54 protein-coding genes (2 of these 54 only partly in view) are annotated in these 56,862 nt (G+C 56.1%); 34 read left to right on the top strand and 20 right to left on the bottom strand.

Annotation, left to right across the window (positions count from 1 at the left end):
- Positions 1-48, bottom strand: the 5' portion of a protein-coding gene (locus CR155_RS07925; protein WP_102069438.1) for a hypothetical protein. 1,056 nt of this gene lie to the left of the window's left edge; 48 of the gene's 1,104 nt are visible here — the first part of the coding sequence; the start codon lies at positions 46-48; the stop codon falls past the left edge of the window.
- 119 nt (positions 49-167) lie between these two features.
- Here CR155_RS07925 and CR155_RS07920 point away from each other — a divergent pair, with 119 nt between their 5' ends.
- Positions 168-1,142 carry a LysR family transcriptional regulator gene (locus CR155_RS07920; RefSeq protein ID WP_233214026.1) on the top strand — a complete coding sequence of 325 codons (975 nt, stop codon included), beginning with the start codon at positions 168-170 and terminating at the stop codon, positions 1,140-1,142.
- A 297-nt stretch (positions 1,143-1,439) separates the two neighbouring features.
- Positions 1,440-2,186, top strand: coding sequence for a GntR family transcriptional regulator (locus tag CR155_RS07915; protein ID WP_102069437.1), 747 nt, complete (start codon positions 1,440-1,442; stop codon positions 2,184-2,186).
- 118 nt (positions 2,187-2,304) lie between these two features.
- Here the strand turns inward: CR155_RS07915 and CR155_RS07910 are convergent, their stop codons facing one another.
- Together CR155_RS07910 and CR155_RS07905 are read right to left on the bottom strand one after the other, a co-directional pair.
- A complete protein-coding gene (locus tag CR155_RS07910; RefSeq protein ID WP_102069436.1) occupies positions 2,305-3,153 on the bottom strand; it encodes a fumarylacetoacetate hydrolase family protein in 849 nt (282 codons plus the stop codon).
- Between the two features lie 65 nt (positions 3,154-3,218).
- A complete protein-coding gene (locus CR155_RS07905) occupies positions 3,219-4,181 on the bottom strand; it encodes a Bug family tripartite tricarboxylate transporter substrate binding protein (RefSeq protein WP_102069435.1) in 963 nt (320 codons plus the stop codon).
- 95 nt (positions 4,182-4,276) lie between these two features.
- Here CR155_RS07905 and CR155_RS07900 point away from each other — a divergent pair, with 95 nt between their 5' ends.
- The 6 genes from CR155_RS07900 to CR155_RS07875 all read left to right on the top strand — a co-directional run bounded on the left by CR155_RS07900 (position 4,277) and on the right by CR155_RS07875 (position 11,455).
- Positions 4,277-5,485 (top strand): CaiB/BaiF CoA transferase family protein, encoded by a 1,209-nt coding sequence (locus tag CR155_RS07900; RefSeq protein ID WP_102069434.1) that lies wholly within the window; start codon positions 4,277-4,279, stop codon positions 5,483-5,485.
- Entirely contained in the window at positions 5,472-6,275 is an 804-nt protein-coding gene (locus CR155_RS07895; protein ID WP_102069433.1) for an enoyl-CoA hydratase/isomerase family protein, read from the top strand. Before CR155_RS07900 ends, CR155_RS07895 begins: the two co-directional genes overlap by 14 nt.
- 28 nt (positions 6,276-6,303) lie before the next feature.
- Positions 6,304-7,245, top strand: a complete 942-nt coding sequence (locus CR155_RS07890) for a hydroxymethylglutaryl-CoA lyase (protein WP_102069432.1) — start codon at positions 6,304-6,306, stop codon at positions 7,243-7,245.
- 77 nt (positions 7,246-7,322) lie between these two features.
- Entirely contained in the window at positions 7,323-8,501 is a 1,179-nt protein-coding gene (locus CR155_RS07885; protein WP_199171702.1) for an acyl-CoA dehydrogenase family protein, read from the top strand.
- A 25-nt stretch (positions 8,502-8,526) separates the two neighbouring features.
- Complete coding sequence (locus CR155_RS07880) at positions 8,527-9,912, top strand: MmgE/PrpD family protein (protein WP_102069431.1); 1,386 nt, start codon at positions 8,527-8,529, stop codon at positions 9,910-9,912.
- Positions 9,913-9,961: 49 nt separating this feature from the next.
- Positions 9,962-11,455, top strand: coding sequence for a class I adenylate-forming enzyme family protein (locus CR155_RS07875; protein WP_158238243.1), 1,494 nt, complete (start codon positions 9,962-9,964; stop codon positions 11,453-11,455).
- Positions 11,456-11,783: 328 nt separating this feature from the next.
- Here the strand turns inward: CR155_RS07875 and CR155_RS07870 are convergent, their stop codons facing one another.
- Entirely contained in the window at positions 11,784-12,263 is a 480-nt protein-coding gene (locus CR155_RS07870; RefSeq protein ID WP_102069429.1) for an Lrp/AsnC family transcriptional regulator, read from the bottom strand.
- 138 nt (positions 12,264-12,401) lie between these two features.
- Here CR155_RS07870 and mdeB point away from each other — a divergent pair, with 138 nt between their 5' ends.
- Together mdeB and CR155_RS07860 are read left to right on the top strand one after the other, a co-directional pair.
- The gene (mdeB, locus tag CR155_RS07865; protein WP_102069428.1) at positions 12,402-15,086 is read left to right on the top strand and encodes an alpha-ketoglutarate dehydrogenase; all 2,685 of its coding nucleotides are present in this window, start codon (positions 12,402-12,404) and stop codon (positions 15,084-15,086) included.
- Positions 15,087-15,280: 194 nt separating this feature from the next.
- The gene (locus CR155_RS07860; RefSeq protein WP_102069427.1) at positions 15,281-16,273 is read left to right on the top strand and encodes a Bug family tripartite tricarboxylate transporter substrate binding protein; all 993 of its coding nucleotides are present in this window, start codon (positions 15,281-15,283) and stop codon (positions 16,271-16,273) included.
- 49 nt (positions 16,274-16,322) lie between these two features.
- Here CR155_RS07860 and CR155_RS07855 read toward each other — a convergent pair whose 3' ends face one another.
- Entirely contained in the window at positions 16,323-17,741 is a 1,419-nt protein-coding gene (locus CR155_RS07855) for an amidase (RefSeq protein ID WP_102069426.1), read from the bottom strand.
- Positions 17,742-18,078: 337 nt separating this feature from the next.
- On the opposite strand from CR155_RS07855, the gene CR155_RS07850 reads away from it, so the two are divergent.
- The 3 genes from CR155_RS07850 (at position 18,079) to CR155_RS07840 (ending at position 22,884) form a co-directional block, all read left to right on the top strand.
- Positions 18,079-19,743, top strand: a complete 1,665-nt coding sequence (locus CR155_RS07850) for a ShlB/FhaC/HecB family hemolysin secretion/activation protein (RefSeq protein ID WP_102069494.1) — start codon at positions 18,079-18,081, stop codon at positions 19,741-19,743.
- Positions 19,744-19,817: 74 nt separating this feature from the next.
- Positions 19,818-22,118 carry a two-partner secretion domain-containing protein gene (locus tag CR155_RS07845; protein ID WP_102069425.1) on the top strand — a complete coding sequence of 767 codons (2,301 nt, stop codon included), beginning with the start codon at positions 19,818-19,820 and terminating at the stop codon, positions 22,116-22,118.
- The gene (locus tag CR155_RS07840; protein WP_233214024.1) at positions 22,105-22,884 is read left to right on the top strand and encodes a hypothetical protein; all 780 of its coding nucleotides are present in this window, start codon (positions 22,105-22,107) and stop codon (positions 22,882-22,884) included. Before CR155_RS07845 ends, CR155_RS07840 begins: the two co-directional genes overlap by 14 nt.
- Before the next feature lie 39 nt (positions 22,885-22,923).
- Here CR155_RS07840 and CR155_RS07835 read toward each other — a convergent pair whose 3' ends face one another.
- Positions 22,924-23,835 carry a LysR substrate-binding domain-containing protein gene (locus CR155_RS07835; protein WP_102069424.1) on the bottom strand — a complete coding sequence of 304 codons (912 nt, stop codon included), beginning with the start codon at positions 23,833-23,835 and terminating at the stop codon, positions 22,924-22,926.
- A 100-nt stretch (positions 23,836-23,935) separates the two neighbouring features.
- On the opposite strand from CR155_RS07835, the gene CR155_RS07830 reads away from it, so the two are divergent.
- The 4 genes from CR155_RS07830 to CR155_RS07815 all read left to right on the top strand — a co-directional run bounded on the left by CR155_RS07830 (position 23,936) and on the right by CR155_RS07815 (position 28,218).
- Positions 23,936-25,081, top strand: coding sequence for a DSD1 family PLP-dependent enzyme (locus CR155_RS07830; protein ID WP_102069423.1), 1,146 nt, complete (start codon positions 23,936-23,938; stop codon positions 25,079-25,081).
- On the top strand, positions 25,071-25,490 hold the full coding sequence (locus tag CR155_RS07825) for a RidA family protein (RefSeq protein ID WP_102069422.1): 420 nt from the start codon (positions 25,071-25,073) through the stop codon (positions 25,488-25,490). The genes CR155_RS07830 and CR155_RS07825 overlap by 11 nt, the downstream gene beginning before the upstream one ends.
- A gap of 72 nt (positions 25,491-25,562) precedes the next feature.
- A complete protein-coding gene (locus CR155_RS07820; protein WP_233214022.1) occupies positions 25,563-26,672 on the top strand; it encodes a Bug family tripartite tricarboxylate transporter substrate binding protein in 1,110 nt (369 codons plus the stop codon).
- A gap of 4 nt (positions 26,673-26,676) precedes the next feature.
- Positions 26,677-28,218, top strand: a complete 1,542-nt coding sequence (locus tag CR155_RS07815; protein WP_102069421.1) for a M81 family metallopeptidase — start codon at positions 26,677-26,679, stop codon at positions 28,216-28,218.
- Between the two features lie 105 nt (positions 28,219-28,323).
- Here CR155_RS07815 and CR155_RS07810 read toward each other — a convergent pair whose 3' ends face one another.
- Complete coding sequence (locus CR155_RS07810; RefSeq protein WP_102069420.1) at positions 28,324-28,752, bottom strand: DUF4148 domain-containing protein; 429 nt, start codon at positions 28,750-28,752, stop codon at positions 28,324-28,326.
- 188 nt (positions 28,753-28,940) lie between these two features.
- On the opposite strand from CR155_RS07810, the gene CR155_RS07805 reads away from it, so the two are divergent.
- The 3 genes from CR155_RS07805 to CR155_RS07795 are packed head-to-tail and all read left to right on the top strand — an operon-like array spanning position 28,941 to position 31,620.
- Positions 28,941-29,873, top strand: coding sequence for a LysR family transcriptional regulator (locus CR155_RS07805; protein ID WP_102069419.1), 933 nt, complete (start codon positions 28,941-28,943; stop codon positions 29,871-29,873).
- Between the two features lie 49 nt (positions 29,874-29,922).
- A complete protein-coding gene (locus CR155_RS07800; protein WP_233214021.1) occupies positions 29,923-30,417 on the top strand; it encodes a MarR family winged helix-turn-helix transcriptional regulator in 495 nt (164 codons plus the stop codon).
- Positions 30,418-30,468: 51 nt separating this feature from the next.
- Positions 30,469-31,620, top strand: a complete 1,152-nt coding sequence (locus CR155_RS07795; protein ID WP_102069418.1) for an MFS transporter — start codon at positions 30,469-30,471, stop codon at positions 31,618-31,620.
- A 114-nt stretch (positions 31,621-31,734) separates the two neighbouring features.
- On the opposite strand, the gene CR155_RS07790 is transcribed toward CR155_RS07795, so the two are convergent.
- From CR155_RS07790 to CR155_RS07770, 5 genes are read right to left on the bottom strand one after another with little or no spacing between them, the layout of a single operon-like run.
- Positions 31,735-32,469: an amino acid ABC transporter ATP-binding protein gene (locus CR155_RS07790; protein WP_102069417.1), complete on the bottom strand. Its 735-nt coding sequence runs from the start codon at positions 32,467-32,469 to the stop codon at positions 31,735-31,737.
- A 26-nt stretch (positions 32,470-32,495) separates the two neighbouring features.
- Positions 32,496-33,179: an amino acid ABC transporter permease gene (locus CR155_RS07785; protein WP_102069416.1), complete on the bottom strand. Its 684-nt coding sequence runs from the start codon at positions 33,177-33,179 to the stop codon at positions 32,496-32,498.
- 3 nt (positions 33,180-33,182) lie between these two features.
- Complete coding sequence (locus tag CR155_RS07780) at positions 33,183-33,917, bottom strand: amino acid ABC transporter permease (protein WP_102069415.1); 735 nt, start codon at positions 33,915-33,917, stop codon at positions 33,183-33,185.
- A gap of 4 nt (positions 33,918-33,921) precedes the next feature.
- A complete protein-coding gene (locus tag CR155_RS07775; protein ID WP_102069414.1) occupies positions 33,922-34,821 on the bottom strand; it encodes a transporter substrate-binding domain-containing protein in 900 nt (299 codons plus the stop codon).
- A gap of 57 nt (positions 34,822-34,878) precedes the next feature.
- A complete protein-coding gene (locus CR155_RS07770) occupies positions 34,879-36,078 on the bottom strand; it encodes a trans-sulfuration enzyme family protein (RefSeq protein WP_102069413.1) in 1,200 nt (399 codons plus the stop codon).
- Between the two features lie 71 nt (positions 36,079-36,149).
- On the opposite strand from CR155_RS07770, the gene CR155_RS07765 reads away from it, so the two are divergent.
- The 5 genes from CR155_RS07765 to CR155_RS07745 all read left to right on the top strand — a co-directional run bounded on the left by CR155_RS07765 (position 36,150) and on the right by CR155_RS07745 (position 40,282).
- A complete protein-coding gene (locus tag CR155_RS07765; protein WP_102069412.1) occupies positions 36,150-37,061 on the top strand; it encodes a LysR substrate-binding domain-containing protein in 912 nt (303 codons plus the stop codon).
- A 154-nt stretch (positions 37,062-37,215) separates the two neighbouring features.
- Complete coding sequence (locus CR155_RS07760; RefSeq protein ID WP_102069490.1) at positions 37,216-37,545, top strand: DHCW motif cupin fold protein; 330 nt, start codon at positions 37,216-37,218, stop codon at positions 37,543-37,545.
- A 188-nt stretch (positions 37,546-37,733) separates the two neighbouring features.
- Entirely contained in the window at positions 37,734-38,681 is a 948-nt protein-coding gene (locus CR155_RS07755; RefSeq protein ID WP_102069411.1) for a D-2-hydroxyacid dehydrogenase family protein, read from the top strand.
- A gap of 58 nt (positions 38,682-38,739) precedes the next feature.
- Positions 38,740-39,696: a Bug family tripartite tricarboxylate transporter substrate binding protein gene (locus CR155_RS07750; protein WP_102069410.1), complete on the top strand. Its 957-nt coding sequence runs from the start codon at positions 38,740-38,742 to the stop codon at positions 39,694-39,696.
- Between the two features lie 73 nt (positions 39,697-39,769).
- Positions 39,770-40,282 carry a carboxymuconolactone decarboxylase family protein gene (locus CR155_RS07745; protein WP_158238242.1) on the top strand — a complete coding sequence of 171 codons (513 nt, stop codon included), beginning with the start codon at positions 39,770-39,772 and terminating at the stop codon, positions 40,280-40,282.
- Positions 40,283-40,366: 84 nt separating this feature from the next.
- Here CR155_RS07745 and CR155_RS07740 read toward each other — a convergent pair whose 3' ends face one another.
- The gene (locus CR155_RS07740) at positions 40,367-41,143 is read right to left on the bottom strand and encodes an enoyl-CoA hydratase/isomerase family protein (protein WP_102069408.1); all 777 of its coding nucleotides are present in this window, start codon (positions 41,141-41,143) and stop codon (positions 40,367-40,369) included.
- Positions 41,144-41,200: 57 nt separating this feature from the next.
- Positions 41,201-42,421 (bottom strand): CaiB/BaiF CoA transferase family protein, encoded by a 1,221-nt coding sequence (locus CR155_RS07735; RefSeq protein WP_102069407.1) that lies wholly within the window; start codon positions 42,419-42,421, stop codon positions 41,201-41,203.
- Positions 42,422-42,659: 238 nt separating this feature from the next.
- Here CR155_RS07735 and CR155_RS07730 point away from each other — a divergent pair, with 238 nt between their 5' ends.
- Together CR155_RS07730 and CR155_RS07725 are read left to right on the top strand one after the other, a co-directional pair.
- Positions 42,660-44,981, top strand: a complete 2,322-nt coding sequence (locus CR155_RS07730) for an acyl-CoA dehydrogenase family protein (protein ID WP_102069406.1) — start codon at positions 42,660-42,662, stop codon at positions 44,979-44,981.
- A 43-nt stretch (positions 44,982-45,024) separates the two neighbouring features.
- Complete coding sequence (locus tag CR155_RS07725) at positions 45,025-46,002, top strand: Bug family tripartite tricarboxylate transporter substrate binding protein (RefSeq protein WP_233214018.1); 978 nt, start codon at positions 45,025-45,027, stop codon at positions 46,000-46,002.
- A 49-nt stretch (positions 46,003-46,051) separates the two neighbouring features.
- Here CR155_RS07725 and CR155_RS07720 read toward each other — a convergent pair whose 3' ends face one another.
- Entirely contained in the window at positions 46,052-46,990 is a 939-nt protein-coding gene (locus CR155_RS07720) for a LysR family transcriptional regulator (RefSeq protein ID WP_102069405.1), read from the bottom strand.
- A gap of 192 nt (positions 46,991-47,182) precedes the next feature.
- On the opposite strand from CR155_RS07720, the gene CR155_RS07715 reads away from it, so the two are divergent.
- The 4 genes from CR155_RS07715 (at position 47,183) to CR155_RS07705 (ending at position 50,381) form a co-directional block, all read left to right on the top strand.
- Entirely contained in the window at positions 47,183-48,142 is a 960-nt protein-coding gene (locus tag CR155_RS07715; protein ID WP_102069404.1) for a Bug family tripartite tricarboxylate transporter substrate binding protein, read from the top strand.
- Positions 48,143-48,241: 99 nt separating this feature from the next.
- Positions 48,242-48,622, top strand: coding sequence for an alcohol dehydrogenase catalytic domain-containing protein (locus CR155_RS21005; RefSeq protein ID WP_233214016.1), 381 nt, complete (start codon positions 48,242-48,244; stop codon positions 48,620-48,622).
- Positions 48,507-49,085 (top strand): zinc-binding dehydrogenase, encoded by a 579-nt coding sequence (locus CR155_RS07710; protein ID WP_233214014.1) that lies wholly within the window; start codon positions 48,507-48,509, stop codon positions 49,083-49,085. Before CR155_RS21005 ends, CR155_RS07710 begins: the two co-directional genes overlap by 116 nt.
- A gap of 255 nt (positions 49,086-49,340) precedes the next feature.
- A complete protein-coding gene (locus CR155_RS07705; protein WP_233214012.1) occupies positions 49,341-50,381 on the top strand; it encodes a Bug family tripartite tricarboxylate transporter substrate binding protein in 1,041 nt (346 codons plus the stop codon).
- 56 nt (positions 50,382-50,437) lie between these two features.
- On the opposite strand, the gene CR155_RS07700 is transcribed toward CR155_RS07705, so the two are convergent.
- The 3 genes from CR155_RS07700 to CR155_RS07690 are packed head-to-tail and all read right to left on the bottom strand — an operon-like array spanning position 50,438 to position 53,504.
- Positions 50,438-51,685, bottom strand: a complete 1,248-nt coding sequence (locus CR155_RS07700; protein WP_102069403.1) for a CaiB/BaiF CoA transferase family protein — start codon at positions 51,683-51,685, stop codon at positions 50,438-50,440.
- A 13-nt stretch (positions 51,686-51,698) separates the two neighbouring features.
- Entirely contained in the window at positions 51,699-52,496 is a 798-nt protein-coding gene (locus CR155_RS07695; RefSeq protein WP_102069402.1) for an enoyl-CoA hydratase/isomerase family protein, read from the bottom strand.
- Between the two features lie 21 nt (positions 52,497-52,517).
- On the bottom strand, positions 52,518-53,504 hold the full coding sequence (locus tag CR155_RS07690) for a Bug family tripartite tricarboxylate transporter substrate binding protein (protein WP_102069401.1): 987 nt from the start codon (positions 53,502-53,504) through the stop codon (positions 52,518-52,520).
- A 171-nt stretch (positions 53,505-53,675) separates the two neighbouring features.
- Between CR155_RS07690 and CR155_RS07685 the strand changes: the two genes are divergently transcribed.
- Entirely contained in the window at positions 53,676-54,404 is a 729-nt protein-coding gene (locus tag CR155_RS07685) for a GntR family transcriptional regulator (protein ID WP_102069487.1), read from the top strand.
- A gap of 159 nt (positions 54,405-54,563) precedes the next feature.
- Here CR155_RS07685 and CR155_RS07680 read toward each other — a convergent pair whose 3' ends face one another.
- Both CR155_RS07680 and CR155_RS07675 read right to left on the bottom strand, forming a co-directional pair.
- A complete protein-coding gene (locus CR155_RS07680) occupies positions 54,564-54,824 on the bottom strand; it encodes a hypothetical protein (RefSeq protein WP_102069400.1) in 261 nt (86 codons plus the stop codon).
- Between the two features lie 33 nt (positions 54,825-54,857).
- Positions 54,858-55,844, bottom strand: a complete 987-nt coding sequence (locus CR155_RS07675) for a diaminopimelate dehydrogenase (RefSeq protein ID WP_102069399.1) — start codon at positions 55,842-55,844, stop codon at positions 54,858-54,860.
- A gap of 207 nt (positions 55,845-56,051) precedes the next feature.
- Between CR155_RS07675 and CR155_RS07670 the strand changes: the two genes are divergently transcribed.
- Together CR155_RS07670 and alkB are read left to right on the top strand one after the other, a co-directional pair.
- Complete coding sequence (locus CR155_RS07670) at positions 56,052-56,831, top strand: 2OG-Fe(II) oxygenase (RefSeq protein WP_102069398.1); 780 nt, start codon at positions 56,052-56,054, stop codon at positions 56,829-56,831.
- A 22-nt stretch (positions 56,832-56,853) separates the two neighbouring features.
- Positions 56,854-56,862, top strand: partial view of a DNA oxidative demethylase AlkB gene (alkB, locus tag CR155_RS07665; RefSeq protein WP_102069486.1) — the 5' portion only. It continues 636 nt past the right edge of the window; 9 of the gene's 645 nt are visible here — the first part of the coding sequence; the start codon lies at positions 56,854-56,856; its stop codon lies beyond the right edge, outside the window.

The following is a 56,862-nucleotide window of genomic DNA, read 5'->3' as shown; positions in this document are numbered from 1 at the left end:
GTCGACGTCAGCCTCGACCAAACTGCCCTGTGTTGCCGTGCCCATCATTTTGTACTCCTGCACTAAAAAGATGAGTCCATCATAAGCACACCGGTTATTATTGCCAATCCGAATCTATTGATTCTCATAATTGTCAAAAAAACATAAATAATTTGGTGCGTGGCATAGTGTCCTTTTCTTCGTCATTTCCCTATCCCGCCATGATCCATACCGACCGACTCAATTTCAGCGCCAAGGAGCTGCTCGCGATTAAGGCAGTAGCCGATTACGGAAGTTTCAACGCAGCCGCAATCACGTTGCATATGTCGCAGCCGGTACTCACGCGAACCGTGCAACGTGTCGAGGGCTTGCTGGGATTGACGCTATTCAATCGCACTACACGCAAGGTGGAGATCACCGATGCCGGCAAGGAGTTCGTCGCTTTAGCCGAGCGTGTGCTCAATGACGTACAGATATACCTGACAGCGGTCCAGGAACGAACCAACGAGCAACGGGGCCAGGTTGTCATTTCGTCAGTGATGTCAGTCGCTTGTACCGTACTTCCCACAATCGTGGCGCGCTATAAGCAGGAGCGTCCTGGCGTCGACCTCCATATCTATGAAGGCGTGCACGGAAATGTGATTGAGAACGTAAGATCGGGTGTCGCAGACATCGGCCTAACGTATCTGGATGATATTGCACCAATCTTTGCCCAGAAGCCGCTTAGCAAACAGTATTTTCACGTTGTCTTGCCCAAGGGGCATCGACTCGAAAGACGCAGGCAGATTTCCTGGAGTGCCTTGCAGGGCCAGCAGTTGGTTTCGCTGCCTTCCGACTCCCGCACCCGACGGTTGATCGATGCAACAGCCATAACTGCGGGGTTAAATCTTTCCCACGACATTACGGTGACACAATTCACAACCATGTTGCAGTTCGTCGCCAGCGGCGTTGGCATTGCCATTGTCCCAGAGGGTGCATTGGCTGAGGCGCTCAGTATTGGCCTCTCGATTCGCCCGCTGGTTCAACCACGTATCAGTCGTGTTCTAGGGCTGATCACCCTCAAGGAACGTAGTCAATCGCCATTTGGCGAAGCGCTAATTGAACAGCTGGAATGCGAATGGAAACGGCTGAACGTCGCCTCAAAATATCAGTCAGTGCGCTAAGCCCTATGGAGTATGGACAGCATTCAGGCTTGGCAACGTCATAAACGGCTCCAAGAAAATGACTGCACATCCAATTTCGCAGAAAGTTTTCTAGACCGTAGTGCGCTGGTAAATGGCCCGGCCACGGATACTTCATAACCCGGTTAAGGTCACAGCTGAACCTGACTGTTGCTTCCATCTGAAGCGCTAAAATGCGTTTACTATAATATGTCTGAACAAATATTCGCTAGGCACGAAAACTTTCGACAATAACGTACTTAATCCCATCAACAGCGCCACAGAGTCCGTGTCCAATAGATGAAACCGACTAAAGCAGAACCTCGTTATTTACAGTTACGTAACCTGCTTGAGGAAGATATTCGCTCCGGCAAGTATGCAGTCGGGCAACTGATGCCGCGAGAAGAAGAGTTTGCTGAACAGTATCAAGTTAGTCGTCATACCGTTCGCGAGGCGTTGCGCGGCTTAGTGGATGCCGGCATGGTGGAGAGGTTCCCCCGTCGTGGAACTTTCGTCAAATCGACGAAACGCGAGTCAGCAAAGTCGAAGTTCATGGCTGGCGTAGCCAATGTTCAAGATGTTCTCCAGTACACGGCGCAGACGCGGCTCAACATCCTGATGCGTTCGCGAGTGAAGGTTCCGCAGTCGCTTGCCAAACAGCTGGACGCTAAGGTCGAGGGTGAATGGATACGCTTTGTATGCTGCCGCTGGCGGGCCGATAGCGATACACCGATCGGATTTTCCAATCTATATGTATTGCCCGAGCATGAAAGCGTCGGCGAGGCCGTCGAACGTGAAGGAGGCAGCGTTTTTGAGCTGCTGGAAAGCAGGTTTAGCTTGCCGGTGCGGCGCGTATGGCAAAAAATTGAGGCGGCGCTGATGCCGGAAGAAGCGCCCTGGTCGCTACGGAACGAGCAGGGCGCGCCAGCATTGCGTCTGCTGCGCGCATATTATGACGAATCGGGCAGGATGCTGACGTTTTCGGACAACTATTTTCTGAGTGACCGTTTCCAGCTCATTGCCCAATGGGAGCATGTCAGCCAATAGACGAGACAGAAGAAAAGCCGCCAGTATGGAAATGAAGTGGCTAGTCTTCCTTCAGTCTCAGTCGAACCGCTTCAAGCTACGGCTTTTCCTCTATGGCTACCGTTATGCTGTCGAGCGTTCAACGTTCGAAAGCAACGACTTGCTGTCGCTGCTCTCCAAGCCCTGAAATGCTCACCGTCATGACGTCGCCTGGTTGTAAGAAACGGGGTGGCGTCATACCTAACCCGACGCCTGGCGGTGTGCCCGTCGTAATGACGTCGCCCGGCTCAAGTGTCATGAATTCGCTCACATAGCTGACGATTTTTTTGACGTCAAAGATCATCGTGCGTGTGTTGCCGGATTGCATGGCCTCGCCATTAACAAGTAGCGAGACATCGAGCGATTGCGGATCGTCAATCTCATCGGCCGTTACCAGCCACGGCCCTATCGGTCCGAACGTATCGCATCCCTTGCCCTTATCCCAGGTGCCGCCGCGCTCCATTTGGTAACTGCGCTCGCTGACGTCATTCACAATGCAGTACCCGGCGACATAATTGAGCGCTTCGTCTAGCGGGACATAGCGGGCACGGGTGCCGATCACGATACCTAGCTCCGCTTCCCAATCGACCTTACTCGCTCCGCGCGGAATGACGACCGGGTCATTCGGCCCTTGAATACAGCTGCTTGCCTTCATAAAGATGACCGGCTCTTCGGGGATGGGCGCACCAACCTCTTTGGCATGATCATAGAAATTCAGGCCAATGGCAATGAACTTTCGAATGCCACCAACCGGTTCGGCGATCCTGACAGGCGCTTTCACAACTGGCATGGATGCCAGATCGATGCCTTTCAGGCGCTCTAACAACGCCGCGTTCAGTTCCGGAGCTTGAATATCAGAGACGAACGAAGAAATATCCCGTATCGAACCATCCGTGTGTATGGCGCCTGCTTTCTCACGACCTTTCTCTCCAAACCTCAACAACTTCATTTCTGCTCCTGGTTATACAAAGAAAAGAGGCCGCCGCCCACGCGTCGGACCCTTTTATCCTTCAATCATTCGGGTTTTATATTTCCTTTATCGATGGTTTCTTTCCAGAGGGCGAGCTCACGCGTCAGAAATTCTCGGGTCTCTTCCACTGTGGCAATACGCGCTGTTGCCGTGACCGCCGTGAACTTCTCTTGCACGGACGGCAGCTGGAGCACTTCATTCGTGACGCGATTGAGCGTCTGAATGATTTCTGGCGATGTCCCTTTTGGAACCATGACCGCCATCCATGTTGCGGCATCGAAGCCATCGACGCCGGCCTCATGAACGCTCTTTACGTCCGGAAAGCGCGGAGAGCCCTTTTTGCTGCCGACAGCGAAGATTTTGAGTCGCCCCGCTTCCACATGCGACATGATGGCAGGGCCGGACTCGAACATCATCTGGGTATCACCGCCAATTAGGCCTGTCAGCGCGGCGGTCGCTCCTCGGTAGGGGATGTGCCGGATTTCCATGCCGGTCTGGTTCTTGAGCATCTCCATGGTGAGGTGATTGGTGAGTCCGACGCCGCCCGACGCGTAGTTATACTTTTCGGGATTCTTTTTTACCAACTCAATGAGTTCGTTGAGATTCTTGGCCGGGAAGTCGCTTCGGGCAACCAGAAACTGAGGCACCTCCAGAATCATCGCAACCGGCTCGAAGTCTTCCATTGTCTGATATGGAATGTCTTTGTACAGGTTCGGATTGATGGCTAAAGGGCCGCTGGATGCGATCAACACGGTATATCCGTCGTTAGGAGCGCGCTTGGCCGCCTCGATTCCAATAATGCCGCCAGCACCGCCTTTGTTTTCGATGTAGATGGGCTGGCCGACAACTTTGGCCATTTCGTCCGCCATCGCGCGTGCCAGGATATCTGTCGTTTGTCCGGCCGGAAACGGGACGACCACTTTGATGGGGTGGTCTGGGTAGGCCGCTGCAGCTTGGCTCCCCCACCAAGTCATGGCGGCAAGGGCTGCGATTTGCATGAACTTCATTTGTTGTCTCCTATGTGTTTTGAATGGCAGATTGTAATGTACGTATAAATCAAGTTCGTGTAAAGTATATACGTACAAATCAAAATGAGAAAGACATGGAACCATGCGAGCAACCTCCCCATTCGGCCGCCGACACCTTGGAGCTGCCTTATCGCGATCTCACCGTACTCGAACTCGGGCATAGTGTTGCCGCACCGTTCGCAGGCCAGATTCTGGCGGATTTAGGCGCACGGGTAGTGAAAGTAGAAAAGCCCAGCGGCGATGATGCGCGCGGATGGGGGCCACCGTTCATAGATGAAACCTCTGCGATATTCCAGGCGCTCAACCGGAACAAACAGTCGATCATATGCTCACTGCGTGACGCCGACCAAGTCGATGCACTTATCCACTTTATTGACGCCGAGGTCGATGTCGTTATTCAAAATTTACGCCCGGGCCAGGTAGACGATCTAGGGTTGGACGCGAAATCGTTGCGTGCCCGCAAAGCGTCTCTTGTGTACTGCAACATGGGCGCGTTCGGCAGCAAGGGGCCACTGAAGGACCGCCCCGGCTATGACCCGCTCATGCAGGCGTTCGGCGGGATCATGAGCACCACCGGGGAGGAAGGGCGGCCGTCGGTGCGGGTTGCCTCGTCTATCGTCGATATGGGCACCGGAATGTGGGCCGTAATAGCGATTCTCAGCGCTCTACAGTCTCGCGTCGCGACTGGGCAGGGTTCGCTTGTCGATGTCTCGCTTTTCGAGACATCAGCCACATGGATGTCGATCATCGCCGCTCAGGCCTCGGTTACCGGCATTTCGCCCGGCCGGTACGGCTCCGGCGCGGCCAGCATCGTTCCCTATAAGGCCTATACCACCACTGATGGCGAAGTGGTGGTCGCCGCAGGCAGTGATAGCCTGTTTCGCAAACTGGCTGTCGCCCTAAGTCGCGCAGAATGGGCTGATGATAAGCGGTTTTGTGACAACCCGGCGCGAGTTTTGCATCAAGCCGAATTGTATGGATTGCTCGATCCCATTTTTGCGACTAAATCTACGTCCGAATGGATGGCTTCCATGGAGGCGGCGGGTATTCCTGCAGCGCCGGTCAATACTGTGATGCAGATGCTCGAGCATCCACAAACGGCCGCGCTTGGTCTAATCCAGACTCTTCCCGGTTGTTCGATGCCCGTCCTCGGATTGCCTATCAGCTATGACGGGCATCGCCCCGTTCCCAGAAGTGCATCGCCAGTTCTAGGTGCGGACACTTCCTCCATCCTTGACCCTTATTTATCGATACTACAGGTACGCAACAATGTCCCTAGTTGACCAACACTACGACACCATCGAGCTGGCAAGACCTCGCGCCCATGTCTTGCAGGTCACTCTTAATCGGCCCGCATCTGGCAATGCGATCAGTACCCAGATGGGCCACGATCTGCTGAATCTATGGAATCGACTGACCGCGGATAGTGAAGACTATCGCTGCGTTGTCCTTACAGGTAGCGGCAATCGTATCTTTTGCGCGGGTGGCGACCTGAAAGAGCGTAATGGTATGAGCAAGAGTACGTGGCAACGGCAGCACGAATTGTTCGAGCGTATGTATTGGACTCTCATCGATATGCCGTTGCCGGTCATTGCAGCGGTTAATGGGCATGCCTATGCCGGCGGATTAGAGCTGGCTCTATCTTGCGATTTCATTTACGCCGACCTGGACGTCCGGTTCGCACTAACAGAAGTCACGCTGGGCATCATGCCGGGCGCGGGAGGCACCCAATTGCTGCCGCGAGCAGTGGGGCAGCGGCGTGCAAAGGAAATTTTAATGACAGGAGCCCCGTTCACGGCACAACAGGCCTTGGAATGGGGGGTGGTAAGCCAAATTTGTGATGGGTCTACGGCTGTCGAGCGGGCGCTCGACACGGCGGCTCGCATTGCAGAGAATGCGCCACTTTCGGTACGGCAAATCAAGAAGTCTGTCCGCTACGGCGGGGAGATGGAACTGCGTACTGCGCTGCGGTTCGAAGTCGAGGCCTACAACCATTTGGTGGATACAGAAGATCGCGTTGAAGGCGTACTCGCCTTCAACGAAAAGCGAAAGCCGATCTTTCAGGGCAAGTAAACATATAGTGTAAAAACAGGAGAAAGACGTGGAACGAGATGTAGTGATGCGCGAGGTGGGCCTGAGAGATGGAATCCAGGGAATAACCGACTTTGTGGAAACTGAGGACAAGCTACGGTGGATACGCGCTGAAGCAGATGCCGGAATGCCGGAGATCGAGGTGACATCCTATGTGCCTCCTAAACTATTGCCCCAATTCGCTGACGCGGAAGCGGTTACACGTGAATCACTGAGCGTGGTGGGGCTGAAAGTCGCCGCCCTTATTCCGAACATCAAAGGGGCCCAGCGCGGTTTCGAACTTGGTGTACATAAGCTGAACTTTGTAATGTCGGTCAGCGAGACCCACAACCAGAAAAATGTTCGTCGCAGCCGTGAAACGTCCCTCGAAGAGTTCCGCAGTATCGTTGCAAGCGCTCGAGAAATCCCGTCCCATAAAAGACCGGTGATATGCGGTGGTCTTGCAACCGCGCTGGGTTGCTCATATGAGGGCAAGATTGAGATTTCGGAAGTCGTGCGGTGGACGGTCGCCTTACTCGAAGCGGGCGCGGACGAGCTCATTATCCCGGATACGGTGGGCTATGCCGCCCCTGCATTGGTCAAACAGGTATTCCGCGCAGTGCTGGCTGAAGCCGGCGACATACCCGTGGCCGCGCACTTTCATGACACCCGAGGTACCGGACTTGCCAACTTGGCGGCGGCGCTGGAAACAGGCGTCAGGCACTTCGATGCGTCCCTTGGGGGGATGGGCGGTTGTCCATTCGCGCCGGGCGCCAGTGGCAATATCGTGATGGAAGACGCAGTGTATATGCTCGAGTCCATGGGTTTGCGCACCGGCATTGACATTGAAAAGCTGATTGGTGTGCGCGACGTGGTGACCAAGAGTCTGCCTAATCTGCGCCTGGATGGTGCCATATCACGAGCGGGTCTGCCTCGCGGTTTCTCCCCAGCGACAGCCAGCGCCGCTGCTTAGTTTCAAGCTCCGCTCGAATACAAAAACATCACTGCACTCGGCGGTTAGCCGTTGTGCCGGATAGAGGAATATATAGAATGACCACAGAACTGACCATGATGGAAGTGGGCGATGATTACACTGACATCCGCGAGAGCGTAAAAAGGATTTGCGCCGACTTCCCCGGTACCTACTGGAACGAGTTAGACGAACGGCGCGAGTATCCGGAGGCATTTGTGCGGGCCCTGACGGATTCAGGATTTCTGGGGGCACTCATACCGGAGGAGTACGGTGGGAGCGGAATGCAGCTAAGGGCCGCCGCTGTCATCCTTGAGGAAATCCATGCCTCGGGTTGCAATGCCGGAGCATGCCATGCCCAGATGTATACGATGGGAACACTCCTGCGCCATGGCTCCGACGAACAAAAGCAAATGTACCTCCCCAAGATCGCCAATGGGGAACTTCGCCTTCAGGCTTTCGGTGTAACGGAACCCACCAGTGGCACAGACACGACCAAGCTCAAAACCCGTGCAGAACGCCAGGGCGATCACTACATTATCAACGGACAGAAGGTGTGGACGTCGCGCGCACTGCAATCCGATCTCATGCTATTGCTTGCCCGGACCACTCCTTACGACCAGGTTCAGAAGAAGAGCGATGGGCTGTCAGTGTTCCTCGTGGATATGCGTGGGCTGATAGGCAAGGGGCTTGAAATACGACCGCTGAAGGCGATGGTGAATCACAACGCCACGGAAGTGTTTTTCGACAATCTCAAAATACCTGCGGACAGCTTGATCGGTGAGGAGGGAAAAGGCTTCCGTTACATCCTGGATGGCATGAACGCGGAGCGCATCCTGGTCGCATCAGAAGCGATAGGCGACGCGCGTTGGTTTATTGACACCGCTGTGAAATATGCCAACGAACGCCAAGTGTTCGATCGTCCCATCAGCATGAACCAGGGCATCCAGTTTCCAATCGCCCGGGCTTACACGGAGATGCGCGCGGCCGATCTGGTGCTGCGCAAAGCCGCAACGCTATTCGAGCAGGGTAAGCCATGTGGAGAGGACGCCAATATCGGCAAGCTGCTGGCGTCGGAAGCCTCGTGGCATGCAGGTGAAGCTTGCCTGCAAACGCATGGCGGATTCGGATTCGCGAGTGAATACCATGTGGAGCGCAAGTGGCGGGAAGCACGTCTGCTGCAAATCGCACCTATATCGACAAACCTGATTCTCTCTTATGTTGGGCAGCATGTACTGGGTATGCACCGGTCGTTTTAGGCATTAATACTGATAAGGAAGCAGAATGGGATTGACCCTAGAACTTGCAAGATTGGTGGCTGATGCTCGGTCGCAGGACATTGACGATGCCGCGCTCACAGCCGCAGGGCTCGGCTTTATGGATACCATTGCCACCGCGTTTGCCGGGGCGCATGAGGACGCGTCTCAAAAAGCGTTGGCATTCGCCCGAAAGCGTTCGATAGCAGACAGTGGACTTTGCGCCTTACCCTGGTTGCCAGATGCCTTGCCTGCATCCCTGGCCGCTCTCGTTTTCGGCACGGCCGCTCATGCGCTTGATTTTGATGACGTGGCTTTATCCGGCCACCCGAGCGCAGTCTTGGTTCCGAGCATTCTCTGCGAGGGGCTTGCCACAAGACGATCAGGTCGGACATGCCTCGAGGCGTATGTCATTGGTTATCAAGTTTGGGCAGAGCTCTTTCGCCGTGAGCCTGACCCCCTGCATACCAAGGGATGGCACCCCACGGCCGCCTATGGCGTACTCGCTGCGTCAGCCGCTATTGCATATATGCGCCAAACCAACGCACACGATATCGCTACTACGCTTGCAGTCGCGGCTAGCCTTTCAAGCGGACTGGTATCTAATTTTGGAACGATGACGAAACCCTTGCATGCCGGCCGCGCAGCCTCGCTGGCATTTGAGGCGAATGAATACACGAGTCTTGGACTCACGGCTTCGCACGACGCACTGGAGCACGATTCCGGCTTTGTGAATGCCATCTCGCCTGAAGGTCGAGCTGATCGGCTATCCCCAATACTGAGGGGCGGCGCGTGGCAGATTTCCCGCCACGGCCTCTGCATTAAGCAGTATCCCGTTTGCTATGGCGCTCACCGAGCAATCGATGGCGCTATCGATCTTGCTACAGCTTACGATATCCAGTTTGAAGACGTCGTACGCGTGGGTGTGGGCCTGGGGCGCTCACAGTTGGCCATGCTGCGTAATAATAGTCCCAAGACTGGCCTCGAAGCGAAGTTCTCAATCCAATTTGCGATCGCGGCTGCTATGGACCAGCGCTCTGTTTCGTTGTCCCAGCTGACTGATGAGTACGTTACGCGCCCTCACATCCAGAATTTCTACGAAAAGGTCGATACTTGGTGTATTGAAGAGCCTGATCCGGGCGATCCTACCTTCTCCCGGTACGATGAGGTACGAATCGATTTGAAGGATAGGCAGACCTTACACTCCGGCGACGTCTTATACCCCCGCGGACATGCCGAGAACCCCGTCACTGCCGAATCTTTGCAAAAGAAGTTCGATGATTGCCTGCAGCGTTTCGCCGCCGAGGAGAAACTCGCTACTGGTCGGGTGTCGCGACTCGACCCGGATGCGCTTTTCGTCAAGCTTGGCGCGATGGCTGCTTGCGAGGATGTCTCGTTCCTCTTCATACAATGAGGTTGACATGATAAGGTGCGAAGCACTAATTCCTTGGTCATCGGATCTCGTGACTTTGGGGCGACGCTATGCCGACCGGATTGCTGTGCAGGACGGCGCTAACGATCTAACGTACTCGGGGCTTTGCGCTAAAGCGCACGCGTTAGCGGCGGTGCTTTGCACACCTGAGCACCGCCCTGGACGACGCATAGGGGTATTGCTAGGCAACGGCATACCCGCTGTGGTGGCCGATTACGCGCTGTCCATCATTGGCGGGTGCATCGTGCATCTGAATCCCGCCTATTCGGAATCGGATCTTCAGTGGTGCCTGCAAATCGCACCGTTTGACCTCCTGATTACCGAGTTTGCTTTACTTGAGCGCGTGGCCGACCTGGGCATCGAGACGCTGGTCTTCGATGATGCTTCGCTTCAAAGCGCCCCAATGCCGGACCTTCCGTTGCCGGCGGTACGAGGTGGTACAGAAGCCCGCATCATCTTTACGTCCGGCTCCACTGGCAAGCCCAAAGCCGTGGTATATACGCAGCAAAAACGGTGGATGGCCGCCACCGTATTACGCAGTGTATTGTCCTATCGGCCGGACGCCAGCGGAGGCATTGCCTTGATGACGCCCTATGTGCATGGAGCCTCAAGCTTGGCAAGAGCCTACCTTGATTGCGGTGGTTGTGTCATTCTTATGGCTGGTGTTGACAGCGCACGCTTGCGCAGCGGCCTCCAGGTCCGCGAGATCGATGCGCTATTTGCGCCGCCCTCGGTTCTCGCCAAAGTGGCAGAGGCATTGGATGGAGACACCTTCCTGCATGTGCGGTGCGTTTATTCGGGTACGCAGCCATTGCCAGTCAGTACGTATCAGAAGGCCGTTGCGATTTTCGGCAAATCCGTCCGCATCACTTACGGAAAGAGCGAGAATCTGAATCCCATCAGTGTGCTCGATCCGCAGGAAGCTGATGAGGTGTATGCCGCAAACGATCCTTCCGCAGGAACGTGTACGGGCTATCTTGGTCCCGGTGTCGAAGTGAAATTGTCAGATTCCGGTGAAATTCTCCTTCGCTCACAACATGGTTATGATGGGTATCTAACGGAGTCAGGATTTATTCCCCAAACGGCAAACGATTGGCACGAAACGGGTGACCGAGGGTATTTTGACGAAGCTGGGCGCCTGTGGCTTACCGGGCGTACTTCAGATGTGATCAATACGGGCGGGTATATGGTGAGCCCCGATGAAATCGAAGCGGCGCTTTCCATAGAAGATGCGGCCAGGGAGATTTGTGTCTTAGGCTTGCCTTCCAGCTACTGGACGCAGATCATTGTTTGCGCCTACGTGCCGCGCGATAAGACTTCCAATTCGGCTACGGGTCTTATGAATGCGCTGACGCACCTCACCAAGTACAAGCGACCACGCTTATATGTCGCGATGAATAGTATGATCAGAACACCCGCGGGTAAAGTCGACAGACGAGCGACCAGAGACTGGATTATGGCCAACTATACTCTGATAGATGGGCCGTACCCCGTTCTGGAATTCAGGGGAACTGAGACAAGATAACAATTTGTTCTTTTCGACGCGGAGGCTCATGACCATGTGGAGTGCCGAGCGTGTCGCTAATCACATTGATTGACCAACTCCTAGACCGCGGACGTAAGGACATACGCAAGGACCTTGATTTCGGATCTGTATCGGCCGGTAGATGGTTGCTCGATCCTTTCATCTGAAGCCTGGCGAGCGCGCACTGCGAGTTGTGCGCATACGCAGTCACGAGCCTAGCAAGTTGGCATGTACCGAGACTTTCCTAGCTCGGCGTCCGGCAGCGGATGTTTCGATTAACCTTCCCGAACTACCTCTACGTTGATTTCAACGATTCATCCTTCCAGACCTACCCATCCCGCCGCAAGTTCGTCAGCGGAAGCGCCGTTTTATACGAAACTTGCTTGAGCGCGAAGCTGGAGCGAATTTTCTCGATTCCGGGAATGGGTGTGAGTTGCTCCAGGATAAAGCGCTCGAGCGCGGCAATGTCGGAAACAGCGACCCGGATCAGATAGTCTGAATCGCCTGTCATTAAATAACACTCCATAACTTCGTCGTGTACGACGATACGCTGCTCGAAATTGGCCAGGGCTTGCTTTGCTTGCGACTTCAGGCTGATGGATATGAAGACGTTTAATCCCAAACCCAGCGCGGCGGCGTTGGCCAGGGCAACATAGCGTCCAATAATTCCAGCGCTTTCCAGCGCTTTGACGCGTGCCAAACAGGGCGACGGGGACAAATGCACGCGCTTTGCCAGTTCGACATTGCTTAGTGAACCGTCTTGTTGCAGTTCGTCAAGAATTCGGAGATCTATCGTATCGAGCTTCATTATTTTGCATTCATGCTGTTTTGCAGCATTTTATGCTGAATTTAGGTCAAAATCATGTCGATTTTGATAGCACATTTTGGGCGAGCTTGTACACACTATATAGTCCGTCCCGACGCTCAAACTGTGCTGGAGCTTCCCATGAACGCATCACTTTCTCTTTCACATTACACACACGATCGCAGCGATACCACTATCGACATCGATCCCGAGGAAACGGCAGAGTGGCGCGAGGCGTTCCAGTCATTATTGGCGGCACATGGGCCTGCACGCGCCGGCTTCATGCTGGGCGAGCTGGAAAAGCTGGCTTCCAGTGCCGGAATCGCATGGAACGCCCCCCTGGGAACACCTTATGTCAATACCATTGCGGTAGATCGGCAAGCCCCGTTCCCCGGCGATTTGGCATTGGAAGAAAAACTGGGCGCGATCATGCGCTGGAATGCGCTGGTCATGGTGGTGCGCGCGAACGCAGCTTATGGCGAGTTGGGTGGCCACATTGCCAGCTATGCCAGCGCGGCTGATCTGTTCGAGGTGGGCTTTAATCATTTTTTCCACGCCCGCGAACACACCGCAGGCGGGCATGGCGGCGACCTGGTGTTTTTTCAGCCACACAGCGCACCAGGCGTCTACGCCCGCGCCTTTTTGGAAGGACGGCTTACGCAGGCCGACCTGCAACATTACCGGCAGGAACTCGAAGGCCCGTGCCACGGCGCGAGGGGGCTGTCCAGCTATCCTCACCCCTATCTCATGCCGGATTTCTGGCAGTTTCCCACTGGCTCCATGGGCATAGGTCCCATCAGTTCCATCTACCAAGCCCGCTTCATGCGTTATCTGACCCATCGAGGTCTGATCAGTTGCGAGGGCCGCAAGGTCTGGGGTGTCTTTGGCGATGGTGAAATGGACGAACCCGAATCCATGAGCGCCCTGACGCTGGCTGCCCGGGAAGGCCTGGACAACCTGGTTTGGGTCGTCAACTGCAATCTGCAGCGGCTCGATGGTCCGGTGCGCGGTAACGGCAGAGTCATTGACGAGTTGGAAAAACTGTTTCTCGGTGCCGGCTGGAATGTCATTAAAACGCTGTGGGGGAGTGATTGGGATGGTCTGTTTGCCCGCGACCATAATGGCGCACTGACTTCGGCATTATCCCGGACGGTAGACGGCCAGATGCAGACGTTTGCCGCCAAGGATGGCCGTTATAACCGCGATCATTTCTTTGGTCAGAATGACGAGTTGAAGCGATTGGTTGAAGGCTTGAGCGACGAGCAAATCGACAGGCTTCGGCGCGGTGGTCACGATGTCGTGAAGATCTATGCCGCCTATGCCGCGGCAGCTGAACATAAAGGTCAGCCCACCGTTATTTTCGCCCATACCAAAAAAGGCTACGGTATGGGCAGCGCCGGCCAAGGTCGCATGACCACGCATTCTCATAAAAAGCTGGATGCCGGTGATTTGATTGCGTTTCGCGACCGGTTCAAGCTGCCTTTGACCGATGAGCAAGTCGTGGGACTCGAATTCTACAAACCGGCGGCTGGCAGCCCGGAAATGCAATATCTTCATGCCAAACGTAATTCGTTGGGCGGCTACCTGCCTGCACGAAATACTGAGGTCGCCATCGTACCTGTTCCTGATTTGGAGCGTTACGGTCGATTCGCGCTTGCGGAAAGCGGCCGCGAAATGTCGACCACCATGGCTTTCGTACGCCTGTTAGGGGCACTTCTTAAAGACGATGGTTTGGGCGCGCGCATTGTTCCTATCGTGGCTGACGAGGCGCGCACCTTTGGCATGGCCAATCTGTTCAAGCAGGTTGGAATCTACTCCAGTGTAGGGCAGCGATATGAGCCTGAAGACATCGGTTCGATATTGCACTACCACGAAGCCATCGATGGGCAAATTCTTGAGGAAGGTATTAGCGAAGCCGGCGCGATATCCAGCTGGGTAGCCGCCGCCACCAGCTATAGCGTCCATGGTACGGCGATGCTTCCGTTCTATATCTACTACTCGATGTTTGGCTTCCAGCGCGTCGGCGATTTGATCTGGGCGGCCGCCGACCAGCGTCCACGGGGGTTTTTGATAGGTGCGACCTCGGGACGTACTACCCTGGCGGGCGAAGGACTCCAGCACCAGGACGGGACCAGCCACCTCGTCGCCAGCACCATTCCAAACTGCAAGGCCTACGACCCCGCATTTGCCTGTGAGTTGGCCGTTATCGTCGACCAGGGCATGCGCGATATGCTGGTCGATCAGAAAGACGTGTTCTATTACATCACCACGATGAATGAGAATTACGTCCAGCCCGCCTTGGTTGAAGACTCGGGCGATGGCATCTTGCGCGGCGCCTACCGGTTCGCGCGCTTTGAAGCCGCGGGCGCCGCCACGGCCGCGAACGGGAAGGCCGCCGGCTTGCCCACTCGCGTCACATTACTCGGCTCTGGTGCAATATTGATTGAAGTCATCAAGGCCGCAGAGACACTGGCGCAAATGGGTATTACCAGCGATGTGCTGAGCATCACAAGCTGGAGCGAACTGGCGCGCGATGGGCAGCGCTATCAATCCGCCCGCTTGGAGAACACGCCCTTGGAAGGCCAGGCCTTTATTGCAGAGCAGTTGGCAGACAGCGGCGGGCCCATAATTGCCGCCACCGACTACGTACGTTTGGTTCCCGAATCGATACGCGCCTACCTGCCGGCCGGACGGGAATATATTACCTTGGGCACCGACGGCTTCGGACGCAGCGACACGCGCGCGAAGTTGCGGCGCTTCTTTGATGTGGATGCGCAGGCGGTGGTGAATGCAGCGTTGATCAGTTTGGGGCAGAAGGCTCAGTGAGTGCAATCTACCCCATCCGTTCCGTCTGACGGTGTGAGAGAAAATGTTTTGCGGTAGAGCCGGAATGGACTTTGTGCACGACGCAATGCTGCCATGATGGTGGCCGGGAAGGAGCCGGACGTGGTGTTGAGCGTCTGTTATATTTACTGCGCAGCCGCCCCTTCGGTCACTCAGTCATTATAAAGAGGTATTCCATGCGATTGATCTCCAGGCTCTTTATGGGTGTGCTTCCCGCGATGGCCTGCGTAGCAATGACATTTCCCGCCTACGCGCAGAAAGCCGGTGCCCTTCCTCAGTCAATGACGCTCGTAGTCGGCTATGCGCCGGGCGGCGCAGCCGATACGGTCGCGCGCGCCTATGCCGAGCAATTGCGCAAGGATGGCGCCGGGATTGTTATTGTTGAAAACCGGCCTGGCGCGTCCGGACGGATTGGCCTTAATTATGTGAAAGATTCAAAGGCGGACGGCAGCACCATGTATCTGGTTCCGTCTCCGCTACTGACGATCTTTCCATTGACGTACAAAGCGCCGGGCTACAACGCCGAGACTGACCTGCGCGCCGTCGCGACACTGGTAGATATCCCGACCGCCATAGTCACAGGTGCATCGCAGCCATTTGACGGTATGAAAGATTATGTCGAATGGGCCAAGAAGAACCCTGCTGCGGTGACCAGCCTTGGTGTCGCGACCCTGGGCAGCTCGGGTCACTTGGGCATACTTGCCGTCAATGAAAATCATAATATGAAGATCGAACCGGTCGCCTATCGGGGTGCATCACCGATGCTCATCGACGTATCCAGCGGCGTCGTATCCATTGGATGGGACGCGGTAGCCAGCATGATGCCGCTTTACCAGGCCAAGAAAATCAAATTCCTTGGTGTTAGCGGTACCAGCCGGCTCGACGCGCTACCAGAGGTCAGGACACTTGCCGAACAGGGCTTTCCCGAATTCAAGGCCGCCACAAGTTTTTATGGCATTGTCGTCCCGGCCAAGACACCCGAGAACACGATCAAGGTACTTGAAGACGCATTCCTGAAAGCGTCCGAAGCACCGGCGTTGCGGGAGCAGCTTGCCGCGAAAGGCCTCGTGATGGCACCCGCCAAAGGCCAGGATATGGCAAAACGTGCACGCGATGAGCTTGCTTCGTGGCGCCCTGTTGTGGAACGCACGGGCATCGTAATGGACTGATTCAGTCGCGAAAGCCGCAATGGCGATCACGGTCGCGTGGCGGTTCTTTTCAAAATACGGGCTGGCCAATGGTTTCAGTGGCGCTTTCGAACACAGATGCGTTTCGCAACAACTCATCATCGCTGCCATAACGAGTCACAAATTGAATGCCTGTGGGCAATCCATCTCGGGCCTGTCCACAAGGAAGTGTGATGGCGGGATGTCCCGTCATGTTGAAAAGCATGGTCCACGGATACCAGTGGGTGCGAATTCCTTCATACAACTTTCCATCCATTTCAAAAGGATCAAACAAGTCCGTATCCAAAGGCAGCGCCGTCCTGGTAATCGTCGGCGTCACGAGCAAGTCAGCCCCGTCGAAAAGGCCCTGCATCCTTTTGAATAGCATGCTTCGGGTGAACATTGCCTCTTGGTAGGCGACCGCGCTGAACTCGCCTGCCGACAGGATCTGCCGACGAAAGGTTGCGCTGAACGTGTCCCCATGCTGCTCGATCAACGATAGGAAACGAGAGCGCCAAACCGTGTGATTGATGATTCGCCATATCGGCTCGACAATAAAGTCCTCGGCATCGAAAGGCTCCAGCATCGCGCCAAGACCCGCCAGCGTCTGAAGTGCCGCATCGAAAGTTTCGCGCACATCGGCCGACACCTCCCGCCCTTGCGGCGCATGACAATAGCGGACACGTTTACCACTCAGGTCACCTTGGTAGCGCGCGGCAGCGGCGTAGTCTGCACGTTTCAGTCCAATCGACCAGGGGTCCAGTGCATAGTCGCCGCACATTACCTGCAACATTAATCCGGTATCTGCTACCGTTCGCGTCATTGGTGTGACGTAGGTCTGATTCCCGAACAAATCCAGTGCCTGGCTGTGCGGGACAACGCCGTTGCTCTGTTTGATGCCCACCACGCCATTGCAGGCGGCCGGGATACGGGTCGAGCCACCGCCATCTGTCGCAATAGCCAATGGCGTAATGCCAGCTGCCGTAGCGACCGCCGCCCCGCCACTGGAGCCGCCGCTAGTTCGACGAGTGTCCCAGGCGTTGCATGTTTGACCAAATAGCGGTGAGCGCGTGAACGGCTGCGAACCGAACTCCGGCGTGGTTGTTTTACCGAGCAGTATTGCGCCCTCGGCCTTCAGCCGTGCGACTGCAGGGGCGTCTTCCGCAGGAACGTTATCTTTATAGAGCGTCGTTCCGAAAGTAGTCCGCACGCCGGCCGTATGGACGAGGTCTTTTACGGTATAGGGAATGCCATGCAATAGGCCCAGAGGGGCGCCGTCCATCATGGCTTGCTCGGCTTGGCGCGCCTGTGCCATCGCCTGTTCACCGCATAGGGTGATGAAACAGTTCAAGATGGGTTGAAGTTCGGCGGCACGATCCAGGCAGGCTTGCATAAGCTCCACTGGAGAAAGTTTCTTTGAACGGATCAATGTGATCAAGTCCGTGGCAGGAAGCAGATGCAGGGCGGTCATTTGCGGCTTCTGAATAAATGTGAAAGCACGATTGTAAAGATGATGGAAGCGCTATGGGTTCACCTAGTTTTAGGCGCATCTACTCAAGCAGCGCGTTGGATTCATTTGATCTGATCTCACTTGACGGACCGAAACGCGACATACTGTTTTATGCACAATTAGAATGTAGGAAATAAACAGCATAACGATCAGATATATGGTAACAAAAAACATTTTGTTATTGAGAGTGCGCTTTTGTTGCCTATACTCGCGTCGTGACAGCCTTGAAGTGAAAGGCTTGTTCGCGAAGGCGCAAGGAAGAGTTCATTTCGAATTTCCGATGCGCACTAAAGGCCTCATGCTCCGTCATAAACTGTTGTTGTCTCTGGGGCTGTTGGCCTCCGCGCAAAACGCCATTGCTCAAGATATCCCGAACGCAGGCAATCAAATCCGGCAAATCCCACCAGCCCCATCGGTAGAAAAAGCGCCGCCGCAGATACGAATTCAACAGAAAAACGAAGCGGTGACCGGCCTGCCGGATGGCACAAAGATTCGCGTCGATGTGCTCCAGCTTACGGGTGCACATGTTTATTCGGTTGCCGAATTGATCGGGCTCAGCGGCTTTGAACCGGGCACTGAGTTGTCGCTGTCCGAACTGCGCGGGATAGCCACCAAGATTACCGACCATTACCATAAAGAGGGCTACTTCCTGGCTCAGGCTTATCTGCCCGCGCAGGACATCAGGAATGGCGCTGTGACTATTGCCATCCTGGAAGGTCAGTTTGGAAACATAGAGCTGCGCAATAAGTCCAACTTGTCAGATAGCGTGGTCCATAGCCGGCTCGGTGGCCTCAATAGCGGGGACACCGTTAACATTGAGCCGCTGGAAAATCGTCTCTTGTTGCTGTCGGACATTCCAGGCGTCAATGTGAGTTCGACCCTGACTCCTGGCGCGACGCTCGGCGCGTCGGACCTCATTGTCGATGTGGACCCCGGCAGGCGCGTAACGGGCAGTGTCGACGCCGACAACGCAGGCAACCGCTATACCGGCGAGTATCGCGGCGGCGCAACGGTGAATTTCAATAACTTGCTGGGCCGCGGAGATGTGGCCACACTGCGAGGGGTAACGTCGGGTCGCGGTCTGAACTATGGCCGGGCGTCTTACCAGATGCCGGTAGGCAAAGCGACGGTTGGAATAGCCTATAGTCGCCTGGGGTACAAGCTGGGTGAAGAGTTCGAAAGCCTCGATGCGCACGGCACGGCAGAAGTTGCAAGCGTCTATGGCAGCTACCCGTTGATCCGTTCGCGGAGCTCCAACTTGTCGGTTCAGCTCGGATATGACCACAAGCGTCTCCGGGATAGGGCAGAGCAATTTGTCAGTAACAGAAAAGCCGATGCGTTCAACTTAAGCTTGGTGGGTGATCACCGTGACAATTTCGGCGCAGGCGGGCTAAGCGCGTTTTCGTTGACTGCGACCACTGGCAAGATCAATATACAAACCCCCGAGCCGCGTGCCTATGACGCCATCACCGCACGCAGCAACGGCCACTACAACAAGTTCAGTTTCAGCGCCATGCGCCTGCAGAATTTGACCCAGTCAGTGTCTCTGTATGCAGGCATTAATGGGCAGTTTGCTTCAAAGAACCTGGATAGCTCGGAAAAGATGAGTCTTGGTGGAATAAACGGCGTGCGGGCTTATCCACAAGGCGAGGCCTGGGGTGATGAGGGCTACGTAATCAATGTCGAGGCCCGCTGGCTATTGCCACAATTTTCTCCGAATCAGTTGGGTCAGGTACAACTGGTCGCTTTCGCCGATACCGGCACCGTGAGCGCGCATAAAAACCCTTGGTCTTCAGAGTCGAATCGAAGGACATTAAGTGGTGCAGGCGTGGGTGTCAATTGGATGGACTACAACAATTTCGCGGTCAAGCTCGCGTACGCACGCAAGCTGGGGAATGAGGAAACCTTGTCGGCTCCGGATAAGGATGGACGCTTCTGGGTCCAGCTCGTCAAGTATTTCTAATTTCGACACCGGGCGCAAGTTCGCCTGGCGTTTCAAATCACTATCCAGCAGCACCTCACCTCGGCGCAAGCATAATGGCACACCCGCACGTTCTATTCTTTAAAACTATTACCCTTTTTGTAGCACTGGCCTTTGGTCCTGCGGCCTGGGCCCTGCCCACAGGTGGCGTAGTCGTCGAAGGCAGCGCTGGCATTGCCAACGACACAGCCAGTTCAATGACTGTTACGCAGTCAACCGCCAAGGCAATCATCAATTGGCAGGGGTTCAGCATAGGGTCCGGCGAAGCGGTGCGTTTTCAGCAGCCCGATGCCAATTCGGTGACGCTTAACCGCGTCATGGGCTCTGATCCCTCCGCCATCATGGGCAATCTTAGCGCCAACGGCAAGGTATTTCTGGTCAACCCGAATGGCATACTTTTCGGACAGCATGCAGCCGTTAATGTCGGTGGCCTGACCGCGTCCACGCTTGGGATTGCGAATGCCGACTTCATGTCCGGCAATTACCAGTTTTCGGGTGCAAACGGCGGCTCGGTCGTTAATCATGGAGCGATCAACGCCGGCGACGGTGGTTATGTTGCCCTGCTAGGCGCGAAGGTGAGCAACCACGGAACCATAGTGGCCAGGCTGGGAACGGTCGCGTTGGCTGCTGGCAACACTGTCACGCTTGACGTCGCCGGGGACAAGTTGTTGAATGTCGCTGTCACTCAAGGTGCGGTTGATGCGTTGGCGGAGAACGGTGGGCTTATCCGGGCGGATGGCGGTCACGTGCTGATGACGACTCAGGCAGCCGGCAGCCTGCTATCCAACGCGGTCAACAACACCGGCGTGATTCAAGCGCAAACCATAGGGAATGTTGGCGGCGTCATCAAACTGCTGGGAGGCATGCAAAATGGCGTAGTGAGAGCGGACGGCACGTTGGACGCGAGCGCGCCTAACGGCGGTAACGGCGGTTTCATTGAAACGTCCGCTGCACATGTCAGGATCGCAGACAGCGTACGTGTCACGACGATCGCGCCCAGCGGTCAGACGGGTACCTGGCTGATCGATCCTCAGGATTTTATTATCGGCAGCGGTGGCAATATATCTGGTTCGACACTAGGTGGACAGCTGGTCACCAGCAGTATCACCATCGATACGGCGACAGGTCCTGGTGCTGCATTGCCTGGCAATGGTGATATCTACGTAAATGACGCGATCACATGGACGGCGAGCGGAACGCCCACCACGCTGACCCTGAATGCCGTTGGTGATGTGCATATCAATGCGGCGATTTCGGCCACTAATGGAAATCTAGTCGTATGTTGCGGACGCGATGTCAACGTAAATCAAGCCATTACGACGACGAATGGTAGTCTCTTACTGAGCGCCGGTCGGGATCTCAACATGAACGCTGCCGTGACAACGACAGATGGAAACATCATGATGTGCGCGGCGAACGATGTAAACGTGGATGGCGCCATTACACTCACGCGCGGCACACTCGACCCGACACGCAGCTTGGGCTTGCCTGAAGGACTAACGCTAAGTGCTGGTTATGGTGGCGCCGGACCAGGGCTCGCTGGGGGAACTGTGAACTTTGGAGCGGCCGCGCCCCCTGCCGTCGTCACGGTCGCTCCCGTCACGATCAATTACAACCCCGTCTCTTACACCTCGCCCACAGATTATTCGACCCGGTTCACGTTGACGCAAGGTGCGGCCCTGACGCAGCGTATGCTGGTGTTTGGCGATGGTGGCGACAAGGCCTTCGACGGCACTACCGGCACGACACTTTCATCGTTGAAGGGAAGTCCTGCTGGCGTACAGCTTGTCGCTGGCGCCGGGAGCTTCGCAAATTTCAATACTGCTGACGTAGGGACCAGCAAGACGATTACGTATGGCGGATACAGCCTGATTGGCGCGAACGCCAACGATTATGTCTTGGCCAGTAATTGCTGTGGACCGGTGTTTGCGAGGACAACCGGGACCATTAGCCCGACGGTAGCACCGCCTCCTGTCGTGCCCGTGCCTACACCAGTTGTGCCTGATCCTACTCCAGTGGCACCCGTGCCTACCCCTCTCGTCCCGGTTGCTGTTCCAGTTGTTGTTGCGCCTGTTGTGCCAGGTCCGGCATTGCCGGACGGTCGGGTAGTTCCTGGAGCATTGACGCCCGATGGTTTACCGGTAGCTTCCTTCCCCTCATGGCCAAATATCCAACCGGTTCCGCCTGCCATCGTTCCTCCAGGTCCTGTGCCTTCCTGGATGGGGCCTCAATCGGTGGCGTTGCTTGTTACGCCTCCCGCCAGCCCTCCCTCTATGATGCTGGTGCAAGAGCAACCGCCTGCGCCACTGGCTCCGTATATTGCGCCCGTTTTTATTCCCAAGCATGAGCGCAACTAAGCGTCTGCCTGGAGGAATGGTAGCCCGGGCGCTGGGCTTCGCCCTGGCGCTCGTCGGTCTGCTTTTGACCCCCATGGCAGGCGCTCAGGATAAACGGCAAGCTCCAACCAAATACCAGGCGGCCGACGCTCTCGACAATGGGCGTAAAGTGAATGCGGGCGGGGCTTCGTCTTTATCGCAAGGCAAGGCGAGGCGGGCAAATTTCCTGAATGAGCGGCCGTCGCCGGACAGTCGCTACATAGCAGACTGGGTGGTCGACTCCGGTGATAATCAAGGAATGCCGTTCATCATCATCGACAAAGTGGGCGCCATGGCCTTTTTGTTCGGCGCTGAAGGGCAATTGCGGGGTGCTGCACCCGTGCTACTCGGGTCAGCGCGTGGCGACGATGCCGCAGCCGATATCGGAACCCGTAAGTTGGCGGACGTCCGTCCGCACGAGCGTACGACGCCAGCGGGTCGATTCGTGGCCTCATTGGCCAAGAACCTGCGTGGTAACGAGATACTGTGGGTCGATTACGAAACAGGCATTGCCTTGCACCGGGTGGCGACATCGAATGCCAAGGACCGCCGCGCACAGCGTTTGGCAACTGACACTCCTTCGGACAACCGCATTTCGTATGGCTGTATAAACGTTCCCGTCACGTTCTACGAGAACTTGGTGAGTCCCGCGTTTACGGGTACGAACGGTGTCGTTTATGTTTTGCCTGAAGATCAATCTGCCCGCAAGGCATTCGGATCCTATGACGTCGCGGCGCGCGAGGGCTAAGATTCTTGTAGCGATTTAACCGCGGGTGGTGTCGATATGCTATCCGCTCCCCAGTACGTCCTCAAAGAACCGTAAAAGCGCCTGCACGCGTGCCGAGCGCCCCTTGCGTGTAGGCACGAGCAGCATCACGGGGGCATTATCAAATCGCCACTGCTCCAGCACCCTTACCAAGGTCCCTTGTGCAAGCGAATCAGCCACATCCCATTCCGACCGCAATACCAGGCCCATATCTTGTTCGGCCCAATAGCGCGCCGTGCTCCCATCGTTGGTCAAATAAGCCGGCTCGATGCGCAGCGATTCCCGAGTGGCAGCACGCTCGTTCGAGTCGGCCGACACGCGGCGGAAAGACCAAAGCGTCATATCTTCATCGTTTTCACGAATACAGATGCAGTTATGGGCAAGCAAGTCGCGCGGGGTGCCAGGTGTGCCGCGCAGGCGGAGATAAGCCGGGCTGGCGCACAGCCAGCGTTCGTTGCGCGCCAGGGGACGGGCAACCCAGGACGAGTCCCGGACTGTCCCAATATGCACCACGACGTCGGCATCTTGTCGGTCTGACCAGGGAGCTTCGCGCAGATCCAGCTGCAAGCACAGGCCAGGATGCAGCTTTCCGAAGCGAGCCATAATGGGTGCAATGCGGTGCCGCCCGTAGCCGAAGGGCGCAACGACGCGAAGCGTACCAGTCAGGCGACTATCTTCTCGTTGAAACGATTCCGGCAGCGCCTCAAGTTGTCTGAGAAGGATGGCCCCCTCGCTGGCGAAACGCTCTCCTTCCGGCGTCAGGCTAAGCCGTCTTGCGGTACGCGTTGCAAGCGCCAGGCCAAGCGTTGCTTCCAGTTTACGCAGACGCATCGACAGTGCGGACGGCGTGACGTTTAGCGAACGCGCCGCTGCACTGAGCGATGCGGATTTCGCCAGGGCAACCGCCAGTTGCAGGTCCTCGATGCGGATCATTCAGTTCAGCTTAATGATTGATGTGTTTTTATTGAACCACAACTGCAACTAAAGCGCCTACAGTGAGGGCTGGGTACTGTTCTTTACCCGCCCAACCCGTATGGAGACCATCTTGTCAGCCTTGGCCACCCTGGACACACCCGCAGCGCTTATCGACCTGCCCCGCATGCACCACAATATACAGCGCATGCAAGATCGCATGGACGCGCTCGGCGTACGCTTTCGGCCGCACGTCAAGACCAGCAAATGCATCCCTGTCGCCCAGGCGCAGGTCGCTGCAGGTGCGCAAGGAATAACGGTCTCCACGCTTAAAGAAGCTACGCTGTTTTATGCCGACGGCTTCGCCGATATCCTTTATGCCGTTGGAATGACGCCCGGCAAGTTGCCCCAGGTACTGGCTCTGCGGCGCCGCGGCTGCGACTTGAAAATCATCACCGATAGTGTGGCTTCTGCAACGGCCATTGCCGACTTCGGACGAGCGCATGATGAAGTATTCGAAGTATGGATCGAAATTGATAGTGACGGACATCGATCAGGCATCAAGCCCGACGAACCCGCACTTCTGGAAGTGGCACGCGCGCTGCATGATGGCGGCATGCAACTGGGTGGAGTCATGACGCATGCCGGTTCAAGCTACGACTTTGATACGCCTGAAGCGTTGAGTGCTGTGGCTGAACAGGAGCGGCTCGCCTGCGTGCATGCCGCGCAGCGGCTTCGTGCCGCTGGGCTGCCATGCCCGGTGGTAAGCGTGGGCTCTACGCCGACAGCACTCTCCGCTGTGACCCTTGATGGAGTCACTGAAGTCCGTGCTGGCGTCTATGTGTTCTTCGATTTGGTGATGCATAACGTGGGGGTATGCAGCGCAAGCGACATTGCGCTAAGCGTGCTGACTACCGTGATCGGCCACCAGGTAGAAAAGGGTTGGGCTATTGTCGATGCCGGCTGGATGGCCATGAGCCGCGACCGCGGTACACAAAACCAAAAACGGAATTTTGCGTACGGCCAGGCGTGCAGCATCGAAGGCGAAGTCTTGCAGGGTTATCTGCTGACAGGCGCCAACCAGGAGCACGGCATCCTGTCCCGAGAAGGTTCCCCCGATCCGGACATTGCAACGCATTTCCCCGTGGGGACACAACTTCGTATTCTGCCCAATCACGCGTGCGCAACGGGTGCACAGTTTCCGGAATATCAGGCCATTGCTGCAGATGGCGAGATTGCAACCTGGGAGCGTTTCCATGGCTGGTGAGATCAACGACGATGTGAAAACGGTAGCTCCGCCAGACATGGCGCCGCCTGGCGGCCACTATAGCCACGCCACCATCGCCAACGGATTCGTCTTTGTATCAGGTCTGCTGCCCATCGCACCGGACGGCACTCGACTCGTTGATGCCGCGTTCGAAGTGCAGGCAAGCCAGGTTCTGGCGAATCTGAAAGCGGTGCTGGTCGCGGCTGGCAGCGGGATCGATCGGCTGGCTCAAGTACGCGTCTATATCGACTCTGTTGAAAACTGGCCGGCATTCAACATCCTGTATGCGCAATGGGCTGGCGATAGGCGCCCCGCGCGCGCGATAGTTCCGACGGGTCCGTTGCACTTTGGTTTCAAAGTGGAAGTCGAAGCCGTTGCGCTGGCAGGCGAACAGAACTCAACAAAATAATGGAAGTTGGCTGGAATCGGCCAAACATAACAGTCCGGCATTTAACAATACCCGGAAACATCGGAGCAAAACATGAAATTCATACCATTGCGTACTATCCAATATTCGTCGGATTCAGATCCGGTCGCCAGCAATAGCACCCGTTTTGGATGGCACGAGCGCCTTATCCCGCGTAGCATGCCGAAGAAACCGTCACTCCGGTCCTCCGTCAAAAGTGCCGCGGTATTGGTTCTTGCCGCAGCGTGGTGTTCTTCCTCGCTGGCACAGACGGCGCCGAACGCCTGGCCACAAAAACCGATCAACGTCATTATCGCTTCAGCAGCCGGCGGTTCGGCCGACGTATTAAGCCGAATCGTGCTGGATCATCTTTCCAAAGCCACCAATGCCACGTTCGTTGTCAGCAACCGCCCTGGCGCTTCCGGCAATATTGGCATGACGCAGCTAAGCCGGGCTGCGCCGGACGGGTATACGCTGGGCTATGGCAATATCAATACCTTGGCTGTCAACCCGGGCTTGTTCACGAAGCTTCCTTATGATCCGAACGGCGACTTCATTCCGGTTGGTCAGATGTTCTCAACCTATAACGTGCTTGTCGTTGCTGCGGATTCCCCAATCAAGAACGTGGACGAGCTTATCGCAACGGCCAAGAAGAACCCTGGCCAGCTTTCATATGCTGCCGCAGGCATTGGCAGCAGCGGTCACATGGGGGGCGAGCTCTTCAAGAAGATGGCGGGTATCGATGCGCTGTTCATTCCCTATAACGGCGATCCTGCTTCACTGACCGACCTGGCGGGCGGGCGGCTCGACTATACATTCAGCAATATATCGGTGGCATGGCCGTTGGTCCAAAGCGGCAAATTGCGTGCATTGGCAATCACCAGTCGGGAGCGCATCCCGCAATATCCCAATTTGCCGACCTTGAATGAATCGGGATTGGAAGGCTATGAAAATGTGTCGTGGGGCGGCTTGCTGTTTCCTAAAGGCACGCCGCAGCCTATCGTTGAACAGCTTAGCGCAGCCTTGGAAAAAGTCATGAAGACCGATAGCATCCGTGCCAGCCTGGCCAACGCCAATGCATCACCGGGCACCGGTACTCGCGACGACTTTGTGCGCTTTATATCCAGCGAACAGAAAAAATGGGCTCAGGTCATTGAATCCGCGAACATTCCCAAGCAGAACTGAAATTATGTCCGATCCCAGAGTTGCAATTTTAGGTTTTGCCATCGAGTCGAATCGCTTTGCACCGGTGGCGACTCGGGCCGACTTCGTCGATCGCGCTTATCTGGGCGGCGATCAACTGCTGGCGGATGCCCGAAGTCCGGCTCCTGTTATCACGCCTGAGATACCCGCCTTCATCCGTCGCCTGGATCAATCAGGTGCGTGGACACCAGTGCCCATTCTATTTGCCAATGCAGAATCTGGCGGGCCCGTCGATCACAGTTTCTTCAAGGAAACGCTGGCTCTCATGGAGCGTGGATTGCGGGCTGCATTGCCTCTGGATGCTGTCTATATTTGCGAACATGGTGCGGCCATCACCACATCCGAGGACGATCCCGACGGGCAGGTCTTCGAGATGGTAAGGTCGGTCGTAGGTGCGGCAGTGCCAATTGTTGCCACCATCGATCTGCATGCAAATGTGTCGGATCGCATGGTTGACGCTGTAGACACGCTCATCTCGTACCGCCGCAATCCTCATACCGATATGGCGGATCGCGGCGCAGATGCTGCCGATATACTCATGGAAATCTTGCAAGGAGCACACATAACAGTGGCCCATGTCCGCATGCCTGTTTGTCCGCCGCCGACCCAGTTGTTGACTGCGCCCGGGACGGGCCCTTATGCGGACATGATCCAGGCAGCGGAAGCGCTGGGCGATCCACGGATCGTCAATATTTCGATCGTGGGTGGGTTCGCTTATGGCGACACGCCTAAAAACGGTTTGACGGTCATTGTTTCGACCCGGGAAGACGTCCAGTTTGCACGGCAGGTGGCGCTGGACCTGGTTGCTACCGCGTGGCGTGAACGCGCCGCCTTCACGCCTGAGTTGACGTCGCTGGAGCAAGCGGTGGCGTTGGCCAAGGCAGCAGGCGATAATCCGGCACTTCCCGCTGTCCTGTTGGCCGATGTTGCCGACAACCCAGGGGGAGGTGGGCGGGGCAATACTCCCTTCATCCTGCAGGCATTCCTGAAAGCGAATGTCCGCAATGCGACGCTAGGTGTGGTGACAGACCCGGAACTAAGCGCCCAGGCTCATGCCCTCGGCGTTGGCGCTTCGTTTACCGCCCGGTTCAATCGTACGGAGACAACCGTTTATTCGGAGGCATTCGCTGCAACCGCCACGGTTCTGCAGCTGCACTCAGGCAGCGGGATAGGGCGCCGGGGACAATTGGCTGGGTGCAGCTTCAACCTTGGACCGTCTGCACTGCTGCAAATACAAGGGGTGCAAGTCGTCGTAATTACCAACCGGCATCAATGCCATGAGCCTGCGTTCTTCGAAATGTTTGGTATCGACATCGCCACAGTGCGCACCATCGTAGTCAAATCGCGCGGCCATTTCCGTGCGGCATTCGACGAATTCTTTAGTCCGGAGCAGATTGTGAATGTTGACGCCCCCGGACTGACCTCGCCAATATTGTCGCGGTTCGACTTCAAACGCCTGCCTCGGCCCGTTGTTCCTATTGATGATTTAGCAGAGTGGGTTCCGCAAATCCGCCTGTTGTCCAAGTAGGCTCAATAGGTAGCAGGGTTTTCCCGACGGTGCAGCCGATGCCGGTCGGGCAATGGACGGGTGGGCCGTGCTCGTCCGATCGGCGAGAGGCTAATTTGCTGCCGCTCAAGCTTCGATATGCCTGTAGAGCTCGCCAGAACGGACAGATTCAGCCAATTCTGTCTTCACCTGCTCACGGCTCTTGATTGCTACATCCGACTGCGTGGAGTAGTTGTTGGGAAGTACCTCGTTGAGTCTTGCGCCGCTTTCGCCAATTACCATATTACCCGCCTGGATCGCTTCGGCAAGCTCGGCCTTGACCTGGTCGCGAGTCACATCGGAGGTGGCCTGCTGCTGGGCATACATCTGCGGGAATTGTTCATTCAGTCGCGCACTGCTTTCGCCCGTCACGATATTGCCGCTGCGTACGGCCTGGGCCAATTCGGCCTTGACGTGTTCCCGGGTAAGGAGCGTGTCGCTGTTGCTGGCCATGGCTTGACCGGCAAACAGAGTGGCCAGAACTAAGGTCATAGCAGAGATATTGGTTCGTGTCATGATGATTATCCTTTCATTTAATAATTGCGTTGAACCGCCTGGAAACCATTCCGGTGGTTTCGGCGAGTTGTATGTCGTTTAATCTCGTCGATGTAGTAACTTTAAAACTTCCCGACAAATGAATAAATGGATAAGATAGACATACACTGTTCATTTATCGGGAATAATCTGGATTCAATGGGGCAGGCATGGATCATTTGGTATCAATGCGAATTTTCGAGCGGGTGGCAGACGAAGGGGGCTTCGCGGCAGCGGGCCGGGCCATGGACATGTCCCCCCCTGTGGTCACCCGATTGATCGCGGAGCTGGAGGCGTATCTGGGTGCACGTCTGTTTCAACGAACGACGCGGCGTGTGTCGCTGACCGAAGCGGGTCAGGCCTATTTGACCCGCGTCCGGCAGATCCTGCAGGACGTCGACGAAGCGGATGCACTGGCCAGTGCGCATACCAGCACGCTTTCCGGCCGGCTGCGTGTACATACGCAACCGGTTCTTGCAAGTTACGTAATTGCCCCTCTACTGTCGGGGTTTCGCCAGCTTCATCCTGGTATCGTGGTCGACATAGAGGTTGAGAGTCACAGAGATCCGTTGATCGAAGACTTTGACATTACGTTGCTGGGTACCGACGCAAGTTTCAATGCCGACATCGTCGCCCGCAAGATTGTTGACTCGGAAGTCATACTGGTTGCTTCACCGGATTACCTGAAACGTAGCGGATCGCTGAACAAGCCAGAAGATTTGGCCCAGCATGAATGCCTGCGGCTTAAAAATTCGGATGGATCATTACGGCCATGGCGTATGTGGACGAAGCAAAGTCCCGCTGATGTGATCGAGATGAACGTCGATCCTGTGCTTATTGCAAATCACACCGACACCTTGCTTCGCGCGGCACTGGACGCGGCGGGTATTACATCAATAGCGGTAGATATCGTAGCGCCCTATCTTACCCGTGGCGATCTAGTTCGAGTGCTGAATCCATGGATCACGGGTCGACTCGCCATGTACGCGGCGCTGCCCAGTCGTAAGTTCATTCCTCGGCGATCCCAAGTGTTCCTCGATTATCTGGTCGACCATACCCGTGAGCAGACCAGCAAAGCCTTGGCAGCGTGTGAATTCTGCTAGCAGCGCTGCAGCTTGCTTTCGGTAGTCAGTCGAAGGTACAATGCTTTGCATGCAAACTAAAACCCTGTCGAGCACGATGTCTGCGCCTGACCTCCTTCAGGCGCGTTCGCGATTTGGGCTGCTGCTGGGCGGTGTGTACAGGCAGTGGCGCCGGCAGGTGGATTCAAGTTTCAAAGACCTGGGTTTTTCTGATGCCACGCGTATGCCCTTGTTGGTGCTGTACGTGCAAGGGGACGCCCTGCGTCAAAAAGACCTGGCCGATGCTTTGCACCTGGACACTTCCTCGTTGGTGCGCGTATTGGCGCAATTACGCGAGGCACAATTGGTCGATTGGACCTTCGACCCCAGCGACCGGCGCACCAAGCGCATTGCCCTGACAGGCGCGGGGCGCGAAGTCGCCGCATCGATTCTGGCCAGGAGCATGGAAATTGAAAAAAGTATCCTGGCAGACCTCTCGCCACAAGAGCTGGAAACTACGCGCGCCGTCCTGGAAAAAATCTCCGAGCGCTTCAACTCGTTGAGTTTTGAACAAAAACATCAATAGCTACGCTGCACTCTGTCGAGCTGTCCACTACCAAAAAACATGCGGTTCAAAATGAAATTGAAAGGGTCGCCCTTTGCCTGGGTGAGTTTTGCCATGATTGTCGGCGTGATGGGCACGGCGCTCATCTATGTCATTTATATGGGCGGCGCGCTTTGTAGCTTGCTATTTTTTGGTCGCTTGCCGGATCGTGTGGGATTTCGCCCAATGATGCAGTGGGGCTTGGGGCTGGCTTTAATTGGCACGGCCATCAGCCTGATAGCATGGGATATGGCCAGTTTGTGTGTTGGGCGCTTTATTGTCGGTGTGGCTTCAAGCATGGTGACGACGAGTGCCAGCGTCGGCTTGGCCAAGCTGTCCGGATCCAGCAACTTGCAGCGCGTCGCCATGGTGACTGGCTTTCTGATGGCCTTTGGCTTTGGCTTGGGGCCTTTGCTGGGCGGCATCATCGGCCAGTGGGGTCCGTCGCCATTGGTAACCACCTATGTGCCAACCCTGCTTTTGGGCCTATTGGGACTGGCGGCGTTAAGCTGCCTGGAATTGCCGGAGAATGCAAAACCCAAGCCTGGGGGGCGGCGCTTGGGCTTGCGCGATGTCTTGCCAAAGCTGACGTGGCCGGAGTCGAACACGTCCAAAGCCTTTGTGCTGACCTGTTGTTTACCATTCCTGGCATTTGGCGTCTTCGGCCTCTATGCGTCCATGGCGCCGTTGTTCCTGGATAAGCTGGTGCCTTGGCATGGTCCTGTGGTCAGCGGCACAGCCATTGCATTGATCCTGTTTTGCTCGGCCGTCGTCCAGGTAATTGCCGGACGTATGCCGACGCACTGGTGTGGTGCCGTGGGGTTGTTGGGCTTGGCAGCCAGCAACGCTTTGTTGATGATCAACTTGTGGGCGGGTTCGGCCATCTTGTTTGCCTTGGGCGTGTTGCTCACCGCGTTGGGCCATGGCATGTCCATGCTTGCCGGTATGAGCATGGTGAACCGCCTTGCCACGTCCAACAATCGCTCGGGACTGCTGGCCACTTACCTGGTGATCGGTTACCTGGGCAGCATGGCGCCCATGATGGGGATAGGCTGGATCGCCGACCACTGGGGCATGGAGGTGGCGGTATGCATTTTTTGCACTATGGTTATAGGAATGGGGATGATTGTGGCAGTGCTTTTCCAGCGTCATCCTCGCATGCGGTCTTCATTGACGCAGGCGTAACCATTCCCCCGCCTCCCGATGCGCCTGCTCCGGCGTGCATCGTGCTGCGCTCTTTCGCGGGTCATGTGCCGGACCATCCATTGGTCCTGGTCGCCAGCCCGCCCCGGTGTTCCATTAATGCGTAAGGATCTTGGAGAGGAAATCCTGGGCGCGGGGTGAGAGCGTGTGGGTGTGCCCGAAGAAATGCTCAGTCGTGCAGTCTTCGATGATGCGTCCGCCATCCATGAAAATGACCCGGTCACTGACTTCCCTGGCGAAACCCATTTCGTGACTGACACAGACCATTGTCATCCCGTCCTGCGCCAATCCCCTCATGACATCAAGCACTTCCCCGACCATTTCGGGATCGAGGGCTGATGTAGGTTCGTCAAACAACATGACGATGGGATCCATTGCCAGGGCTCGTGCAATGGCGACTCGTTGTTGTTGCCCACCTGACAATTGGCCCGGATGCTTGTCCGCATGCAGGCGCAGGCCAACCCGATCAAGAAGCGTTACGCCTCGTGCAGCGGCATCGTCTTTTGTGCGGCCCAATACTTTCACTTGTGTCAGCGTCAAGTTTTCCATGACGGTCAAATGCGGGAAGAGCTCAAAGTGCTGGAACACCATTCCGACCCTTGCCCGTAACGCCGGCAGGTTAGTGGTCTTGTCGTGCACCGCTACATCGTCAACGTATATTTCACCTTCCTGGTGTGGTTCGAGCGCATTGATGGTCTTGATCAGCGTTGACTTTCCCGAACCAGATGGTCCGCACACCACCACGACTTCACCTTTGGCCACGCTGGTGCTGCATCCATTCAGAACCTTGAATTCGCCATACCATTTCGAAACCTTATCCAGCTTGATCATTCTTATTAGCCTCTTTAACGCCGCAGCTAGTATGCGACCTGGTTTTTCTTCAATTTGGTGACCAGCCATACGCCCAGGGAGCAGACTGCCAAATACACTGCCGCCACGAACAAGTACATCTCGACCAAAGTGCCATCGCGATGAGCGACTTTGGTCGCCGCTCCCAGGAAATCGTTGAGGCTGATCACATAGACAAGAGAAGTGTCCTTTAGCAAAGCAATAGTTTGGTTGATGAGCGAAGGCGTCATATTCCGGATTGCCTGGGGCAGGATCACATACCGCAGGGCCTGCCAACGGTTTAACCCTAATGCCGTCGCCGCATGCATCTGCCCGTTTCGTACGCTGAGAATCCCGGCGCGAATAATCTCGCAATAATAGGCGGCCTCTGCCAGGACGAAGGCAGCAAGAGCGGCATAGATGGGACCGACACCTGCATACGGATTCCCTGTTATTGCGCGCAAGACAAACGGCACAAGAAAGAAAAACCAGAATATGGTCAGAATCAGCGGAATGGAGCGGAATAGATTGACGTAGAAGGCAGCGGCCACGGCTAGCCATCGCGGTCCGTACAAACGGGCCAGCGCTAGCAGGACGCCGGCGGAGATTCCCAGCGTCATACCGACGCTGACGAGCAGGGCAGTCATCGCCATGCCGTCGAGTATCAGTGGCCATCCACGTACCAGCGAGCCCCAATCAAAACTGTAATCCATTGATCACGCTCCCAAAAAACCGGGAATACGCGACGCTCTTTCGATACGTTGCATAAACCAGATAACCGTTAACGTCACGAATGTGTAAATGACGGTTGCCGCGATATATGCTTCAAACGGTTGTGCGCTGAAGTCGCCAATCTGCCTGGTCTGTCCGGTAAGTTCCATGAAGCCTATGGTCAACGCCACCGACGAATTCTTGAATACGTTCAGAAAATCCGAGGTGAGCGGCGGCATAATGATCCGGAAGGCCTGCGGCAATATGACATGGCGGTACGAGCCCATGCCGTTCAATCCCAAAGCCGATGCAGCATGTGTCTGACCACGGCTTACAGCCTGGATGCCGGAACGTATCACTTCGGCGGCCTTCGCAGCGGTATATAAGGTCAGTGCCAAAAGGGCGGTCAAAAACTGATTCAGGGTAGGATCCATCTGCTTGATGGCCATGCCCCAGCGTGTCGGGAGCAGCTCCGGGACGACGTAGAACCAGAGGAACACTTGTACGAGCAGCGGAGTATTACGAAAGCAATGTACGAATAGGCCGGCTGGCAAGCTGAGCCAACGGGCCGGCAGTGTGCGCGCAATACCTAGCAACACCCCGAGACCCAGGGCCAGGAACCAAGAAAGCAGGGAGAGCAGAACCGTGCGTCCGAGGCCCTGGAGAATCAATTCCCAGTACTGTCCTTCCCCAGTAAGGGAAGGCTTGAAAAAGATGAGAAAGTCCCAGGAATACTGCATGGCCTTACAACACGCGATCGTTCGGGTTTGCAATCAGGTCGCGAATAACGGGCGACATCGCTGCGTTGATGTTGAAACCGCCGCGAACCTTGATAGGGCTCAGAAAATATTTGTTGTAGAGATTGGTGATTTCACCGCTTTTCATCATGCCGGTAATGACGCCGTCGACCAGGGACTTGAACTCGGTGTCGCCCTTGCGCAGCATGCAGGCATACGCTTCGGGCTGCAATACATCGCCAACAACATTCCATTCTTTGGGATCGCGGGAACGCGCAACAAGACTATGGAGCACCATGTCGTCCATCAACGCGGCGGCGGCGCGCCCAGTCTGTACGGTCATAAAGGTGTTATCAATGTCTTTGCCCAGCACGATATTGACGTTCCATTTTTTGTTCTCATTAAGGCGGCGCAATAAGCGCTCGGCCGTCGTGCCGGCGCTGACCACAACGTTTTTGCCGGCAATATCATCCCAATTCCTGATGCGCGAACTGGCGGGCACCAGCATGCGTGTTCCCACGACGAAAAACGACGTTGAGAAGTTCACCTGATTCTCACGTTCCAGACTGTGGGTGGTTGAGCTGCATTCCAGATCGATAGTCTGGTTCGCAACCAGTGGAATCCGTGTCTGCGGAGTGACTTCCATCGTGCGAATTTGCACGTCTTTACGCGATACCGTGGCTTTCACCTTGTCGGCAACGCGTTGCGCGATTTCCCAGGCGAAACCTGCCTGTTTGTTGTCATCATCCAGGTAATTGAATGGGATCGAAGCGGCGCGGGTGGCGATTGTGAACGTGCCGGTTTCTTCCACCTTTTTCAATGTGGTGGCGACATCTTGTGCATAGGCCGGTGCTGCCATGCCGACCAGCGCCGCAAGAATGGGTGCTAGCGTCCATACGTATTTCATTTTTGTCTCCCGGAGGTTGGAATAGGGTCGCGTCAGCATCGCCGCGGCCGCGTGGGTTTATACAGATTCTTTGGCCGACGACGCGTTCAGGACTTCGTCGAACGCTTCCAGCGATCGGCCGAGTTCATCGATTAACGTTGTGTCATCTTCAATGCCGACGGCCAGGCGGATGACCGGGGCTTGTACCGTCGGGAAACGCCGATTGGCTTGGTTTTGCACGGGGTAGAACGCCGCAAGACTATGCAGTCCTCCATAACTTGCGCCAATGGCAATGTGCTTGAAGGCATTGAAAAGAGCCCGGAAAGCGTCGAGTGGGGCGTCTTGCAACACTAAGGAGAACAGGCTGCCACTTCCAGTGAACTGGGCGCGCCACAAGCTGTGAGTGCCAAACGACGCCAGCGCAGGATGAAGTACCTGGCGCACCATTGGATGACCTTGCAGAAATTCCGCGATGCGCAACGCCTTTGCCGACTGGGCTTCCAGCCTTAAGGCCATGGTATCGAGTCCGCGCTGGACCAGGAAACAATCATCGGCACTGACGGCCAAACCCATGCTGGACTGCAAGGCGCGTAGCGCCGAATGCAGCGCCACGTCATTGGTGCTGATTGAGCCCATCAGTAGATCGGAATGGCCGCCCATGTGCTTGGAGCAGGCGTGTATGCACAGGTCCACACCCAACGAAAGTGGCGAATAGTACAAGGGGCTGGCCCAGCTGTTGTCGATCGCCGTCAGGACGCCGCGCGCTTTCGCTTGGGCAACGATAGCAGGAACGTCCTGCACCTCCATCGTGATGGTGCCCGGCGACTCCAGCCATATCAGCCGGGTATTGGGCCGGATCATGGCGGCGATTGCGTCGCCTATGCAGGGATCATAGCGTTCGACCTCTACTCCCAACTGCGTGAGGCGGAAGGCGAAATCATGTGCGGGGCCGTAAGAAGCATCCGATATCAGGAAGTGATCGCCGGCTTTCAAGAGAGCCAGCATGGTCAGGCTGATGGCAGCCTGGCCCGATGGTACAACCAGGCAGTGCCTGGCCTTGTCCAGGCTGGCGATGCGGGTTTCCAAGCCCCGGTGCGTCGGTGTGCCGGTGACACCGTAGGTATAGCCGTCGGCCGGTCGCGATTTGCGCGCAACAAAGTCGTCCAGCGTGGCGAAGGTGATCGTCGATGCGCGGAATACGGCGGGCGACAGGCTGGAAAAGCCGCCGGCTTGTGCGTCTGAACAACGACCGGGTTCGATGATTTCTAATTTGTTCATGCTTGAAAGTATAGTGTCGAAGCAATAAGAAATAATCGCCACTTTTTTATCACTCTAGAAGCCATTGTTATATGTTGCTGAAAGAAATCGAAGTCTTCCGTACGGTCATGACATGCGGCACCACCAGCAAGGCAGCCAAACTGCTAGGCGTATCGCAGCCCGCCATAAGCCAGTCATTGCGTCGTCTGGAGGCACAAGCCGGAATCGCGCTGTTTCTTCGCCTGCGAGGCAGACTGCACGCGACGCCAGAAGCACAGGCCTTGCTTGTCGAGGTTGATCGGTGCTTTGTGGGACTCGATGCGATTGAACACCGTTTGCGTAGTTTGCGTCAGTTCAGCGGCGGCCGCCTGAGTGTGGCGAGCCTGCCGGCCCTGGGCATCGGGTTTTTGCCAAGAGTCTTGGGCTCTATGGATCTTCTCGCGAAGCAGCGCACGATATCGCTGCAGATCATGAGCTCACGGGAGGTGCGCGAGCGCCTATTATCGGGGCAGTGCGACATGGGCCTGATGGCTGACGAAGTATCGACAATAGGACTGGAGCATTCCTTCTTTAGCAGGCTGAACGGAATCATTGCCCTGCCTGCCACCCATCCCCTGGCAGGCAAGTCGATCATCAAGCCGACCGATCTGCACGGCCAGCCATTCATCGCTCTGAATCCCGAGGACACTTCACGGCGCCAGCTTCAGGTCATCCTGGACAAGCACTCCGTCACGCCTTCTGTCCTGGTTGAAACTCCTTATTCGGTCAGCGTTTGCGAAATGGTCCAGCAGGGGCTGGGTATAGGCTTGGTGAGTCCGGTAATGGCCCTGGACTATGCGCAGCGCGGTATTGTCTTGCGGCGTTTTACGGAAACGATCACGTTCACCTGTATTTTGGGATTTCCGGTAGGGAAACAACTGACCAGCTTTACACAAGCGTTTCTGTCGGCAATGCGCACTCAGCTGGAGAAGGATATGAAAACGCTTGACGCGCTTATGTCCTGACCTTGTCCACTGAGCACGGCGGATATTCTTGTGGCGCATGCTCGCCCGCGTTGCAGGCGATGTCCCGATGGTGTTTATGATACTGGTTACGTCCGACATCATTCCTGGCAAGGAACAGCGTGTCGTCCCTTTGATTTTTGCGTGTGGAGAATTTATGGAAATGTTTGGCATCCCTTTCGGAGTTACCAAATGGGAAGAGGTCGTGACAACAGTACATCCCGGCGAGACTGGCCAAGCCGTCTGGCGCACGCAATATTTTGGAGATATCCGTACACGGACCGTCGAGTATTCGGCCGGCTATCTGGCCGATCATTGGTGCACCAAGGGCCACATTCTGTATTGTCTGGAGGGCGAATTGCGCACTGAACTTGAGGATGGTCGGACATTTCTCCTCAAGCCGGGAATGAGTTATCAAGTCGCCGACCACGCCGAGCCGCATCGTTCGTCAACGACTACGGGTGCGAAATTATTCATCGTTGATTAGTTCGCTAGATATCCAGCGCCGTCTTCGAATAAGGCACGAGACTTGTGTTTTTACGCAAGGCTGGTTTGTCGTCACAAGACTAGGAACATCTGACGCCTGCACCTAAACTGGCAGAACTCTAAAAGTCAAAAAACGAAGCGAAATGGCGGCGTGTTACGACGACCGGGACGCGTGCATGAGACAACTGAATGAACATCTGTGTACTGGATGACTACCAAGCTGTGGCTTCGCAATGTGCCAATTGGGACCAGCTTGGAAACGCGGACACTGTCCATTTTTTCAACGAGCCTATTCCCCAGACTAATCTGGTTGAGCGCTTGAAGCAATACGATGTGATCGTCGCGATGCGCGAACGCACTCGTTTCCCCGCCGCCTTATTGCGTCAACTTACCAACCTGCGCTTGTTGGTGACAACTGGGCCGCGCAACAAAGCGATTGACCTGGCTGCGTGCCGCGAACTCGGCATCGTAGTGTGCGGCACGCGCAGTGATCCCTTGTTAGCGGCAGAGCACGCGTGGGCAATGATAATGGCCCTTTTCAAGCGCGTAGCACCGAACGACGCTGACTTGCGCCGAGGGCTATGGCAACCGGCTTTGAATTTCTCAATGAAGGGCTGCGTTCTTGGCTTGATTGGACTTGGCAAGCTGGGTCAACGGATGGCCCACTTCGGACGCGCGTTCGATATGGAGGTGATCGCATGGAGTCCCAATTTGACCGCCGAGCGATGCGCGCCATTCAATGTCCACTATGTCGGGAAGCAGGAACTGCTTAGCCGAGCCGATGTAGTGAGTGTCCACATGGTGCTCGGGGAAAGCACCAGAAATATCCTCGCGGCACAGGATCTTCGGTTCATGAAAAATTCCGCTTATCTTGTGAACACGTCTCGTGGCGGCTTGGTGGACGAAGCCGCCTTATGCGAGGCATTGAAGGAAGGCCGCCTGGCCGGCGCCGCTCTGGATGTGTTCGATGTAGAGCCGTTACCTGCCGATTCATCGGTACTGCGGGCGCCCAATATGTTGCTGAGCCCCCATGTCGGGTACGGGTCGTGGCAGAACTATCGGGTCTATTACGGTGATGCCGTGGAGAACATTAAACAGTGGCGTGCCGGCAACCCGATTCGACTGCTGGAAGGCTGAACGGACATATGCCTGCGCACTGTGCCTAGGTAGAAAAATCAATCAATGGAGATGAAAAATGTTATTGCGTTCAGCATTCACGGCTTTGGCCATGGTTTGTAGCGTCGGGGCCCATGCAGCCGAATTTCCCGACAAGATTGTCCGCCTGATCGTACCTTTCGCCGCTGGAGGCAACACCGACAACCTGACACGCATTTTTGCAGAAGGTCTGTCTGTGAAATGGGGGCAAACGGTGATCGTCGAGAATAAGCCTGGCGGCGGCGCAACGATAGGAGCGGCACACGTCGCGCGCTCAGCGCCTGATGGGTATACGTTGTTGCTGGGTAGCGTCGGCATGGCGACCAATCAATATTTGTTCAAGAAAATGCCATACCAACCCGCCGACCTGACTCCGCTAGCCATGGTCGCACAAGGCCCGAACGTACTGTTTATCCATCCCGGCTTGCCATACAAAAATGTGACTGACTTGATTCAACACGCCAAGTCACATCCCGGTGCTGTCACGTTCGCGTCATCGGGCGTGGGAACCAGCCCGCATCTGGCCGCTGAACTGTTCGCCAACCGCGCGGGCATCGAGATCATCCATGTTCCCTATCGTGGGGCAAACCCGGCCGCGAATGATCTGATGGGTGGGCAGGTCAATGCCTTCTTCTCGGTGCTTAACCTCATGCCTCATGTGGAACAGGGCCGACTTCGCGCATTGGCGGTTACCAGCGAAGAAAGAATCCCGGAAGTACCAGAATTGCCGACTGTAGACGAGGCTGGTAAAACTGAAGGGGTTGTTTCAGGTACGTGGTTCGGTTTCTTTGCCCCTGCAAATGTACCTGACGACGTAAAGCAGAAGATCGTCGGTGGATTGCGCGAGGTGGCATCCCAAAAGGAGACCAAAGAGAAAATTGCAGCACTGGCGCTCTCGCCTGTGTATGCCGATACCGCGGAATTCAAGAAATTCATCGCCGCCGAAGAGAAGCGATGGAGCGAAGTCATTCAACAGCAAAAAATCTCCGTCGATTGACGAATGAACATGTTAAACCAAGGACCAGCACCTTATGACTTCTGCCCGGATTAGTCCGCCGCCGTTGGAAACCATGACGGCTACGCAAAGAAGAATTTACGACGCGACCATCAGCAATCTTGGAAGTCCGATTGGCCCCAGGATGGTTCTGCTGAACCACCCGGAGATCGCGGAAAAATGGTTTGATCTGGCTAAAGTCCTCAAAGCGGCAAGCTTTCCGGATAGCGTGCGCGAGCTGGCCATATTACTGGCAGCTCGACATTGGGATGCCGAGTTCGAGTGGTACGCGCACGAGCCCAATGCCAAGAAGGCGGGGCTGCCGGTCGAGGCGATCGAGGCGATACGTCGTAATCAGCCGGCGAGTTTCGGCGACGAGCTTCACTCTGCGGTTTATAACTACGTGACGCACTTGCTGAGCCATCACAACGTTGATGACGACGTATATAACGCGGCGTACGAGCAGCTCGGTAAAATTGGGCTGATTGAACTCACGGTGTTGCTGGGCCATTATTCAAATGTTGCCTTAACACTGATTGCCCACAGGGTCTCTCTGCCCGAAGGAACGCCTTCGCCCTTTGCTCGCTGAGCAAAATGGCGGTGTTCAACGGACTGCCTTAGACAAAATGCAGGACACCTTCAGTCGGTGTCCTGCATTTTGTTTCAACGAAGGTCAAGCGCCGCGAAAGACGGGCTTGCGCTTCTCAAGAAATGCCAGTTGGGCTTCTTTCGCGTCATCGGTTTTGGCAATAGCTGCAGTCATGTCCTGCTCGTAACGATAGCCGTCACGCAGACTCATCTCTTCGATGGCATTCAGGGTCTGCTTAGCCAACTTGGCTGACAAAGGACTTTTCGATGCGATTTCCCGTGCCAGTTCCATCGCGGTTTCCAGGAGCTGATCTACCGGCACACTTGCTTCGACGATGCCGAGGCGATAAAGCTCGTCTCCATCTACTCTCATGCCAGTCAGCATCATTCGACGCAATCTGGAATGGCTGAAAAGCCGCATGCCATGGCGCCCGCCGCCCAGCAGTCCAACGTTGATTTCGGGCAGGCCAACGGAAGCCGTCGACGCGGCCACGAGAATATCGCAGGAAGCAACAATCGCGAGTCCTGCCCCCAGGGCCGCACCGTTTATGGCTCCGATGACTGGCTTCGAACATTCGCGGATGGCATGAAAGCACTCGCGAGTCCGTCGGGAATGTTGTGGCAGGTCACCGGGGCCCTTGATTGTCTCGCCGCGTGACTTCAAGTCGGCGCCAGCACAAAAAATCTTGCCTTCGCCTGTGAGCACCACGGCCCGGATGTCATCTGTCTCCGAGATGCGATCCAGTTCCCGCGTAAGCTCGTTCATTAGCGCGGTGCTCAGTGCATTGACCGGCGGATTCGCCAATCGCAGGAGTGCTACATGATCGACCACTTCCACTTTCAAGGCTGTGTATTTTTCCATTTCATAATTCCTGAATTGTGCTGATTCCATTCGTCCATCCGGCCTGCGCAGGCTGGATCAGATAATGCTCTTGTTACGTAGGTTGGTGATGTCGCCTTCCGAGAAGCCAAGGCTACCCAGAATCTCGGCCGTATGCTGACCCAGCAGAGGTGGAGGCGTGTCCACCTTCATTTTCGAGTTGGCAAATCGTAGCGGACTCATGACTTGAGGTACCTGACCGGCCAGGGGATGAGGTAGGTAGCGCAGCATCTCGCGATGGATGACTTGCGGTTCGTTGAACACCTCCGGAATGCTATTGATCGGGCCGGCGGGGATGCCAGCATCTTCCAGTTTGCGTAGCCAGTATTCCCTGTCTTTCGATACAAAGGCGGCGTCCAGTATCGGGTCCAGCTCTGCCTGATTGCGGACTCGCTTGCCATTGCTTGAAAAACGCTCGTCGCCCTTCAGTTCGGGATGCCCGATCACATCGCAGAGTGCCAAGAATTGCCCGTCATTTCCCACCACCAGAACGATTTGTCCATCCTGACAATCAAATATTCTCTGGGGCTGTATATTGGGGTGCGCGGTGCCGGTGCGTTTGGGCGTTTTACCCGATAGCAGGTAATTCATGGCCTGGTTAGCCAGTAAACCGACCTGTACATCCAGCATGGCCAAATCGATGTGATCGCCCTTGCCTGTTTCGTTGCGTCCTACGATTGCTGCGAGTATCGCCAGCGCACCATATACGCCGGTCACCAGGTCCACAATGGGAACCCCCACTTTTTGAGGGCCGCCCCCAGGCTTGTCGTCGCGCTCGCCGGTGACGCTCATTAATCCGCCCATGGCTTGAATCAGGAAGTCATACGCGGGAAGGGTGCTTCGGGGGCCGGTTTGGCCGAATCCCGTTACCGAGCAGTAAATGAGCGCTGGATTGATTTTGGATAGATCTTTATAGCCCAGGCCGAGTCGATCGAGCGTTCCTACTTTATAGTTTTCCAGCACCACATCACTTTCCGCAGCCAGTCTGCGAACGATTTCCTGGCCTTCAGGAGTTTGAAGGTCTAGCGTGATTGAACGCTTGCCTCGATTTGCTGCGACAAAATAGCCGCCTTCTTCTGTGTCGGTACCGTCGGCCTGCTTAAGAAAGGGAGGCCCCCACGCTCGAGTGTCGTCTCCTCGTCCCGGGCGCTCCACCTTGATGACGTCCGCGCCAAGATCGGCAAGAATCTGGCTGCTCCAGGGCCCAGCTAGAACCCGGCTAAGATCCAGAACACGAATATGTGACAACAATGGCAACACTCATTTCTCCTGATATGCGTATGGCCTCTGATCGTTGAGAGCCACCAATAAGGCAGAGTCTAGGTCAACGTTCCATCATCCGCCATAGGCGCGCATGCAATGCAGATATGCCCATACCTGCATCTCGCGCTAAGTTGACCGAATTCGCAATTCTGGATTGTGTACTGATGAGCTAGCCGCTCGTCATATTTGCTCCTACACTGCCCAAGCATTGACATACCAAAAACGAAGGCCAGCCATGCAACACACCACCTACGAAGAGATGCAGCAATTGCAGCAAGCGTTCGGCGATAGCGCACGAGATTTTCTGACTACGGTGTCACCCATATCCCGGATTCGGGATCTTCGCGACACCGAACCTGGTTATGACCGTGAAGTCTGGCAAAAAATCGCAGAGGCAGGATGGACCGGCATATTGATTCCCGAGTCGCTGGGTGGGTTGGGTCTGGGCCTCGGCCCGGCAACCGCCATTGCGATGGAAGTTGGGAGCCATCCATTGCCCGAGCCCTACATTGCTTCGGCGATCCAGGCCGTATCCGTGCTGCTGGCACTGCCGGTATCGGCGTTGCGCGATCAACTGCTGAGGGACATTGCCGCCGGCCGGCTTATCGCCGGCCTTGCGTGGCAGGAGCAGCCCAATACCGGGGCTGACGATGGATGGAGAGCTACGGCCACCACCGATGCCGATACGGCGACGATATCTGGCACAAAGCGCTGGGCTTATCCTGGCAAGGCCGATGGCTGGCTCATCACCTGCACTGGCGATGACCACGCGGTTTACTGGATGCCTGCCACGACTGAGGGAGCCGTTGGCACGGCCACATTCCGCGTGGACGGATCGCTGGCGACCACCCTGCATTTTCAAAACGCCACCGTGCCGGCAGCCAATTTTCTGGGTCAGGGCAAGGACGTTGTACTGGCAATCGAAACGGCCAACAATAACACCCGCGTTGTACAGGCGGCTGAACTGCTTGGCATTGCGCGACACGCGTTCAACGCAACATTGGACTATCTGAAAACCCGCGTTCAGTTCGGCAAGCCGATCGGTGCAAATCAGGCGCTGCAGCACCGCATGGTCGATGCCTACCTACAAGTCGAATTGGCTACGGCCGTATTGAAAGAGTTCTTTGCTCAGGTACAGGATGATTATCCCGGGTTCGGTGCACGCTGCGCTCGGGTGAAGGCACGCTGCGCGCATGCGGCATTGCACATGACCCGCCTGGCCATTCAATTGCACGGTGCCATCGGATATACCGACGAGCTCGATATCGGTCTTTATTTGAAGCGCGCCCTGCATTTGACCAGCTGGCTGGGTGGTGTACGCGAGAATAGACGCTTGGCGTTCGAGGGATCCGCCACGGCCGCAGCCGGGTCGGGGCAAGAACAAGACAGCGATTTCACCATTCCCGCAGACAACGACTGGAATGCCATGTCGGAATCAGGGTTCCGTGCGATGACGAGGCAATTCCTCCGGTTGAACTATCCGGCGGAACTACGTAATCCTCCACAAAGACTGCATTGGCCGGATCTCAAGGACTGGTATCTGGCGCTATCCAGGCAAGGGTGGATAGCGCCCGCCTGGCCGCGCGAGCATGGTGGTATGGGTCTTGAACCGGATAAGCTGATTGCGTTCATCGAAGAGATGGAGGCTTATGGTGTAGCCCGAACACCCGACCAGGGCATCATCAATATTGGGCCCGTCCTGATCAAATTTGGCACTGACGAACAGCGAAAAAAGTACTTGCCCAGGATCCTTGCGGGCGATCACGTCTGGTGCCAGGGATATTCCGAACCCAATGCAGGCTCCGATCTTGCGTCGTTGCGTACTGAAGCGATCCTAGATGGCGACCACTTTGTAGTAACCGGCCAAAAAATCTGGACCACGCTTGCTCAGGATGCCACGCATATCTTCATGCTTGTTCGCACCGACAAAGACGTCAAGAAACAGGCTGGGATTAGCTTTCTATTGGCCGACATGAAGACGCCAGGCATAACGGTGCGCCCCATACGTAACATAGGCGGCGAAGAAGAGTTCTGCGAGGTGTTTTTCGATAAGGTCAGAGTGCCCAAGGAAAACCTTGTAGGCCAATTGAATGAAGGCTGGACCATTGCGAAAGCACTTCTGGACTTCGAACGAATTTTTGTCGGCAGCCCCAATCAGGCAAGGTATGCATTGAATCAGCTCCGGCTGGTCGCCGAACAGTGTGCATTGTTCGATGACCAGGCGTTTGTTGACAGTTATACCGCCTCAATGCTTGATGTGGCGGATCTTCAGGCGCTATATGCCGGCTACGCCGACATCGTGAAACGCGGTGAATCTTTGCCGCCAAGTGTATCGCTACTGAAAATCTGGGCAACTGAAACGTATTCACGCATAGCGATGGAGGTGGTCGAAGCGGCGCAGGAACAAGGCGGCGATGCGGCAGCGATAGTGATAGGCGATACGAAAATCACGCCATGCAGCAGGCTGTATAACTCGGCCATTACAACAATTTACGGCGGGACAAACGAGATTCAGCGCAATATTCTTGCGAAGCTGGTCCTCGGCTTGCCCTCTTGATCATCAGGCCCATCACAGCAGGAAAACTCGAGGAGACATAACTATGCACCCATTTAAAAAGATCATGTTTGCATTCGCAATTGGAGCAGTTGCTGCAGGGAGCGTTCAAGCTCAGGCTGCCAATGATTACCCCAATCAACCCATTAGGCTTATTGTCCCTTTCGCTCCCGGAGGCGGTGCTGATGTGACAGCACGGATGGTCAGTGAGCCGCTTGCGGCGGAACTCGGGCAGAGCATTATTGTTGACAACAAGCCCGGCGGCGGCGGCACAATTGGCGCACGGATCGTGTCCGAGGCGAAACCAGATGGGTACACGCTGCTTTACACGACCCCGGGACCGCAACTTACGAATCCGTTCCTGATGAAAAGCCTGCCGTACGATCCCAACACCGGCCTTGCGCCAGTGTCGCGCATCGCCATTGTGCCAAGCGTGCTTGTGGTCAATAAAAGCGTCAAGGCGGACAGCGTGAAAGAACTTATCGAAGAGGCCAAGAAGAATCCGCACGGCATACGCTTCGCCAGTGCAGGTATTGGCGCATCAAGCCATCTTTCGGGCGAGCTGTTGAAGGTAATGGCGGGGGTGGAAATCGATCACATACCGTATCGTGGGACTGGTCCCGCGCTTCAGGACCTTATAGGTGGGCGGGTGGAAATGGCCATAGACAGCCTCACGGTTTACCAGGCCTATATTAAATCCGGAGACCTTAAAGTACTGGGCGTCGCCACACCAATGCCGTTGGATAGCCTACCCGGCGTACCGACTATTGCGGAAACGTTGCCGGGTTTCGACTCATCGCCTGTCAATTACCTGAGCGCCCCGGGCGGCACACCGCAGCCCATATTGGATAGATTGAATGCCGCAATGAACAAGGTGCTTGCCGAGCCTGAAACAAAGGAACGCATGCTCAAAGCCGGTCTGCTTCCAGAAGGAAACTCCGTCGAAGAGATGAATAAGCTGGTCAAGGACGAACAAGCAAAATGGAAGAAAGTGATTGAGCTTTCCGGCGCAAAAATAGAATAGCGCGCCATGGCCCTGTTCGCCGCATGCGTTACGTTGCCGGCGAACAGGGTCAATGACAGGAGACCTGCAGCACCTCTGAGGAAGCGGCGACCTCACGGATGGCTTGTGCAACGGAACGCGCGGCATACGAAGGTGGATGTGCGGAGGTCGTTGCCAAAATTATTGTCCGCTCGATGACCGGCTCTATGATTCTTGCTGCCTGCAGTTGCCCGCCTTTCAGTTCACTGGCAATGGCCAACTTTGGCAGTACCGTATAAGCCCCGCCTTTTTCAACAATAGCCTTTTGGAGCTGCGTCGAATCGGCCTCGACGATCACGTTCAGCGTGACCATGTTTTTACGCGCGAGTTTATTGAGCGTGGATCGGACGCCGCTAGGTGCACTGGGAAGAATCAGAGGCAGCCCATCCAGCTTCGAAAAATGCACCGATGGGTTAAGCGTAAGCTTGTCCCCCGCTGGGCCTACAAGGCACGAATCCGCTGAAATCAGCGGCTCACCGTCCGAAATCATGGTGGCCCCATAGCGATAGGGCAGTCCGATATCGACGTGCCCGGTGACGAGCCACTGATCAATCTGGCCCGCAGATCCTTCAAAAAAGTGTAGGCGTATACCCGGGAAACGCTTGCGCATCAGAAAGAAAACCGGAACCATCAAGGTTAAGTAAAGCGACGGAAGTGCTGCAATCCTGACATCGCCGAATGGTAAACCGCCCGTTGCTGTAATTTGATTGGTCAGGGCTTCCGACTCGCTTAGTACACGCTCGATCTGAGGGAGCATGCGCGCCCCGAGTTCTGTCAGGCTCATGCCCCGGCCGGTGCGATCAAACAGCCGGCCCTTGCATTCAATTTCCAGCCTGGCTATCTGGCGGCTTATGGCTGGCTGTGGCATGCCCAAAGTCGTCGCAGCGGATTTGAGGCTGCCGTTTTTAGCGACCGTCACGAAGATTAATAAGCGGTTCAGGTCCCACTGTATTTTTAATGGATCAGACATATCACTAAGTGCAATTCTGGTTTATGTGGCGCATGGCTGATGCCCCGGGTAGTGCCTCGTATACTGGGCAAGAGAGATTTCGGAGATCGGAATAATCCGATTTACTGATCCATCGCGGCCACTCAAGGCCAACGAGACCACACTAAGCAGCCAACCATTATAAGTGGCTTACGCTCAAATCGGAGAAAGACAATGTTCAATAGAATACTGGGCTCACTGGCCCTCGCTGCGTCATTGACGGCATCTGCAGGCGCAACAGAATTCCCAACGAAACCGGTGCAATTGGTGGTTCCGTACTCACCGGGAGGCCTGACTGATAATTTGGCCCGCCGCTATGCCGAGCAACTGGCCGCCGCCTGGAAACAGCCTGTTGTCGTGGAAAACAAGCCAGGCGCTGGCTCTGCCATAGGCGCTGGCAATGTGGCACGCTCCGCACCCGATGGCTATACCGTCTTGCTGGGAAGCGTCGGCATGGTGACGAATCCACTGCTTCTGAAGAAGATGCCCTACGACCCGGAGTCGCTGGTGCCACTGGCACTCGTCGCGCTCGCACCCAATGTTTTATATGTCCATCCCTCGGTGCCCGCGACCAATGTGAAAGAGCTCGTTGAATACGCTAAAAAGAATCCGGGACATTTGAGTTTCGCTTCATCCGGCGTAGGATCAAGCCCACACCTTGCCGCTGAGCTTTTTGCCACGAAGACGGGTATTGATGTCATACAGGTGCCCTATAAAGGAACGGGACCCGCCATTGCCGATTTTCTGGGAGGCCAGGTCAATGCCTACTTCGATACCATGCAGTCGATGAAATACGCGAAAGACGGGTCAATCCGCGCGCTTGCGATTACGACTAAGCAACGCATTGCTGAGGCACCGGACCTCCCGACGGTGGAGGAATCTGGAGTAGCACCAGGCGTCATATCCAGCAGTTGGTTCGGTTTCTTCGTTCCCGCATCCACCCCGGCGGATGTACAACAACAAATTATGCAAGCAATTCGACGAATCGCCGAAGACAAAGAGATGAAGACCGTCGTTTCCACGATGGGGCTTATACCGGAGTTCATGGACCAGGCGCAATTCAAGCAGTTCACTAACGACGAGACCGTTAAATGGCGCAATGTGATCGAGACGCAAAAAATATCAATCAACTAGCGCCGTACGCGGCAGCACGCTATCGCGGAATGCCAACAACGTAGGGAATGGTCATTTGTGTTCGGTCGCGCTGGCATTTCACAACAAGGGGATTGGCCAATGAAAGCTGCCTGGTATTCGAAAAACGGAAAAGCTCGGGACGTACTGGAAGTCGGCGAACTCCCCACCCCCGAGCCCGGTCGGGACGACGTCAGGGTGCGGTTGGCTGTATCGGGCGTCAATCCCTCAGACGTCAAATCCCGCGGCGGCAGCCGCCCTGTCAAGTCAGGGTTTGTCGTGCCCCATAGCGACGGCTCCGGCATTATCGATAAAGTCGGAAGCAATGTATCACCGTCACGCATCGGCAAAAGGGTATGGGTATGGAATGGACAGTGGCTGCGCGCTATGGGCACCGCTGCCGAGTACATTGCGTTGCCGTCAAACCAGGCGGTGTTGCTGCCGGATCACCCGTGTTATCGGTACGGTAGGCTCTGCGGATAGAGCCAGGCTGGCTACCGATCTCGGCATAGACGACATTGTGGATTACAAGAAAGATAACGTCGCGACCCGGATTTTGTCGCTTACGGCCAACCGTGGTGTCGACATCGTCGTCGATATGGATTTTTCAAGTACTACCCATCTGGTATCACAAAACGCGGTTGCCGAACATGGCGCCGTTGTTTGCTATGGTTCGAATGTCCGCGGTCAAATTCCAATTGATTTCGGCGCGTGGCTTTTCAAATCCATCCGTTTGCACTTCTTTCTCATTTATGATCTTGCGCCCGGTGAACGGCTTTCCGCGGTAGAAGGTTTGTCGCAATTGCTTGAATCAGGGCGTCTTGTCCATAATATTGGTCCACGTTATACCCTGGATGAAATTGCCGATGCTCACGAGGCCGTTGAACGTGGCAGTGTAGCGGGCAATGTCGTACTGGATTGCGCGCGCAGGTTGCATAACGAATAGAAGACTGCGGACAGCGGTTGCGTGATTCATGCTCCACAGAGGTGCGCAGCATCATGGCACCTCTATGGTTCGCATCCCGCGCGCTGCGGTTCGGATGGGTGCATAGCGTTATTCGGCGCGGCTTTCTCCATCAAAATTCCTTTCCATATCGCTCCGCTGTGATCCTGACACCCGCTTGAAAACCTGGCATGCGTCTTGCTTAAAGCATAAGGGTCATTTTTGTCAGTCAAGCTCATGATCAAGGAAGAAGTCGCTATGAAAGTAATATATGCCTACGCAAAATCCGTTGGCTCCCCAGCGTTCGCTGTTGTGGCCAAACGACGCAGCGCAGTTTTGCAGGCGATTAGGGGTGTCGCCCTGGCCGGTAGTTTGGCCATGGCAGTCGCAGCCAATGCCGCTTATCCCGAAAGACCGATAGAAGTCATTATTTCGTTTCCTCCTGCGGGCGCGACGGATGCCTTGGCGCGTGCGGTAGGACACCGCCTTTCCGACAAGCTGGGTCAAACCGTTGTGGTGCAGAACCGGCCTGGTGCCGGCGGAGCGATCGGATTGACGGCTGCCGCGCGCGCGCAAACCGACGGCTACAACCTTTACCTGGCTGCCACCACGAATCAGGCGATAGCCGCCGCGATCTACCCCAAACAGGAGGTGAGTCTGCTCAAGGATTTTGTACCCATCGGCCAGGTCGGTTTTGCGCCGCATGCGCTGGTAGTACCGGCGTCCCTGCCGGTCAAAACGGTCAGTGAACTGATTGCCTATCTGAAGGACAAGCCGGGCAATTACAACTTCGCGTCCCAAGGGACGGGTACCTTGTCACATCTGGAATCTGAGTTGTTTGCCGCGAGCAACCAGTTGGACGTAATGCATATTCCCTATAAGGGCAGTGTCCAGGCCTTGCCCGACGTGGCCAATGGCTCGTCGACGATGATGTTCGATAGCGTAACGGGCTCCATGCCCATGGTGCAGGCAGGCAAGATCAGATACCTGGCGGTGGCATCGACTTCGCGCGTCAGCTTGTTGCCCGATGTGCCGACATTGGCGGAGGCCGGCGTAAAGAACGTGGTGGCTGACAATGTATTTGGCCTCTTTGCTCCCAAAGGGGTTCCTCCGGAGGTGATTGCCACGCTGTCGACGGCGCTTGAAGCTGTGCTGGCCGAACCGGCATTAAAGGCCAGCCTGGCCAAGCAAGGGTCAGAAGTCAGTTACGCAACACCTCAGGCGCTCGGTGTAACCATCGCACAGGAACATCAATACTGGAGCGGAGTGGTGAAATCGGCGAATATCCAGCCGCAATAGGACTCGGTGATGGCGTTGGACGATGCCTGTAATCCCGGGCGTACCGCATTCCAATACTACGTTGCAGACTGGGCCGCCACCGCGTTGACATCGCACACGACGCCTGCTTCGATCAATGCATCAATTTCCGCGGCGGTATAGCCGAACTCACCGAGAATTTCCAGGGTATCTTCGCCCAGGCGTGGGGCGGCGCGGTGATACTGTGCCGGGGTGGCCGAAAACTTTACGGGCATGCCTATGGTGTGCGTCGGCCCCGCTTGCGGATGTTCTTGTTCCACGATCATGCCGCGGGCCAGAGTTTGAGGATGCGACAAAGCCTCACCAATGGAATGAACCGGACCGGCGGGCACACCGGCCTTGTCGAATGCGGTCAGCCAGTCCTCGGCGGAGCGCGTCTTGAGTATCTCGCTCATTTCCTGCACCAGGGCAGAGCGGTTCTGCATGCGGTCGGCATTGCGTGTGAAACGCGGGTCGTCGCACCATTCCGGATGACCTAGTACTTCGGCAATGCGGACCCAGTTCTTTTCGTTGGCCCCGCCAATAATGATCCACTCTGTGCCGGTGGGGAACGCCTGGTAGGGGGCGGTCAGCACATGGGAGGAGCCGGTGGCGCCTGGAGACTGTCCGGTGCCGAAGTAGATGGCCGCGTGCCAATACAATTGTTGCAGGCTCGCCTCCAGTAGCGAAGTTTCAACGACCTGGCCTTCACCCGTTTTCTGTTTGTGCTGGTATGCCGCAAGTATGCCGAACGCCGCCAACAGCCCGGCATTGATGTCGGCGACGGAATTACCGGTGCGTAGCGGCGGGCCGCCAGGCTCGCCCGTAATGCTCATCAAGCCCGAAAAACCCTGGGCAATAAGGTCGAAACCACCCTTGTCGGCGTAGGGGCCAGTAAGACCGTAGCCCGATACCGCGCAATAGATCAGGCCGGGATTCTCTTTGCGTAGCGTCTCGTAGCCGAGTCCGAGCTTCTCCATGGTGCCTTTGCGGAAGTTCTCGGTGATCACGTCCGCATCGCGCACCATGCGCAGCAGTACCTCTTTGCCTTGCGGGCTCTTAAGGTTCAGCGCGATCGCCCGCTTGTTGCGGTTGAGCATCAGGAAAGGTGCCGACACGCCGTTGATCAGTGGGTCGCGATACTGGCGCGCATCATCGCCGCCTTCCAGCTTCTCCACCTTGATCACGTCGGCGCCCAGGTCTGCAAGCATCATTCCGCAAGTGGGGCCGGCCATTATTTGCGAAAGCTCGATTACCCGCATGCCGGCGAGCGCGCCGGGTGTGGCGCCAGTTTCAATCTTGTTCATGCTGTCATTCCTTTCATCGACCCGTGAAAACAGGCGTGTCCTTCCGCAGGAAGGCGTGGTAGCCAGTACGGAAATCTTCCGTGTCGAAGCAATCGAAGGCCTCGTCCCGTTCGGCCTCGGTCAATTCGCCTCCGGCCAGCAGCCGGCGTACGAACTTTTTATGCCAGCGGGCGACCAGTGGTGCGCCAGCCGCAATGCGTTCAGCCGTTAGTCGCGCTTCGGCCGCAACGTCCGCATCGGGCACGACGCGAGTCACCACGCCCAGTTCCAGCGCCTTGTCGGCGCCGAAAATAGTGCCTTCCAGCAAGACGGCCAGAGCGGTCGAGGGTCCGACCAGTTTCACCAATGGGGCGAGTTCAGAATAGGACATGACCAAGCCCAGATTCTTGATGGGCACGCCGAACCGGGAACTGCTCCCGCAGATTCGAACATCGGCCAGGCTGGCGATTTCCATGCCGCCGCCGACGCAGATGCCATGAATCTGCGCCACAACCGGATGCCGGCAGTTGCCGATGGCTTCGATCGTGCGTCGCATCACTTCCCCATATTTCACTGCCTGCTCTTTATTCGACCGCGACGTTTCGAACTCGGAAATGTCATTGCCTGGCGAAAAAGCCTTTTCGCCCGCGCCGCGCAGGACGATGCAGCGCACCGTGTCGTCCTCGGAGAGGGCCAGGAAGTCGGTGCCGAGATCGCGCCAGACGTCGATGGTGAAGGCATTCAGTTTTTCGGGACGATTGATCGTAATGGTCACGATCGTGTCATCCCGGTCGACCAAAAGATAGGGATTCTGTGCAAGTGCTGTGGTCATGTCGCTATTCCGTCTTGTTCGTTACGAGGGTTTCTTCTTCAGTCCGAGGTCTGTTGTGATTCGGCCATACTTCTCATACTCGCTTTTGATGAAAGCCTGGAATTCGGCTGGCGTATCGGGGCCTCCGCCAACCACCATGCCCTGTTCCGCCAGCTTTGACGACACGCCCGGATCCTTCAGGGTCGTGTTGAGCGCCTGGTCCAGCTTGGCCAGGACGGCCGACGGTACATTGGCGGGTGCCAGCACGGCATACCACTGCTCGACATCCATGCCCTTTACCCCGGCCTCAGCCAGTGTGGGTACATCGGGCAACGAGGCAGCGCGCTTGGTGCTGGTCACCGCCAGCGGGCGCAGCTTGCCTGCCCTGACCTGGCCGATCGCACCGGGCAGAGTGTCGAAGTTCATGTCCACCTGGCCGCCCAGCAGGTCGGTCATAGCTTGTCCGCTTCCTTTATAAGGAATGTGTTCCATCTGTGCGCCGGTAATCTGTGAAAAGCGCGCCGCACTCAGATGCTGGGGACTGCCCATGCCTGAAGAGGCATAGGTGTATTTTCCGGGACTGGCCTTGACCAGGTCGGTGAGCTGCTTGAGCGATTTCACGTCATTTTTGGTGGGATTCACCACCAGAATGTTAGGTACAGAGCCGATATAGCGCACGGCGGTGTATCCGTTGACCGGATCGTATGACACAGGCAGCATATGCGGCGCCGATACCGTGGACTGCATATTGGCCAGCAACAAGGTATAGCCATCCGGAGCCGCCCTCGCCACCATCTCACCCGCGATCAGGCCGGAGGCGCCCGGCTTGTTTTCGACAATCAGTTGCTGGCCGATCACTTCCGACAGGCGCTGCGCAATAATGCGGGCGGACACATCGGTGCCTCCGCCTGGCACAAAACCGACTACCAAACGAATAGGCTTGCTGGGGAATGCCTCTTCGGCATGCATGACGCCCGCTTGAGTCAATGCGATGGTGCCCAACAGTGTGCACAGGGTTTTCTTGATCATTGTCCGGTCTCCGTCTTTTTTTGGGTGAGGTATTGCCACATAGACGATGCCTTATGATGGCCTCGTGGCAAGATCTATTGCTCTATGATGAGCACTCGACAACTCGTTTCGATAATGTGGTATTTGGTATACCAGATACCAAGTTATCTGTTTTATGGCTATCATGCACCTATGGTTTACCCTGATTTCACCTCAAAAAGCGACGCTGATTTAAGCCCGGATCCCCTAGCCATCCACCACCCGACGCTCGCCGCGGTAGTGGCTGACAAGTTACGCCAGTTCATTACGGACGGCACGCTTAAACCGGGCACTGGACTGAATGAGCGTGAGCTCTGCGACCGACTCAAGGTCTCACGCACGCCGCTGCGCGAGGCTTATCGCATTCTTTCAGCCGACGGACTGGTCAGCATCCAGCCCAAGCGCGGAGCCGTGGTCATCGAGCACTCGCCGGCCGATATCGAGAACATCTTCGACGTGCTGGCGGTATTGGAAGGCCTGGCCATACGCCAGGCGGTGCAGCGCGCGACCGAGCAGGAACTGCATGAGATTGCGTCACTGCATGCGCGGATGCTGGAGGGCTTTCATAACAAAGACATCAAGGCCTACTTTGCAGCCAGTATGGGAACGCATGTGGCGATCAGCCGCGCGGCACATAATCCTGCGCTCACGGATGCATACGAGCGCCTTAATCTGCAAGTGCAGGCTTTGCGCTATAAATCGAACCTGGACCCGGATGAATGGAGCGCGGGCGTTGCCGACCACGAACGCTTTGTTCGGGCGTTGCTTGAGCGTGATGCCGAAGCGGCCGAAAAGCATGTCCGAGCGCACTTGACCAATAAGAAGTCCTATCACTTAAGACCTGCTGCCGACACGGCGGAAAAAGCTGCAGTTGACCTTTGAATGGTCGCGTGCCCTTCTTGAGCGCGTTAACCGGCGGCGTCGGAAGACTTCGATTGCGCGGGCTGCGATACGCCAGATACGCCGCTGAGGCAAGCATTTGTATGCCGGCCGCTGCAAAGAACAGGTTGTCCACGGAACCCGGCTGTCCTGGGGCTTCAGTCAGCAGCAAACCAAAGAATGCGGGTGCAAAAGCGTAGGTGCCTTGCCCGATTGCCACGATTTTGCCGAGCCGATGGCTTGTACAAAATAGCCCGCCGCGGCTACGGCACGCCGATGCCCAAATCGTTGGACTGCTACCGCGGCAATATAACGTCCGCCGATGGCGCAGACCGTTGCCAGCGACATCAGCCAGCCCACCCATTGAGCGCCTAACGCAAAGGGCCTATCCCGCGCGGATATCTGCCCACCTACGAAGGTCATCCTCCGCGCGAGTTTCCGTCGCGTTAGACAAGGTCAAAGGTCTTCAGCGCGTAATTGTTCCGGGCTTTTGGCAGAAAGCAACCCGGGGGCGACATCAAACACTGTCTTCGCGCCGTACTGGCCTGCCTGGTGCATGCGATGCACAGCCCGGGCATAGGCCACAAGTATGCTGGATGTGAATTCCGGGTTGCTGCCTAATTTGAGCGAGTATTCCACGACTTGTGTGTTTTCCTCCGTCGTGTTGCCCGTACGAATGACAAGCCCGCCATGAGGCATCGCATTGTGCTCACGGCGCAACGCCTCCTCCGTAATGAAGGACACGGTGGTGTCGTACTCGTCAAAGTAGTGCGGCATAGTGACGATGGCGTTCTTGACCGCCTCCGGGTCGGCGCCTGGTTCGAGGACGACAAAACAATCGCGGGTGTGTTTCTGCCGGGTTGTCAGTGTCGGGCGGGAGCCTTGGCGCACCTCCTCCAATGCGTCCTGGACAGGAACGGTATATTGGACGCCGCCGGCCACTCCTGGAATGCGCCGAATCGCATCCGAGTGGCCCTGACTTAGCCCTTTTCCCCAGAATGTATAGGTCGCACCATCCGGCAACAGCGCTTCGCCATAGACGCGATTGATGGAAAACATGCCGGGATCCCATCCTGCGGATATCAGTGCCGTTTTGCGATTTGCGAGCGCAGGGCCGTTGACCGATGCAAAATACTCTGGAATGCGCGCATGCGTATCAAAGCTGTCGACGGTATTGAACAGTGCAGCCAATTCCGGACCTTGTTGCGGCAAATCCTCTTTGGAGCCACCGCAAAGAATCAGGACATCGATCTTGCCGGCATGACCGGATAGCGCTTCCATCGAATACACGGAAGTCGCCTCGAGCCTGGGCTGCAGTTGGGAAGGCGGACGACGGGTGTAAATGCCTGTGAGCTGCATGTCGGGATTCTTGGCGATTGCGGCTTCAACGCCGCGCCCCAGATTGCCGTAACCGGCGATTGCAATGCGAATGGATTGACCCATGGTGGTTTTCCTCGGTTTCTACTGAACGTACAACGTTTCCATATAAGAACGCCAGGCGACCCTTACCCGGCAGCTTCTTGCACCCTGAAGTGTAGAGGTAAAGCTCTGTCACGTCGCGTCGGCGGATTCAAGCGCAAGTAACGGGTTTTTCAAAGCTGTGTTTTTTTCTACACTCATGGGATCTCCACCATTCATTCGGGTGAAAAGATGGAAACCGCCGCCGTTCGACGTTCATCTGGCTTCGCTGTCAAATCGAGCATATTTCCGGCCAGCCTGGCGAACCTTATCGCGCAGTCGATCGGAGGGCAAAACTGGGAATGTGTCGAACAATCGCTGGACGAGACTGGCAACGCAGTGCTTTCCGGGCTCCTGACGCCGCAGCAGTGCAGGGACCTCACTGCGCTGTATACGCAGGACGACCGCTTTCGCACACGAATCGTGATGGCGCGCCATGGTTTCGGGCGGGGCGAGTACAAATATTTTGCCTATCCGCTACCTGGACTGATCGATGCACTCAGGAGCGCGTTGTATCCCCATCTGTTTCCTATCGTCAATCGATGGAACGAGCAGCTTCGTATCGATGTGCGCTATCCGGATACCCTGCATGCGTTTCTCAAGCGCTGCCACGCTGCCGGCCAGACACGTCCCACGCCACTGATGCTGCGCTACGGTAAGGGCGACTACAATTGCCTGCATCAGGATCTGTACGGCGATCACGTGTTTCCCTTGCAGGTTGCCATCTTGCTATCCCGACCTGGCGATGATTTTACCGGCGGCGAGTTCGTGATGATCGAGAACAACGCGGACCACCAACGCGCCGACGTTGTGCCCTTGCAGCAAGGCGATGGCGTCGTTTTCGCGGTCAATCAGCGTCCCGTGAAGGGTAAGCGTACCGGCATGCGCAAAGTCGGAATGCGCCATGGCGTCAGCCGACTGCACAGTGGGCAGCGCCATACCGTGGGCCTGATTTTCCATGATGCGCATTGATGAGTTAGAAACCGGAGGCGCCATGAATTTG

It is taken from the genome of Pollutimonas nitritireducens (genome assembly GCF_002849615.1).
Classification (GTDB): domain Bacteria; phylum Pseudomonadota; class Gammaproteobacteria; order Burkholderiales; family Burkholderiaceae_B; genus Pollutimonas; species Pollutimonas nitritireducens.
Note: the sequence above shows the minus strand (reverse complement) of the source record. Positions and strands in the feature narration are given on the sequence as shown.

Excerpts from the sequence above, each read along its gene's own strand:
- CR155_RS07900 (WP_102069434.1), top strand. The coding sequence starts at position 4,277 with ATGGAACCATGCGAGCAACCTCCCCATTCGGCCGCCGACACCTTGGAG.
- CR155_RS07905 (WP_102069435.1), bottom strand. The coding sequence starts at position 4,181 with ATGAAGTTCATGCAAATCGCAGCCCTTGCCGCCATGACTTGGTGGGGG.
- CR155_RS07815 (WP_102069421.1), top strand. The coding sequence starts at position 26,677 with ATGTCCGATCCCAGAGTTGCAATTTTAGGTTTTGCCATCGAGTCGAAT.
- CR155_RS07710 (WP_233214014.1), top strand. The coding sequence starts at position 48,507 with ATGGACAGTGGCTGCGCGCTATGGGCACCGCTGCCGAGTACATTGCGT.
- CR155_RS07670 (WP_102069398.1), top strand. The coding sequence starts at position 56,052 with ATGGAAACCGCCGCCGTTCGACGTTCATCTGGCTTCGCTGTCAAATCG.
- CR155_RS07855 (WP_102069426.1), bottom strand. The coding sequence starts at position 17,741 with ATGACCGCCCTGCATCTGCTTCCTGCCACGGACTTGATCACATTGATC.
- CR155_RS07730 (WP_102069406.1), top strand. The coding sequence starts at position 42,660 with ATGCAACACACCACCTACGAAGAGATGCAGCAATTGCAGCAAGCGTTC.
- CR155_RS07915 (WP_102069437.1), top strand. The coding sequence starts at position 1,440 with ATGAAACCGACTAAAGCAGAACCTCGTTATTTACAGTTACGTAACCTG.
- CR155_RS07840 (WP_233214024.1), top strand. The coding sequence starts at position 22,105 with ATGAGCGCAACTAAGCGTCTGCCTGGAGGAATGGTAGCCCGGGCGCTG.
- CR155_RS07675 (WP_102069399.1), bottom strand. The coding sequence starts at position 55,844 with ATGGGTCAATCCATTCGCATTGCAATCGCCGGTTACGGCAATCTGGGG.
- CR155_RS07750 (WP_102069410.1), top strand. The coding sequence starts at position 38,740 with ATGTTATTGCGTTCAGCATTCACGGCTTTGGCCATGGTTTGTAGCGTC.
- CR155_RS07705 (WP_233214012.1), top strand. The coding sequence starts at position 49,341 with ATGAAAGTAATATATGCCTACGCAAAATCCGTTGGCTCCCCAGCGTTC.
- mdeB (WP_102069428.1), top strand. The coding sequence starts at position 12,402 with ATGAACGCATCACTTTCTCTTTCACATTACACACACGATCGCAGCGAT.
- CR155_RS07805 (WP_102069419.1), top strand. The coding sequence starts at position 28,941 with ATGGATCATTTGGTATCAATGCGAATTTTCGAGCGGGTGGCAGACGAA.
- CR155_RS07685 (WP_102069487.1), top strand. The coding sequence starts at position 53,676 with ATGGTTTACCCTGATTTCACCTCAAAAAGCGACGCTGATTTAAGCCCG.
- CR155_RS07690 (WP_102069401.1), bottom strand. The coding sequence starts at position 53,504 with ATGATCAAGAAAACCCTGTGCACACTGTTGGGCACCATCGCATTGACT.
- CR155_RS07795 (WP_102069418.1), top strand. The coding sequence starts at position 30,469 with ATGAAATTGAAAGGGTCGCCCTTTGCCTGGGTGAGTTTTGCCATGATT.
- CR155_RS07885 (WP_199171702.1), top strand. The coding sequence starts at position 7,323 with ATGACCACAGAACTGACCATGATGGAAGTGGGCGATGATTACACTGAC.
- CR155_RS07835 (WP_102069424.1), bottom strand. The coding sequence starts at position 23,835 with ATGATCCGCATCGAGGACCTGCAACTGGCGGTTGCCCTGGCGAAATCC.
- CR155_RS07770 (WP_102069413.1), bottom strand. The coding sequence starts at position 36,078 with ATGAACAAATTAGAAATCATCGAACCCGGTCGTTGTTCAGACGCACAA.
- CR155_RS07700 (WP_102069403.1), bottom strand. The coding sequence starts at position 51,685 with ATGAACAAGATTGAAACTGGCGCCACACCCGGCGCGCTCGCCGGCATG.
- CR155_RS07760 (WP_102069490.1), top strand. The coding sequence starts at position 37,216 with ATGGAAATGTTTGGCATCCCTTTCGGAGTTACCAAATGGGAAGAGGTC.
- CR155_RS07820 (WP_233214022.1), top strand. The coding sequence starts at position 25,563 with ATGAAATTCATACCATTGCGTACTATCCAATATTCGTCGGATTCAGAT.
- CR155_RS07845 (WP_102069425.1), top strand. The coding sequence starts at position 19,818 with ATGGCACACCCGCACGTTCTATTCTTTAAAACTATTACCCTTTTTGTA.
- CR155_RS07870 (WP_102069429.1), bottom strand. The coding sequence starts at position 12,263 with ATGAAGCTCGATACGATAGATCTCCGAATTCTTGACGAACTGCAACAA.
- CR155_RS07775 (WP_102069414.1), bottom strand. The coding sequence starts at position 34,821 with ATGAAATACGTATGGACGCTAGCACCCATTCTTGCGGCGCTGGTCGGC.
- CR155_RS07800 (WP_233214021.1), top strand. The coding sequence starts at position 29,923 with ATGCAAACTAAAACCCTGTCGAGCACGATGTCTGCGCCTGACCTCCTT.
- CR155_RS07720 (WP_102069405.1), bottom strand. The coding sequence starts at position 46,990 with ATGTCTGATCCATTAAAAATACAGTGGGACCTGAACCGCTTATTAATC.
- CR155_RS07825 (WP_102069422.1), top strand. The coding sequence starts at position 25,071 with ATGGCTGGTGAGATCAACGACGATGTGAAAACGGTAGCTCCGCCAGAC.
- CR155_RS07725 (WP_233214018.1), top strand. The coding sequence starts at position 45,025 with ATGCACCCATTTAAAAAGATCATGTTTGCATTCGCAATTGGAGCAGTT.
- CR155_RS07895 (WP_102069433.1), top strand. The coding sequence starts at position 5,472 with ATGTCCCTAGTTGACCAACACTACGACACCATCGAGCTGGCAAGACCT.
- CR155_RS07790 (WP_102069417.1), bottom strand. The coding sequence starts at position 32,469 with ATGATCAAGCTGGATAAGGTTTCGAAATGGTATGGCGAATTCAAGGTT.
- CR155_RS07755 (WP_102069411.1), top strand. The coding sequence starts at position 37,734 with ATGAACATCTGTGTACTGGATGACTACCAAGCTGTGGCTTCGCAATGT.
- CR155_RS07850 (WP_102069494.1), top strand. The coding sequence starts at position 18,079 with ATGCTCCGTCATAAACTGTTGTTGTCTCTGGGGCTGTTGGCCTCCGCG.
- CR155_RS07785 (WP_102069416.1), bottom strand. The coding sequence starts at position 33,179 with ATGGATTACAGTTTTGATTGGGGCTCGCTGGTACGTGGATGGCCACTG.
- CR155_RS07695 (WP_102069402.1), bottom strand. The coding sequence starts at position 52,496 with ATGACCACAGCACTTGCACAGAATCCCTATCTTTTGGTCGACCGGGAT.
- CR155_RS07740 (WP_102069408.1), bottom strand. The coding sequence starts at position 41,143 with ATGGAAAAATACACAGCCTTGAAAGTGGAAGTGGTCGATCATGTAGCA.
- CR155_RS07680 (WP_102069400.1), bottom strand. The coding sequence starts at position 54,824 with ATGACCTTCGTAGGTGGGCAGATATCCGCGCGGGATAGGCCCTTTGCG.
- CR155_RS07860 (WP_102069427.1), top strand. The coding sequence starts at position 15,281 with ATGCGATTGATCTCCAGGCTCTTTATGGGTGTGCTTCCCGCGATGGCC.
- CR155_RS07765 (WP_102069412.1), top strand. The coding sequence starts at position 36,150 with ATGTTGCTGAAAGAAATCGAAGTCTTCCGTACGGTCATGACATGCGGC.
- CR155_RS07880 (WP_102069431.1), top strand. The coding sequence starts at position 8,527 with ATGGGATTGACCCTAGAACTTGCAAGATTGGTGGCTGATGCTCGGTCG.
- CR155_RS07910 (WP_102069436.1), bottom strand. The coding sequence starts at position 3,153 with ATGAAGTTGTTGAGGTTTGGAGAGAAAGGTCGTGAGAAAGCAGGCGCC.
- CR155_RS07810 (WP_102069420.1), bottom strand. The coding sequence starts at position 28,752 with ATGACACGAACCAATATCTCTGCTATGACCTTAGTTCTGGCCACTCTG.
- CR155_RS07830 (WP_102069423.1), top strand. The coding sequence starts at position 23,936 with ATGGAGACCATCTTGTCAGCCTTGGCCACCCTGGACACACCCGCAGCG.
- CR155_RS21005 (WP_233214016.1), top strand. The coding sequence starts at position 48,242 with ATGAAAGCTGCCTGGTATTCGAAAAACGGAAAAGCTCGGGACGTACTG.
- CR155_RS07745 (WP_158238242.1), top strand. The coding sequence starts at position 39,770 with ATGACGGCTACGCAAAGAAGAATTTACGACGCGACCATCAGCAATCTT.
- CR155_RS07715 (WP_102069404.1), top strand. The coding sequence starts at position 47,183 with ATGTTCAATAGAATACTGGGCTCACTGGCCCTCGCTGCGTCATTGACG.
- CR155_RS07780 (WP_102069415.1), bottom strand. The coding sequence starts at position 33,917 with ATGCAGTATTCCTGGGACTTTCTCATCTTTTTCAAGCCTTCCCTTACT.